The organism is Rouxiella silvae (genome assembly GCF_002093625.1).
Taxonomy (GTDB): domain Bacteria; phylum Pseudomonadota; class Gammaproteobacteria; order Enterobacterales; family Enterobacteriaceae; genus Rouxiella; species Rouxiella silvae.
The window spans coordinates 57,529-105,356 of record NZ_MRWD01000008.1; the positions used below are offsets into that span (position 1 = coordinate 57,529).

Genomic DNA, 47,828 nt, shown 5'->3' on the forward strand with positions numbered 1-47,828 from the left:
ACGCTTAAGGCAGAAGTGAGGGCTGGTCGGCCCCTTCTTTCTCGACTTTTTGCTGAAGCATATGTTCGCGCTTCATGCCCAGCTTCAGAGCCAAGGCAGAAGCAACATAGATAGATGAAACAGTACCGATAGTGACACCAATCAACATCGTCAGTGAGAACCCTGCAAGCAGAGGACCGCCGAAGATGTAGAGCATCAGAACAACCATCAGCGTGGTCGCTGAGGTCATAATGGTGCGGCTTAGCGTTTGGGTCAGGGACACGTTCATGATTTCGTAAGAGTTACCGCGACGAATTTTGCGGAAGTTTTCACGAATACGGTCCGATACCACGATACTGTCATTCAGCGAGTAGCCGATAACCGACATCAGTGACGCGACAATCGTCAGGTCGACCTCTATCTTGAACAGCGATAGAACGCCCATCGTAATGATAACGTCATGCGCCAGTGCAAGAACCGCACCGAGTGCCAAACGCCATTCAAAACGAAAACCAACGTAGATAAGGATACAGATAAGCGCAATCAACAGCGCCATTCCCCCGGCTTGCGCCAAGTCACTGCCCACGCTGGGTCCGACAAACTCGATACGTTTAACGGTCGCGGTCTTGTCGACATCGGCGTTGATCAGGCTGATAACTTTGTTACCCAGTTCCTGACCGGCGCTGTCAGAGGCCGGTGGTAAACGAACGACCACGTCACGGCTGCTGCCAAAGTTCTGTACGATCGGATCTTTAAACCCGGCTTTCTCAAGCGAATCGCGCATATTATCGAGATTTGCAGGCTGAGACAGGGTGATTTCAATTACCGTACCGCCGGTAAAATCCAGACCCCAGTTAAACCCGCGAACACCCATAATCGCGATTGACGCGATTAACAACAGGCCTGAAATCAGGAAGGCCACGTTGTCCCAGCGCATAAAGTCGATGACTTTACGGCCATAGTTGAGTTGTTCAACAGTATAATCTTGCTGTGCCACAACGCACTCCTCAGATAGACAGCTTTTTAACGCGTTTGCCGCCGTAAAGCAGGTTGACGATGGCACGAGTACCGACGATCGACGTAAACATAGAGGTCGCAACACCGATAGCGGTGGTGATTGCGAAGCCTTTAATCGAGCCCGTACCCACTGCGTACAGAATAATTGCCGTGATCAACGTCGTGATGTTTGCATCGACGATACTGGAGAACGCACCGCTGTAGCCCTCATGGATGGCCTGCTGAATGGAACGTCCATTACGCAGCTCTTCCTTGATACGTTCGTTAATCAGTACGTTGGCGTCAACCGCCACCGCCAGCGTCAGTACGATACCCGCAATACCCGGCATGGTCAGCGTGGCACCTGGAAGCAGGGACATAATCCCGACAATCAGTACCAGGTTGACAACCAGAGCCGAGGTCGCAATCACACCAAACTTACGGTAGAACACCACCATAAACAGAATCGAAGCCAGAAGCCCAAACAGACAGGCTTCCAGACCTTGGGTAATGTTTTGCGCACCCATGGTTGGACCGATAGTCCGTTCTTCAACAATCTGAATCGGCGCAATCAGCGCACCGGCGCGCAGCAGCAGCGAGAGCTGGCGAGCCTGATTAGGATCGTTTACACCCGTGATGCGGAAGCTGTTACCCAGACGAGACTGAATGGTCGCGACGTTGATAACTTCTTCCTGCTTCGCCAGAATTGCACGGCCGTTAGCATCTTTTTTACCGCTGTCTTTATACTCCACAAACAAGGTCGCCATCGGTTTGCCGATGTTGTCCTTGGTGAAGTTAGACATGATATTGCCGCCCGCGCTGTCGAGAGAAATATTAACCTGTGGTTGGTTATATTCGTCCTGACTTGAGGTGGAATCGGTAATGTGGTCACCGGTCAAAATAACACGCTTGTACAGCACAACCGGCTGTCCGTCCTGCATGTTTTTAACTTCGCTGTCACCAGGAACACGTCCGCTGGCTGCCGCAGTAGCATCAACGTTGGTATTAACCAGACGGAACTCTAGCGTAGCGGTTGCACCCAAAATTTCTTTGGCGCGCGCAGTATCCTGAATACCCGGCAGTTCAACCACGATGCGGTCAGAACCTTGACGCTGCACCAGCGGCTCGGCTACGCCCAGTTGGTTAACACGATTGCGCAGAATATTAATGTTCTGCTGTACCGCGTACTCTTTGGCTTCGCTCAGACGATCGTCGGTCATCACGATACGAATATCGTTGTCACCGCTATTGGTAAAGACCAAATCACGATGGCGCGGGGCAAGATAGCTTGAGGCTTTATCGCGAGTAGCGGAATCACGGAAGGTCAGCACAACGCCATAGTTGTCAGCCTTGCGAACCGTTGCATAAGGAATGCTCTGGTCACGCAGGTCGCTACGCATGTTGTCCATGGTCTGCTCTTGCAGCTTGCCAAGTGCGGTATCCATGTCGACTTCCATCAGGAAGTGCACACCACCGCGCAGGTCGAGGCCCAGCTTCATCGGCTCGGCGCCCAGCATTGTTAACCAGGTCGGCGTGGCCGGTGCCAGGTTAAGCGCAATAACAAATTTGTCGCCCAGCGCCGCAGTCAGCGCATCTCGCGCGCGCAGCTGTACGTCTGTGTCGTTAAAACGCGCAAGAATTGAGCCGTTTTCCAGCGCAATAGACTTGCTAACGAGTTTGTCTTTGTTCAGTACATCTCTGACTTGGTCCAGCGTTGCAACACTGGCGTCGGAACCCCGAGCACCAGTAATTTGAACAGCCGGATCCTCACCATAAAGGTTGGGAAGCGCGTAAAGCATACCGATGATGATCACGGCGATCAGCATCAGATACTTCCACAAAGGATAACGGTTTAACACGGCAGTTCCCTTCGGGAAAATCAAAAATTAAAGCGCCTTCATCGTACCTTTCGGCAGAACGGCAGCCACGAAGTCACGTTTGATCATCACTTCCGTGGTGTCGTTCAGCGCGATAACAACGTAACCAGTTTCAGCTACTTTGCTTACGCGACCGATCAGACCGCCGGTAGTCATGACTTCATCACCTTTACCGATGGAGTCCATCAGTTTTTTGTGCTCTTTAGAACGTTTTTGCTGCGGGCGCAGGATCATGAAATAGAAAATCAGACCAAATACCACCAGCATGATAACCAGAGAGTAAGGACTTCCCTGTGACGTTGCGCCGGTAGCTGCGACGGCATCAGAAATGAAAAGACTCATTTAAATTCCCTCATTGTTGTTGTTAATAGAACACTAAAAAAAATCTTGGCAATCTAACACTCAAATCGCCTTACTTTAAGGATAAAGGCGATTTAAGTTCGAAATCAGAAGTTTAAAGGCGGAACTTCTTTGCCCTGACGCGCGTAGAAATCTGCCACAAACAGCTCTAATTTACCCTCTTCGATAGCCTGGCGTAAACCGGCCATCAAACGCTGATAATAACGCAGGTTGTGGATGGTATTCAGGCGGGCACCCAGTATTTCGTTGCAACGGTCGAGATGATGCAAGTAGGCGCGGCTATAATTGCGACACGTATAGCAATCACAGTGTTCATCAAGGGTCGAAGTGTCATCTTTATGCTTGGCATTACGGATTTTCACTACGCCGTCGGTCACAAAAAGGTGTCCATTACGGGCATTGCGCGTTGGCATAACGCAGTCAAACATATCAACACCGCGACGCACGCCTTCAACCAGGTCCTGCGGTTTACCTACGCCCATCAGATAACGAGGTTTGTCCTCGGGGATCTGTGGACAGACGTGCTCAAGAATACGATGCATGTCCTCTTTCGGCTCACCAACAGCCAAACCGCCCACAGCGTAACCATCAAAGCCGATATCTACCAGCCCTTTTATCGATACATCTCGTAAATCTTCGTAAACGCTGCCCTGAATAATTCCGAATAAGGCATTGTTATTTTTCAATTCATCGTGACGATCGCGGCTGCGTTTTGCCCAGCGAAGCGACATCTCCATCGAGCGTTTAGCATAGTCCCAATCGGCAGGGTACGGCGTACACTCGTCGAAGATCATGACAATGTCGGAACCGAGGTCGTTCTGGATCTCCATCGACTTTTCAGGGCTGAGGAATACCGGATCGCCGTTGATCGGGTTTCGGAAGTGCACGCCCTCTTCTTTAATTTTGCGCATCGCGCCTAGGCTAAACACCTGGAAGCCGCCTGAGTCGGTGAGGATCGGGCCATGCCAGTTCATGAAATCATGCAGGTCGCCGTGCAGTTTCATGATTTCCTGTCCCGGGCGAAGCCACAGGTGGAAAGTGTTACCAAGCAGGATTTGTGCGCCGGTTTCTTTGACTTCTTCCGGCGTCATGCCTTTTACGGTGCCGTAAGTTCCGACCGGCATAAAGGCTGGCGTTTCAACTACGCCACGCTCAAACACCAGACGTCCGCGGCGTGCGCGACCGTCTGTGGTAGATAATTCGTACTTCATTTTCACATTCTTCTCCGCGCCGGAAAAACAGTCCAACGCCAGGTAATATTTGGGTTACCCCAAATTGACAGCCCAGCATATGGGCCGATAATAATTACTGGCCCACCACTTCCTGCGGTGCCAGCAAGTTACGGTTGATGAACATGGCATCGCCATAACTAAAGAAACGGTACTCTTCTGCCACTGCCTGATGATAGGCATTGAGGGTATTTTTATAACCGGCAAACGCCGAGACCAGCATAATAAGCGTGGACTCCGGCAGGTGGAAATTGGTGATAAGCACGTCAATCACCTGATACTCATAGCCCGGATAAATAAAGATGCTGGTATCACCAAAGAACGGCGCAATGAGCGCGTCTTCGCTAGCCTTGGCCGCACTCTCGAGGGAGCGAACGGAGGTGGTGCCCACGGCTATCACGCGGTTACCCCGTGCTTTACAGGCCAGCACGGCATCAACCACTTCCTGCGGCACTTCGGCGTATTCGGCGTGCATTATGTGTTCTTCAATGGTGTCAACGCGCACCGGCTGGAAAGTCCCGGCACCTACGTGCAGCGTGACAAAGGCAAACTCTATGCCCTTTTCCTTTAATGCGTCCATCAGCGGCTGGTCAAAGTGCAGACCTGCGGTTGGAGCAGCCACTGCTCCCAGGCGCTCGCTGTAGACCGTTTGGTACAGCTCGCGGTCGGCGTCTTCATCAGGGCGGTCAATGTAGGGTGGAAGCGGCATATGGCCGATTTCGTCCAACAGAGTGAAGACATCGCGATCTTCATTAAATTCCAGCTCAAACAAGGTATCGTGACGAGCCACCATGGTGGCTTTGATGTTTTCGGCATCACCGAGCAGCAATTCTGCCCCCGCTTTCGGCGATTTGGAGGCGCGAACGTGGGCCAAAACGCGCGTTGAGTCCAGCACGCGCTCGACCAAAACTTCAATTTTTCCACCGCTGGCCTTGCGGCCAAACACGCGAGCCGGAATAACGCGGGTATTATTGAACACCAGCAGGTCGCCCGGATTAAGTTTATCGAGCACGTCGGTGAAAATACCGTGCGTCAGTTCGCCGGTCGGCCCGTCCAGAGACAACAAACGACATCCGCTGCGCTGGCTTTGCGGATAGCGGGCAATCAGGGACTCAGGAAGTTCGAACGTAAAATCGGCAACGCGCATAGCTTTATTATTCCACTCGGTGACGTAAAAAATTATCCAAAATTTAAGCGGGCCTAGTCTAGAGCTAGCGGGGTACAGCTGCAAGCTTTCACCGGAATAAATCAGGTAACCTACCCGCAATTATCAGGATAAACACGTTATACTGCGCGAATGAATTTTCTCGCACACCTACATCTGGCCAAATTGGCCGACAGTTCGCTGCTGGGTAACCTGATGGCGGATTTCGTTCGCGGCAATCCTGACGGCCTTTATTCCGAGGATGTCACCCACGGCATACGCATGCATCGCCGCGTAGACGTCATGACCGATTCACTGCCCGAGGTTAAAGTCGCACGCGAATTTTTTAGCGCCGATTATCGCCGTGTATCACCTATCACGCTCGACGTGGTGTGGGATCACTTCCTGTCGCTGCACTGGGACAGGCTGTGTCCTGAAACGCCTCTGCCGCTGTTTATTAATCAGTGCCGCCTGGCCATTGAGCCGCATCTGTCCGCGACGCCCGAGCGTTTTCGCAACCTCAATACCTATCTCTGGCCACAACGATGGATGGAACGCTATGCGGAGTTAGCTTTTATTAAGGATGTGTTACAGGGCATGGCCAATCGACGCCCGAAACTGGCCGCGCTCGCCGGCTCATTTTATGACGTTGAACGCAATTATGCCCTTTTAGAGCGACAGTTCTGGCAATTTTATCCGCAAATGATGCAACAAGCGCGCAATAAGCAGATCTAGATCACAGTTGATAGTCGAATGCTATCTGATCGATTGGTCTCATGGGGTTTATTCCCCTACCCGTTGCCCTTATACTGCCCCCTGATTTCTTCACCCTTCATCATTTATTTCTACTAGAAAGGAGTTTTTATGGTTCTGGTAACGCGTCCGGCCCCAGATTTTACCGCAGCAGCTGTACTTGGCAGCGGCGAAGTTGTTGAAAACTTCAACTTTAAAAAACACACAGCAGGCAAAACCACTGTTGTATTCTTCTGGCCAATGGACTTCACCTTTGTGTGCCCATCTGAGCTGATTGCTTTCGACAAGCGTTATGAAGAATTCCAGTCTAAAGGCGTTGAAGTTGTTGGTATTTCTTTTGACTCAGAGTTTGTTCACAACGCATGGCGTAACACGCCAGTTGAGAACGGCGGCATCGGTAAAGTGAAATACGCGATGGTTGCTGACATCAAACGTGAAATCCAGAAAGCCTACGGCATCGAACACCCAGACGCTGGCGTTGCATTGCGTGGTTCTTTCCTGATCGATGATAAAGGTATCGTGCGCCACCAGGTAGTTAACGACCTGCCACTGGGCCGTAACATCGACGAAATGCTGCGTATGGTTGACGCACTGCAATTCCACGAAGAGCACGGTGAAGTTTGTCCGGCTCAGTGGGAAAAAGGTAAAAAAGGGATGGACGCATCACCAACTGGCGTTGCTGCTTACCTGTCTGAAAACGCTATCAACCTGTAATCCTCATCGATTACTGGCATTAGCCTTTACGTTTTACCGAAACGGTCAGCCTGCGCTGGCCGTTTTTATTTGTGTTTTACCCACCTCACTCTTCCGCTGAAACGGCATTTTACGTAAATATCTGACCCACCTCATACTCCTGCTTGCCTTTGTGTCAGAAATGTTAAATAACATCTAAGCTGATGAATGTTATTGCAGCTATTAATTATTTGTATCAATAAGTTGGCCTGCACTTTGCATTCAATCCGGCGGGCCTCACGCTCACAGACACATAAAAAAACACACTGACAGGGTGTAATCAGGAGCAATTATGTTTTTAAACCAATGGACCAAACCGTTAACTGTACCGCTGACGCTCGCGGCACTGCTCGTGAGTGGCTCACTGCAGGCGGCCTCCAACCCCGCAGTAGAAGCTAAAAACGGAATGGTGGTAACGTCACAGTATTTAGCCTCCCAGGTGGGTGTCGACATTCTTAAAAAGGGCGGTAACGCTATCGATGCCGCCGTGGCAGTAGGCTACGCCGAAGCCGTGGTAAACCCATGCTGCGGCAATATCGGCGGTGGCGGCTTTATGACGGTGCATCTGGCCAACGGCAAGGACACCTTCATCAACTTCCGTGAAATGGCTCCAGCGGCAGCCAGCGCCAATATGTATCTTGATGCCGACGGCAACGTGAAGAAAGGCGCTAGCCTCTACGGCTATTTGGCCGTCGGCGTTCCAGGCACGGTGATGGGGCTGGATCACGCCCAGCGCGAATACGGCAAGCTGACCCGCGCACAGGTTATGGCGCCGGCGATCAAATTGGCACGTCAGGGCTTTGTGCTGACCCGCGCCGATACCGACATCCTCGATACCAAAACCTCAAAATTTAAAGACCAGCCTGACGTCGCAAAAATCTTCCTGCGTAAAGACGGTACGCCGTTGCAGCCGGGCGACAAATTGGTGCAAAAAGACCTCGCTAATACACTTGAAGCCATTTCAAAGCACGGTACTGATGCATTCTATAAAGGCAAAATTCCGGCCGCCGTTGAGGCTGCGTCTAAAAAAGGCGGTGGAATTATTACCGCGGCAGATTTTGCCAACTATAAAGTGACTGAAACAGCACCAGTAACCTGTAGCTATCGCGGCTATAAATTTGTTTCTGCCCCGCCGCCAAGCTCGGGTGGGGTCACAATGTGTGAAACCCTGAACATTCTTGAAGGTTACGACCTTAAAAGCATGGGCTTCAACTCGGCGGCTTCTATCCATTACCTGACCGAAGCCATGCGTCATGCCTACATGGACCGCAACACTTTCCTCGGTGATCCGGCGTTTGTGAATAATCCAACCGATCGTCTGCTGAGCAAAAGCTACGCTGCCGACATTCGCAAGAAGATAGAAGCGGATAAAGCCACGCCTTCTTCGCAGGTGCAGCCGGGCATGGAACCGCATGAGAAACCTGAAACCACCCATTACTCAATAGTCGATAAAGACGGTAACGCCGTTTCAACCACTTACACCATTAACGGGCTGTTTGGTTCGATTGAGATAGCCCCGGGTACCGGCTTCTTCCTCAATGATGAGATGGATGATTTCACCAGTAAAGTCGGTGAGAAAAACATGTATGGACTGGTGCAGGGCAGCAGAAATGCTATCGCCCCCGGTAAGCGCCCACTATCATCGATGAGCCCGAGTTTAATCACTAAAGACGGTAAAACCTTTATGGTTCTCGGATCACCTGGCGGATCTCGCATCATTACCATTACGTTGGAAACTGCGCTGAACGTCATTGACTTTGGCATGCCTCCACAGGAAGCCGTTAACGCACCGCGCATTCACCACCAGTGGTTACCGGATGAGGTCTATTACGAGCAGCGCGGCGTTTCCACCGACAGCCTGAATCTGCTGCAGAAGATGGGCTACAAGATGGTTGAACAGACTCCGTGGGGCGCGGCTGAGCTGATTATGGTCGGGTTGCCAGGTGCCGTAGGCGTAACGCCACAAAGCTCCGGTAATGACGCAGCGGTCTCGGGGAAAGTCCGTGAAGGCTATCTGTACGGTGCCAACGACGTGCGTCGTCCGGCAGGTGCGGCAATCGGCTATTAAGCTGCATCACTCTACCTTGAGCATGAAGCTTTAAAAAAGGGGGTAAGCACTTGCTTACCCCTTTCTGTTTTTACTCAGCTTCAGTCGCTGTCAGGTTTTTCCTACGTGTCTTTATCCAATAGCTACCCAGCAGTGCAGTCACCCACACAGCACCGGCATACAGCGACATGCGCGTATCGGGGAAATAGCCAATTAATCCAATGATAAATACCAGGAAGATAATGGCAACAACCGAGGTGAAAATACCGCCACGCAGCGGGAACTCGAGTTCAGAAACTTGCTGGCGGCTCAGTTTTAAGCGAAAGCCAATCTGAGAACAAAGGATCATAATCCACACCCAAACGGTGGCAAAAGTCGCCAGCGAGGCGATCACCAAGAAGACGTTTTCCGGCATGATGTAGTTTAAATAAACCGCCACCAGCAGCGCCGCCATCATCACGATAACGGTCATAAACGGCGTACCGCGTCGTGATACTTTGGCAAACACCTTAGGCGCCTGCCCTTGCTCCGCCATGCCGTGCAGCATACGCCCTACGCCAAAAATATCGGCGTTAATGGCCGACAGCGACGCAGTGATCACCACAAAGTTGAGAATGGTCGCGGCGGCGGCAATGCCCATGTGCTGGAAAGTCAACACGAACGGACTGCCCTGCGTTCCTACCAAATTCCATGGGAAGATAGACATAATCACAAACAGCGTGCCCACGTAGAACACCAAAATACGCCACGGCACCGAGTTAATGGCCTTGGGAATGGTTTTTTTCGGATCTTCGGCTTCACCGGCGGTGATACCAATAATCTCAATACCGCCATAGGCAAACATCACCAACTGTAGCGACAGTACTGTACCCATAATTCCCTGGCTGAAGAATCCACCGTGGCTCCACAGGTTACTGATGCCGGTAGGATGTCCCCCATTGCCGATACCCCAGAAAATAATGCCGAAACCGGCCAAAATCATAATGATAATGGTCAGGACCTTAAAGAACGAGAACCAGAATTCCAGCTCACCAAAGACCCTCACGCTCATCATATTAATACCGCCGATGATAAGCACCACGCTCAGCACCCACATCCAATGCGGCACGTCAGGAAACCAGACGCCCATGTAAATTCCGAACGCGGTCACATCGGCAATGCCGACAATCAGGATTTCAAAGCAGTAGGTCCAGCCCGTGATATAGCCCGCAAGCGGCCCTAAATAGTCCTGCGCATAGCGTGAAAAAGAGCCAGTCTGCGGATTATTAACCGACATCTCACCCAGCGCACGCATAATGATAAAAGCAATAATCCCACCGACCAGATAAGCCAGCAGTACGCTAGGCCCGGCCATTTTAATGGCGTCCGCCGATCCGTAGAACAGACCGGTGCCGATGGCCGAGCCAAGCGCCATGAAGCGGATATGTCGGGTACTCAGTCCGCGCTTAAGCGACGTTGAGGGTTTGTCAGCCGACTCTGTATCGAGAGATTGTTGCATTCAAAAATTCCAAATCATAAAGCACAGTCTAATAACGAGATAATGGAAAAGTTTCCGCTATCCTCTGCCAACGAAAAAGCCACGGAAACTATTCCGTGGCCCATATTGGCGCAAGCTTAGTCAATCAAGGTTCCACCCAAGATTTCATTACTGGTGCGCTGTAACGCTGCGCGCACCACTCACCTTGTCATAAACACCAACCAAAACCAGCATAAGTATCGAAGGGGGTAACCAGGCCAGACCTTGATCGGCAAGCGGCAGATGGGTCGTCCAGACCGGCAGCATAGTGGCAAAATTGGAGGTTTTAATGCCGTCGATAATACCGAAAATAAGGCTAACCAACATGACCGGTGCAATAATGCGCGAGGTACTGTTCCACCAGCGCAGGGTAAAGCTCAGCACAATTAGTGCGATACACGGCGGATAAATCGCGGTCAGCACCGGAATCGAAATCTGAATCAAGTGGCTCAGGCCGAGGTTGGAGACCAGCATGGAGAACAGACCCAGAATAAACACCAGCGTCTTATAAGACAGCGGTAAATACTGTGAGAAGAACTCGGCACAGGCACAGGTCAGGCCAACCGCCGTCACCATACAGGCGATGAAAATCAGCGCTGCGAGGAAGAAGCTGCCCACGCCGCCAAAGGTCTGCTGAACGTAAGTATGCAGAATAACTGCGCCGTTCTTCGCCTCAGGCACCAGCGACGCCGTATTGACGCCCAGTTTGAACAGGCTGAGATACACCAGTAACAGGCCCAGACCGGCAATCAGACCGGCATAAATGGTATAGCGTGTTAACAGTTTGGCATCTTCTACACCACGCGAACGCGCGGCGTTAACGATAACAATACCAAACACCAGCGCGCCCAGCGTGTCCATGGTCAGATAACCATTCACGAAGCCGTTGGAGAAAGGAACGGCCTCATAGGCTGGCGTAGGCGTTAACGGCTGTCCGGCGGGCCACAATACGGCGGCGATCCCCAGAATACCTAGCGCAACAATTTTCAGCGGTGCCAGAATATGGCCCACGGTGTCGAGCAGGCGCCCCGGGTAGAGTGAAACGCCGATCACCAGCACGAAATAAATCAGGCTATACACCAGCAGAGGCAAGGCACCGTCGCCGGTCAGTGGCGCAATACCGACTTCGAAAGAGACGGTTGCGGTGCGAGGCGTTGCAAACAACGGCCCCACAGCCAAATAGCAGACCGTAGCCAACAGCAAACCGGCTTTACGGCCGATTGGCGTACTTAGTGCATCGATTCCCCCCCCCACGCGAGCAAGCGCAATCACGGTTATCACCGGTAGACCTACGGCGGTAATCATAAATCCGGCAGCTGCCCACCAAACGTGGTGACCGGCCTGTAAGCCGACCATCGGCGGGAATATGATATTCCCTGCACCGACGAATAAGGCAAAGGTCATAAAGCCCAGTGCCAGAATATCTTTGGTTGTTAAACGATGACTCATGATGGATGTCGCGATGCCTGTGCAAAATGAATAAAGTGTCCGCTGCTGGCACTCGGCTCGAACGCTGAGGATGACGCCTGACGAGGTATAAAATGACGATATTATGCAGGGGTAGTGCGAGCGACAGCGGCGCTAAGGTACGCCTTTACAGTGCACAAAGGCAAGTCTGAATCAAAAAAGCAGAGCGTTTGACTGGATTTTAAATCCTGAGTAGTAACATTAACTGGATATAGTCAAAATACCGCCACATGATGCGTATGTTTTTTGAACAACAAATGCCTATTTCAAGCTTTAATTAAATTAAAAGTGCGCGAAACAACCATTTTAAGGTCAATTCACGCACAATAACTCGGTGTATTTTTTAGGCCGCTTAACCCGTTTTACGGCCTAAAGCTCGGGATTTACCAAATTTTCGCCGCGAGATCTACCACCAGTTTCAACTTGTCCCACTGCTGTTGCTCGGACAGGCTGTTGCCCTCTTCGGTTGAGGCAAAGCCACACTGCGGACTGAGGCAAATCTGATTGATATCCAGATATTGTGTCGCTTCTTTGACACGCGATTCCACGTCTTTTGCCAATTCGAGACTGCCCGTTTTGGTGGTAATCAGTCCCAGAACAGCCTGCTGCTGCCCCGGCTTGATAAAACGCAGAGGCTCGAAGCCGCCGGAGCGTTCGTTGTCATACTCCAGGAAGAAGCGGTCGATGTTGACGGTACCAAATAGAATTTCCGCTACCGGCTCATAGCCACCTTCAGAAATCCAGGTTGAACGGAAGTTGCCTCGACACACGTGCAGGCCAATGATCAGATCATCTGGCTTGCCTTCAATGGCTTTGTTTAACACGCGAGCATAGGTTTTCGCCAAGTCTTCTGGGTTATCACCGCGTGCCAGAATTTGCTTCTTCTGATCTTCAGAGCACAGGTAGGCCCACACGGTGTCATCAAGTTGCAAATAACGGCAGCCCACGTCATAGAAGGCTTTAATCGCATCGCGATAGACCTGCGCCAAATCATCAAAATAGTCTTCCAGATTTGGATAGACATCTTTTACCGCATCGCGGTTATAGCGAAAATGCATCACACTCGGGCTTGGGATGGTCATTTTCGCGACCGCATCACCGCTGATGCTTTTTAGGAAGCGGAAGTGTTCAATCATCGGGTGGTCGCCGAACGTCAGCTTATTTACCACCTTGATGCTGCGCGCCTTAGTCTGCACACCGTTGAATTGAATACCCTGCTCTGCGTCATAACCTTCAACGCCCTGCAGGCCTTCAAAGAAATCGAAATGCCACCACGCACGGCGGAATTCACCGTCAGTAACCACTTGCAAACCGGCTTCACGTTGCTGTTCAACCACGCGGCGGATCTCGGTGTCTTCTACTGCACGCAGTTGCTGCGCATCAATTTCACCAGACTTAAACTGTTGACGTGCTGTTTTCAGGGCTTCAGGGCGCAGGAAACTCCCGACAACTTCGGCGCGATAAACGGGATTAGACTGAGACATTCTTAACTCCTGGCAAACGCATCGATGAACACGTCATCGCTGCTGTTAATTATCGGGTAGCGCGACCGTGGGAATTAGTTAACATTGTTAATAATACCTTGGGGTTATTTTAGACATCTAGATGTCTAAACGGCTTTGATACTATGCTGCCATGAGAACGCGCTAACACCAAATGACTATTTTTCACCTTACGTGAAAAAAGTTCATGTCTGCACACGGGAATTTGATATTAAGAAGCGGGCCAGAATAGGCCCGCTTAAAGAGGTCTGTCTTGCAAGTTAAAGAAACGGCGTTAATTAAATAACAAAGAGTTATCGCCTTTTTTTAGCATTTTCAGTGGGCGTTGCGTTCACAATCAACCGGTTGGGCAGCGTGAACATAAAACGTGTACCGACGCCAATTTCGCTCATGATATCCAATCGAGAGTGGTGGTGAGTGAGGGCATGCTTGACTATAGCCAGCCCCAAACCACTGCCGCCGGTCTGCCTTGAGCGCGCCTTATCGACCCGATAAAAACGCTCGGTCAGACGAGGAAGGTGCTGAGGCGCAATGCCCGGCCCATTATCACTGACCTGAAACTGTGCGCCCTGCGCCGTATGCTGCCAACTGACCTCAATGCGCGTGCCGGTCGGAGTGTGGTTAACCGAGTTGTACACCAGATTCGATACAGCGCTGCGCAGCTGGTCGTCGTTGCCAAAAACCTTAAGCTGCTCGTTGATCTTGAACACAATCTCATGACGCCCGCCGCTGAGGGTTTGCACCTCGCGCTCCAGCATGCCCAACATCGTCGGAACATCGACCTTTTCCTGCAAATCAATATTGGTCGCGGCTTCGATACGAGAAAGGGTCAGCAGCTGTTTGACCAGCCCGTCCATCCTGCGCGTCTGTTCCTGCATAGTGTCCAGCGCCTTGCTGCGAAAAGGTTCTTCGAGCTTGGCGTCTTCCATCATTTCAAGATAGCCCTGCAAAACGGTGAGCGGCGTGCGCAGCTCGTGACTGACGTTGGCAAAGAAATTTCGCCGCGCGCCCTCAAGCTGGCGCATTTGAGTGACATCGCGCGCCACCATCAGCAGTTGCCCTTCAGAGTACGGCATCACGCGAAACTCAACGAAGTGGGTATTGTTGAGCTGCAACGTCAACGGACGTGAAAATTCTCTCCCCTGGATCCAGCTACGCAGCTCGGGGTAACGCAGCAGGTTAAAAAGATGTTGGCCATTGTCTTCCGGCCAGCGAAAGCCCAGCAGCTCCTGCGCCAGTCCATTACACCAGAAAATATTGCCCTCTTCGGTTGTCAGCACCACAGCGTCGGGGAGAGACTCGGCTCCGCTGCGAAAACGTTTAATCAGCAACGCCAACTCGCGCCTTCTGCGACGGTTACGCATTTGCATCTGATTTAGACCGTAAAACAGCGGCTCCCAGCTCCACAGGCCACTGGGTGGGGTAATGCTGCGGTCAAGCCACAGCCAGTGAGAAAGCTTGAGCTGGTTATAATAGTTCCAGCCTAGCGCTGCCAGCACTGACGCCAGCAATAGCCAAGGAAGATAACCAATGAAAATGGCGAGGATCAGTGCAGGCAGGCAAAACATAAACAGCTCGCCGGCCAGCCGTCCCCAGGATAATCGTTCTAACACACAGTATCTCCGCTGTGAGTGAGTGAACTGCCTTTATCAGAATAATAATCCACTCTATTTCATTATGCAGGACGGCGACAACTAGACAACGCCCCAGACGCTTTAATACGCCAGCCAGTGGGGTGAACGAAGGCCGTCAACGCCTGTGCATTCAAAATATAAAGCTTATTAATAACGGGTTGAGAATCTGTAACCCGTTCCGCGAACCGTTTGAATCATTCTATCGTGTCCGCTAGATTCCAGCGCTTTACGCAAACGGCGGATATGAACGTCTACCGTGCGGTCTTCGACGTATACGTTAGTGCCCCAGACGTTATTGAGCAACTGCTCACGGCTGTAAACGCGCTCGGAGTGGGTCATGAAGAAGTGTAGCAGTTTGAATTCGGTCGGGCCCATGTCGAGAGCCAGCTCGTTGGCCATCACGCGATGTGACGAAGGATCCAGACTTAACCCTTGCATATCAATCACTTCTTCGACAGCCATGGGAGAAATGCGGCGCATCACGGCTTTAATACGCGCGACCAGCTCTTTAGGGGAAAACGGTTTAGTAATATAGTCATCGGCGCCGACTTCAAGCCCGCGCACGCGGTCTTCTTCTTCGCCACGCGCCGTAAGCATCATGACAGGAATATCGCGCGTCAGCGCTTCGCGTTTGAGGTGTTTAATAAACTGAATACCGGAACCGCCCGGCAGCATCCAGTCGAGTAAAATTAATTCGGGGTAAGGCTCAATAAGACGATTAACCGCCGAGTCGAAATCTTCAGCTTCAATGGGCTGGTAACCATTTTGCTCAAGCACAAAACAAACCATTTCACGGATCGGTGCTTCATCTTCCACAACTAATATGCGTCTAGCCATTTGATAGCCTGCCAATAAGTTAGCGAACTTAATTTTGATTTCGGGCGTCATTATGCGTCAGATTTGTGACAGATTTATGAAAAACAGTTTCGCGTGCGACTAAGTGTAGCCAAGCCGTCATATTCGGCTCGCTGATTTGTCATAAACACGATTTTTCAACGACATCGCCCGCCGTGGGCGTTTATACTTGCCGCTTGCAACCGCCACCGCGAGACCCTCATGCGACTGATTCATACCTCCGACTGGCATCTTGGTCAGTACTTTTTTACCAAGAGCCGCGCGCCTGAACATCAGGCATTTCTGACCTGGCTGATAGAACAGGTTGAGCAACATCAGGTAGATGCAGTGATCGTCGCGGGGGATATTTTCGATACCGGTTCACCGCCTAGCTATGCCCGCGAGTTGTATAACCGCTTCGTGGTCAATCTGCAAAAAACCGGCTGTCAGCTGGTGGTGCTGGCCGGTAACCACGACTCGGTCGCAACGCTTAACGAGTCACGAGAGCTGCTTTCATGCCTGAATACTCAGGTGATTGCCACCGTGGGCGAAGACCTTTCACGTCAGGTATTAACGTTGAATGACCGTCAGGGCCAGCCCGGCGCGGTGCTGTGCGCCATCCCTTTCCTGCGCCCGCGTGATCTGTTGGCCAGCCAGTCCGGACAGTCCGGCAGTGAGAAACAGCTGGCGCTGCAGGAAGCCATTGCGGCGCACTATTCTTCACTGTATCGAGCTGCGTGCGCGCGGCGAGACGCACTTGGCCTGCCCTTGCCGATTATCGCCACCGGTCATTTGACCACGGTAGGCGTGACCACGTCCGATTCAGTGCGCGATATTTATATTGGCACACTGGATGCCTTCCCCGCACAGGCGTTTCCGCCGGTGGATTATGTTGCCTTGGGCCACATTCATCGGGCGCAGAAAATCGCCAAAACCGAGCATATTCGCTACAGTGGTTCGCCGATCCCACTGAGCTTTGACGAAGCAAGTAACGATAAAAGCGTCTACCTGCTCGATTTCACCGGCGCTACGTTGAACAGCATTGAAACACTGGCGATCCCGCGCGCTCAGCCGATGGTCATCATCAAAGGCACGCTGGCCGAAATTGAAAAGCAGCTGCTTAGTTTTCAAAATGATGAACCGCAACACCCCGGTGAGTCACAGAAGAATGTCTGGCTGGATATTGAAGTTGCGACACAGGACTACCTGAGTGATATTCAGCGCCGCATCCAGAATTTGACCGATCCGCTGCCGGTTGAGGTGGTGCTGCTCCGACGCAGCAAGGAGCAGCGCCTTCAGGGTCTGTTGCAGCAGGAGAAAGAAACGCTGAAAGAGCTCAGCGTGAGCGAAGTCTTTGAACGCCGTCTGGCACAGGAAAATACGCCCGAAGAGGGACGTCAGCAGCGCATCCGCACCCTTTTCTCGCAGGTGTTAGAGCAGGTTGAAAGCGGGCATTCAGCGGAGGAAGGCGCACAGTGAAAATTCTCTCCCTGCGTTTTAAAAATATCAATTCACTGGAAGGTGAATGGAAAATCGATTTTACCGCCGAGCCCTTCGCCAGCAACGGTTTGTTTGCCATCACCGGCCCGACCGGCGCGGGAAAAACCACCCTGCTCGACGCCATCTGTCTGGCGCTGTATCACCAAACGCCGCGCCTCGACGTGACCCCGAGCCAAAATGAGCTGATGACGCGCCACACTGCCGACTCGCTGGCCGAGGTGGAGTTTGAGGTGAAAGGCATCGGCTATCGCGCTTTCTGGAGCCAGCGGCGCGCGGGTAATTCAGCAACCGGCAATCTACAGGCGCCAAAGGTTGAACTGGCGCTGTTGGCCGACGGCAAAATATTGGCCGACAAAGTGCGCGACAAGCTGCCGGCGATCGCCGAGTTGACCGGCCTCGACTTCGGGCGCTTCACTAAATCAATGATGCTCTCACAGGGGCAGTTTGCTGCCTTTCTTAATGCCAAGGCCAATGAGCGCGCCGAGCTGCTTGAAGAGCTGACCGGCACCGAAATTTATGGGCGGCTGTCTCAACAGGTGTTCGAGCGGCACAAACAGGCAAAAATTGACCTCGACCTGCTGCACCAGCGCGCCGCGGGTATTGAGCTGATGACTGACGAACAGCGCGGGCAACGGGAGCAGGAACGGGTGCTGCTTGCCACACGTGAGAAAGTACTGAGTCAACAAGCAGATCAACAGCAGAAGAGCCTCAACTGGCTACAGCAGTGGCAAAATATTGAGCAAAAAAACCAGCAGTATCGCCAACAACTGCTTGAGGTTGAGCAGCAGACTGCTTTAGCAGCGCCGAAGTTACAGCAGTTATCGCGCAGTGAACCGGCCGAAAAACTGCGTCCTTTATTGGCAGAACGCCAGCGTAATCAGCAACAACTGGCGAGTTTGCAGCAGCAAATAAACCAGCTTGCCGTTCAGCAGCAGCAAAAACAGACGGCGATGACCCCGCTGGCCGAAGGTCTGAAAAACGCTGAAAACGACCTAAAACTGCTGCATCAAGAGAAATTACGCGAAGAGAAGCTGATCGACGAGCAGGTTCAACCCCTAGATAATGCGACGGCCAAGGCTCAGGAAAAACGGAGTGAGCTGCAAAAGGATCGCGCGGATCAACAGAGCAAGCAGCAAAAAATCAGTCAGGATCGACAAAAAATCAATGCCGAACAGGCTCAGCTCGCGCAACAGAGCAGCCAGTTTAGTGCTAAAGAGGCCGAACTCACCGCCGCGGTTAATCTGCACATGCAGCAGCAGACAGCACTGGAGGCCCAGTCGCCGCTGGCCGCGCTGCGCCAACGTCAGATTGAACTAACAGAGTCGCGTCCCGTTCGCCTCACACTTTCCACGCTGAACCCGCTTTATCAGCAGGTAACCCAGCGCATTATTAATCAGCAGCAAGAGTTGAAGACGCAACAGGCAGAGTTAACGGCCTTTGAGCAACGGCTGATCGAAATTCGGGCACAGTTTAAACAGCACAAACAGCATCAGCTTGATGTTGAGAAGATTTTGCAGCAAGAACAGCTGATCGTCCGCCTCGAGGCCGAGCGCGCCAGGCTACAAACCGGTGACCCCTGCCCACTTTGTGGATCAACCTCACACCCGGCGATCGCTGAATATCAGGCGGTGACGCCTTCTGAAACCGCACGGCGAGTTGATGAAATGCGTCAGGAAACGGAGCGTTTGCAAACTGCCGGTACAGATCTGCGCGCCCGTACTGAATCACGTAAAGAACAGCAACTGCGACTGCAAAATGTGCTGGATCAAGACATCAAACAGCAGGCGGACTACTTCACGCAGTGGCAGCAGGCCTGTGCGACGCTCTCTCTGAGCTTCAGCCCTCAGGAAGATGACGCACTGAAAAACTGGCTCCGCGAGTGTGAACAGGAAGAACGCAGCGTCCAGCAAACGCTTCGTCATTATGATGAGACTTCTCAGGCGCTACAGCGTGCCAAAGAGAATCTTTATGCGGCGCAAAACGAGCAGCAAAAGGTGCAGCAGCAGGTGTTATTGCTGGCAGAACGCAGCACCACGCAGCAAAAAATTCTTTCGGAATTAGAACAGCTTGTGAAGCTGCTTGATAAACAGATCGCAGAAAATGAGCAATCATTAGCCCAACTTGGCGCGCAGCGTAAAGAAATCTTCGGTGACAGACAAATTATTCAGGTGCGCGAGCAACTGAGCCAACGGCTTAAAAGCGCGGAACAGGCCCACCTTCTGGCCCAGGAAAGCCTTAAAAACTTACAGCAACAGCTCGACCAGCTCTCGGGGCAGCTCGTGAGCCAACAGCAGCAGTTGCAACAGAGCGAAACAAGTCTGCAATTGGCTGAAATTCAATGGCAGCAGGCGCTAGCGACCAGTGAATTTATTGATGAGCAAGCCGTGCTAAATGCCCTGATTGATGAAACATTGCGCCAGCAGTTACAGCAGCTCAAAGAGGAATTGCAGCAGCAGCAGACGCAGGTCCAAACCTTGCTACGTCAGTCGGTTGAGCAGTCTGAACAGCATTTGCAATCGCGCCCTGACGGAGTGAGCGCTCAGGAAACTGAACCCGAGATCCTCTCCAGGCAACTTGGTGAACTCGTCGAGCAGCTCAGAACGCTGCAGCAGCGCCAGGGAGAAGTAAATAGTCAATTGTTGGATGACAGCCAACGTCAGGCCGGTCAGCAGGCGCTGTTTGCACAAATTACCCAGTCACAGGAGCAGTTTGATGACTGGAGCTATCTCAACCAAATCGTCGGTTCCAGCGACGGGGCTAAATTCCGTCGATTCGCTCAGGGATTAACCCTCGAACATTTAGTTTATTTGGCCAACAAGCAGATGGATAAACTGCACGGGCGCTATTTCTTGCAGCGAAAAACCAGCGATGCGCTGGAGCTGGAAGTGGTAGATACCTGGCAGGCGGACGCGGTACGAGACACGCGTACGTTGTCTGGCGGGGAGAGCTTCCTGGTGAGTCTGGCGCTGGCGCTGGCCCTGTCAGACTTGGTCAGCGATAAAACCCGCATTGACTCACTGTTCCTTGATGAGGGCTTTGGCACGCTGGATGCTGACACCCTCGACACCGCGCTCGACGCGTTGGACAGCTTAAACGCCAGCGGTAAAACGATTGGCGTAATAAGCCATGTGGAAGCGATGAAGGACCGTATTCCGGTGCAGATCAAGGTTAAGAAGGTGAATGGATTGGGCATCAGCCGTCTGGATAATGAGTACAAAGTTAATGCTTAACGGCTGACGGGTTAATATCGGCCAATGCGTGAGAACGGATTGGCCGATATTATTTAATGCTGTTTTTTCTTCATCAGCGGGAATGAAAGCGCAAGTGCAATAATGATAACCAGCACAGTATTGCTCTGAATCAGCACCGTATCCGCTATTCCAAGGATAAAGACCGGCAGCATAATAAATAAGGTGCCGTAATTTTCAAGCGCGCCCTTACGTAAAGAGAAGTAGAAGCCTGAAATAAAGAACATCATCAAAGACACAAAACCGCAGATCCCCTGCAAAGAGAAGGTTTCGAGTAAATCATTGTGCAAGTGATAAACCACATTACGTTTTGCTTCAGGATTACCCCTTTGGTATTGGTCAATGTAGTCGATGGCTTTCTTATAACGCTGGTCGACAGACTGGCCTAAAAGACTCGGTTCAATACTGTGGACTCCCGCGCTCCACATAGAGAATCTGGCTCCGATCGAGGTGTCGTTATTGGTGCTGTACTCGGTAATCTCAGTACTAATTTGTGAAATACGGTCCCAAGCGAGATACACGACCGAGGAGGCCGAAAGTACGATCACCAACACCAGTGAAATCTTTATTTTCAGACTGACACAGCGGTAATAATAGGCAAAGAACACGGCATACAGTAGGGGTGCCAATATTATTGCGGAGCGGGTTTGCGTCATGACAATCATGCCCATCGCCGTCAGAAAAGCGGCGACTAATAACAATACCGAGATGAGTCCGTCTTTGAAACAGGCCCGGATAGCAATGATCAGCACCATAGAATAAATAACCGCAAGATAAGCACCGGTTGTGGCTGCATCCGAGGTCCACTTATCCCTCATCCCTTCCTTACTGAGTGTTAAATCTCCGTGCCAAAGCGACATAAAGAAGCCTAGGAACATAATGATCAAGCTTAGCTTAAGAATATTTTGCTTAAGTAAAGTGCGATACTGATAAAAATAAAACAGTAAAAAAGCAGCAATCATAAACCGTTTACCGCCGGTAAAGTAATTGCTTCGAATATCACCAAACTCGGTATGCTTAAAAATCAGGCTCCAGGATAAACGGCTGGCTCCGACCAAAAACAGCGTGACAAAGAAAAAGAGTGCAGGTTTATCCAACGACTGTATAGAACGATGTTTGTAAAAGTAAATTGCCGTGTAGATAAACGAAACATAGCTAACCAGGTAGAAAATCTTTTCGGGATAGCCACGAACGAAGAGATCCATCGAGATGGCACAAACCAGCGCCAAAAAACTCAAATTATAGATAAAAACGGACTTTTTTGATTCAAGTATCAATTTCAAGATCCTTACTTGTAATAGCGCAGCAGGTAATAGCTGAGGTACCATTTAATGCCGCTAAAAAAAGCTCGCTCTTTAAAACATAGCTTATACATTTTTTTAGCCTGTTGGTCCGTTCTAGGTTTATCAAACGGCAGCGCTGACCAAGCTGACTGCTCATGCAGCCGACGGTAATACTGGGTAGCGGCCTGCTTGTTCCACTGCTGCCACGGCTTATCAATACCAGCATAGTGTAAAAAAACCGTATCTTTATCCGGCATATGTGCATAATCGGCAGATTGGTGACCCAGCTTAAAAATTTGGTTGTATTTCTGCTCTGCAAAGGCGACCTGTCCTTCCAAAACAATGTTAAGCGCGTCTTGGTCCATATAGGTAAACTGCTTTCCTCGAGATTCAAGCAGCGAAATAACGCGTTCAGTGATATGACTTTCTCGCCACTGGTGCGTATTGATCAATAAAACGCCAGAATTAAAATAATGGTTATATTTCATAGCAAGACTGGCCGCTAGTTGTGACGCAGCATGAGGTTCCTCATTCACGACGACGGCTATTTTATTTTCGCATTCAGCATGGTCAAAGAGTGCGGTAAAAGAATTAAGACAGACTATATCGGCATCCAGATACAGCACATGACGCTCTTCGGCCAAAATGTAAGGTGCGAGGAGTCGATAATATATCGCGTGGGGAAATACGTCTGTGGCGTGTAATTCACTAAAGGCTGTTTCAGGAAGTGTATGAGTATGAATAACGTGAGAGGAACCTGCCAAAATGTTATTAAATAAGTCGGCGTATTCGTTTCCATTTTCGCGGGTAATGATATGAAAATGAAGACAAATATTTTCACTGTTATTAATAATTGATTGAATTGCTAACAAAGCATGCCGAGTGAAACTGCCGTCGACGCCAAAAGCAATGTGGTAATTCGATAACGCATTGTTATTTAACTCACCAAAATAAACACATTCACTAATATAATCTTTATTGCCTGAAGGATTTTTTAGGAATCGGTCTATTGTTATATTTTTCATCGCTAATCTTCAGGGCACTTAACTTGGCTGTATTTTATGAATAATAACATGGCTCTGGAGGCAATACGAGTCAGGAAATGTAGCTGTTTAAATTTTGTATAATTTCAATGCATCTGAGATGGCCAGGCCGTAGACATTGAAAGCAGCGTTTAATGCTGCCTTTCTTGACGCCATTGACGCGGGCTCACGGCAAACCAGCGGCGAAATGCGCGTGAAAATGCGCTAACTTCAGAATACCCCAGCAGCAGTGCCATCTCGGAGATAGGTAACTGTTGCTGCTGTAAATAATGTGTCGCCAACTCGCAGCGCACTTTGTCCACCAGCACGGTAAAAGTCAGGTTTTGCTCGCGCAGCCTGCGCTGTAAAGAACTTGGTGACATCCCCATTTTGTCGGCGACGTCGTCAAGAACAGGTTCACCCAGCGTAAGCGTCTGCCTGACCTGCGAGCGTGCACGATCCACGACCGACTGCTGCGAAATATTATCAACGTTTAAACGACGGATAGCGTCCTGCATCACCAGCAGCAGCGTTTGATCCTGCTCAGGCATCGACCGCTGAAGACTGCTTTTGCCAATCAGCAGCGAGTTGTAAGGTTGATCAAAGTAGACCGGTGCGTCAAACACCTTACAGTGCTCGTGCCAATGCTCCGGACGCGGATGCTCAAAATGCACCTCTCGCGGCGCCCAATTTTTACCTAAACCATGACGCAGCAGGTTTAGGATCATCCCCAGTGTCAGCTCGGCATCCTGACGCTTACTTAGAATGCCACCGTGGCGAACCTGATAGTCAAAGCGGTAATATTCACCTTTGTCCACCAAACGGGTCAGAGTGTTATGCTGATGAAAAGGAAAGGCATTAACGACATTTTGCAACGCAGCCTCTGCCGAAGATGAACAGAGACCGATGTAGCCTATTAGGCCTAATGACTGTGGTTTGAACTGCTTGCCGTAATGCAAACCGAAGTTATCACAACCCGACTGTCTCGCCGCTTCTTCAAGTACCTGACAGTAGTTGGTCAGGCCCAGACTTAACGTAGGCCGTTGTAAAAGCTCGGGATCGATATGGCAGATCCCCAACACACGATCGACATCAGCGCCTTTGCTGATAATGAAATCACTCAGCCCGCTGGCCGCAGCGGCCAGTACTCCCCGATTGCTATTCCTATCAGCATCAGTCTGGCCAAACATCATCGATTGCCGTAATACGTCTGTCTGCATTGAGGCTTCCATTTTCATTTGATAAGTCTGCTTAATCGCAGCAGGTGATCTTTCATCTATCCTGCAATTTCCATACCAGTATCTATACAGTTAAGGAAAAAAGAGAAGACTATCAATCGATTGGCTTAAAGGAAGTCAGATAAGACAGCAGAAATGGGCTTACACACGCATCAAGTTAAAGAAACACTGCACGTAAACCGTGCAGTGTGGTCGGAATCGCTAGCTTACTGACAGTGAACACTCTTGGGTTTCGAGATAGGTCTGACACAGTTTCACACTGTCGGTGACCCATTCTCCCCCAAGGCTGACAGCCATTTCAGTGGTCGCGTGCGATCCCACCCAGGCCAGCAGTTGAATACGACGTTGGATAATCATCGTTGGGATCACCGCTAAATCCTCTTCACTTAGCGGACAAACGCGTTGATAACCTGCCAGCCAGTGCTCGACCCACTCCTGCGCCCGCGGATGATGTTCTACGAAACTTATCGCTGCGGCCGCATCATGCATGTACCAGCCCATCCCACAGTCGTCAAAGTCGATCACCCGTGTTTCACCTTTGTGCAATAGCAGATTAGTCAGGCGAAGATCCGCATGGATCAGCCCATAGCGCCGGGTGCTTTTGCCGTAGCGCTCTAAAATACGGCTGACTCGACTCAGCGTTTGTTCGACAATCGATCTGTCTTGCGGCTGCAAACCCGGTGCATCCTGCCATCTTCCCCAATGCCCCTGCGCGCCAATCATCGTTTGGTGGTCCCAGACTATGCGCGCAAAACCGGCGGGTTTTTGCCAGCGCCGACTGTGTTGATGCAGATGGGCCGTTACTTCACCCAACTGTGCAAACGCGCGTGGGTCCACCTCGGTGGTCGGCATTTCTCCCTCAATCCATTTAAAAAGCACTACGTGGCGGCTTTCATGAGCATTCAACGCTAGCGTTTGCACTCGCTCTCCGTTTAGCGTAACCAGCGCTTCCGGCACCTGAATACCGGTTTCTCTTAAGCTGTCGAGCCAGGTCAGTTCGCTCTCAATTTCATGGTGTTGATGATAATCGTCGCGATGTACGCGCAGCGCTAGGCGATTTCCATCGGCCTGACGCACTAGGAAAGTGGCATTTTCGGAACGGCAGATGAGGGACAGTTCTCCCTGCAACCTGTCGGAATAGTTTTTCAGCGCCAGTTCAGCGAGCTGGTGCAGGCTAGCGTTGTCCAGGGTATCAGACTGTTTGGCATTCATCAGGGTCACTCCAGGCAAGGGGATAAGGGCTTGTGCTATCAGAATGAAAGCACCGACTTTTCTGTGCTTGACTGAGGAGGACCCATTGTTGACTTCAGACAGTGAAAACGTCGCTAAGCAGGTCAACTTGACTTCGGCGTGCAGGGTTGAGCGCTCTAGGGTCAAGTTTTGTGGCGTTGTGGGGTGCATTATCGAGACAACTTCACTTGCCGGATGGCGTGAGTCAACCGGAAAAAAATCGGGATCTACCCGTCAGGAGATAATCTATAATGTTGAAAACCAATGCTTTTGATGCCGCCGCTAGCGAGAATGTATCCCAGTCAGCACGTGAGATGATTGAACGCCGTCGTCGCCTACTCGGTCCTGCTTATCAGCTGTTTTACAAGAATCCAGTGCATCTGGTGCGGGGAGAAGGCGTATGGGTTTTTGACGCCGCAGGCAAAAAGTATCTTGACGTCTACAACAACGTGCCTTCAGTGGGCCACTGCCATCCCTACGTGCTGGAAGCGCTTATCCGCCAAGCTTCAACGCTGAACACCCATACGCGTTATCTTCACGACAATGTACTGAATTTCGCCGAAAAACTGGTATCAACCATGCCACCGGAGTTGAGTCAGGTGATGTTCACCTGTACTGGCAGCGAGGCAAACGATCTGGCGCTGCGCATTGCAGAAGATTTCACCGGCGGAACTGGCGTTATCATCACTGAATTCAGCTACCACGGCATGACCAAAGCGATTGCTGGGCTTTCGGCTTCAATGGGGCCTTACGTCAAAGTCAACGGCGATGCTCGCGTTATTCCGGCTCCTGTACATAACCCTGCTAATCCTGCGGCAGTAGGCAAAAAATTTGCCGCTGACGTACGCGCAGCACTGGCCGACATGCGCCGCCACGGCATTAAGCCTGCCGCACTGATGATTGACACTTTCTTTACCAGCGATGGCGGATTCTTTGACCCCGCCGGTTTCCTAAAAGAAGCGATCGATGAAATTCACAAGGCCGGGGCGCTGTATATCGCCGACGAAGTTCAGCCGGGATATGGCCGCTCGGGTGAGCACATGTGGGGCTTCCAGCGTCATGGCGTACTGCCGGACATCGTCAGTCTTGGCAAGCCCATGGGCAACGGTCACCCGATGGCCGGTATCACCATTAAGCCGCATATTCTCGAACGTTTCGGCAATGAATCGAGCTATTTCAATACTTTTGGCGGTAATACTGTGTCTTCGGCGGTCGGTTTGGCGGTGCTGGAAGTTATTGAACAGGAAGCGCTTATTCCAAGTGTGGGCCGTGCAGGTAAAGCAATTCTTGACGGTATCAGTGAGTTGTCGACCCGTTTCCCGGCTATCGGTAGCGTGCGTGGTGCAGGTTTGTTTGTTAGCGTAGATTTCACCACTGCCGAGGGTGAACCGGACTCGGCAACGGCATTGGCCGTCGTTAACGCCCTGCGCGACGAGGGGGTGCTGATTGGCGCATCCGGCCCGCACGCCAACATCCTAAAAATCCGCCCTCCGTTGGTATTTACCGCCGAGCACAGCCAAATTCTGGTCGAAAGTTTGGAAAAAGTGCTCAGTAAGATGTTCTAAAAAAATCACAAAGCAGTAATAAGTGAATTTCACGGCACCGCGTTGATAGTGATGCGGGCCGTTTTCACCGCCAGATCTGGCGGGGGTGCTGTTCATTAATCCTCAGGAGTACAACATGACAACACAGCTTAAACCGACGCTGGGCACTCTGCACCTTTGGGCCATTGCCGTGGGACTGGTTATTTCTGGTGAATATTTTGGCTGGAGCTACGGTTGGGGGGTCGCCGGAACGCTAGGCTTTTTGGTGACTACGCTGATGGTTGCCACCATGTACACTTGTTTTATCTTTAGTTTTACAGAGTTAACCACCGCAATTCCACACGCCGGTGGCCCATTCGCCTATAGCCGTCGCGCTTTTGGTGAAACCGGCGGATTGATAGCCGGCATGGCAACACTGATTGAATTTGTGTTTGCCCCACCGGCAATTGCCTTGGCAATTGGTGCCTACCTCAACGTACAGTTTCCAGACCTGAATCCCAAGGTGGCCGCGCTTGGTGCTTATATCATCTTTATGGCGATGAATATTTTAGGGGTTAAGCTCGCCGCAATGTTTGAACTGGTGGTGACCGTGTTGGCAGTGCTTGAACTGTTAGTTTTTATGGGCGTAGTCGCGCCGGGCTTCAGCTTTAGCAACTTCGTACTCAACGGTTGGTCCGGCGGCGAACATTTCGGCCTGCCGGCTGTATCCGGTATTTTTGCTGCTATCCCCTTTGCTATCTGGTTTTTCCTGGCGATTGAAGGCGCTGCCATGGCCGCGGAAGAAGCCAAAGACCCAAAGCGTACTATTCCTAAAGCCTATGTCAGCGGTATTTTGACACTGGTCGTACTGGCCATTGGCGTGATGATTATGGCTGGGGGCGCTGGGGACTGGAGCAAGCTTGCCAACATCAACGATCCCCTGCCACAGGCGATGAAAATGGTGGTAGGTGAACACTCTAACTGGATGCACATGCTGGTCTGGATTGGGCTGTTTGGCCTGGTTGCCAGCTTCCACGGCATTATTTTAGGCTATTCACGCCAGTTTTTTGCCCTTGCCCGCGCGGGGTATCTGCCTGAAGGACTGGCGAAACTTTCCCGTTTCCAAACGCCGCACCGTGCGATTATTCTTGGCGGTGTGATTGGTATCGCCGCTATATTCAGCGACGGCGTGGTCAATCTGCAGGGCATGTCACTGACGGCGGCAATGATAACGATGGCGGTATTCGGTGCTATCGTGATGTACATCATGAGCATGCTTAGCCTGTTCAGACTGCGCAAAACTGCGCCGGAGATGGCACGCAGTTTCCGGGCACCGGGTTATCCCGTCGTACCCGCTATCGCTCTGATTCTGGCGGTCGTCTGCCTGGTTGCCATGGTGTGGTTCAATTTAGAAATTGCCGGTATTTTTGTGGCGTTTATGCTGGTCGCCTATCTCTACTTTGCAGCAACCAAAGCACAGCGCGATGCCGCCGCACCGGACGCCATGCTTTCGGGAGAGTAAGGAGGATGGCCTTGTATAGTCGTTAATCTTTTGAAGATGGCCTGCAAACTATGCAGGCCATCTTTTTCATTCTTTCAGACATTTACAATGAAAAGCGGTCCTGCGGCCACAGCCACGCAGCGCCGCGTACGCCGCTAGAGTCACCGTGAACGGCCTTGAGAACCGGTGTTTCGCACTCGCCGCCAAACACCCATTGCCGGATGAGCAGAGGCAAGGTGCTATAGAGCCTGTCGACATTGCTCATTCCACCGCCGAGCACGACGACGTCGGGATCAAGAATGTTAATAATGTTGGCCAACGCCTTCGCCAGTCGACGCTCATAGCGGCCAAGGGCGAGCTCCGCAACGGGGTCTTCTTGTGCGACCAGCTTGATAATTTCGGCTCCCGTCAGGCGCTGCCCGGACAGGCGGAAGTAATCTTCGGCGAAACCAGTGCCCGATACAAAAGTCTCGATGCATCCCGATTTACCGCAGTAGCACGGCACTTCCTGCTGGAAGCGGAACTCGTCTTCGTCCAGCCAAGGTAGCGGATTGTGTCCCCATTCACCGGCAATACCGTTGCCACCCGCATGCGCCGCGCCGTCAAGCGCAACGCCGGAGCCACAGCCGGTGCCGATAATCACCGCAAAGACCGTTTTTTTGCCCGCACCTGCGCCGTCGGTGGCCTCAGAAACAGCCAGGCAGTTAGCGTCATTGGCGATGCGCACCTCACGTCCTAGCAACAGTGAGAGGTCCTCGTCCAGCGATTGTCCGTTTAACCATACTGAATTGGCATTTTTGACTTTTCCCGTGAAGGGCGAAAGCGTACCGGGAATGCCCAGCCCAACGCTGCCGTGATGCCCAGTGGCCTGCTCGGCGTCGTCAACGAGTCCTTTAATCGCTTTCAGCGTGCGCTCATAGTCATTGCGTGGCGTGTCCACGCGCTTGCGAAACAGCTCATGACCTTCATCAGACAGCGCGATCACTTCAATTTTAGTGCCACCGAGATCGATACCAATACGCACAAGATTTCTCCATTGCCGGTTATTTTTATTCCTTAAGTCTATAACAATATTGACTGAATGAAGGGTTAAGCGCTCCTAAAAGGCTTCCTGCATACAAGCTCATTTTTCTTAAGGACTGATGACGCTCAATTGGTTATCATGCCGCCCTGCTTACCATTTATTTGCACGCTACGAGCGTGACGAGACAGGGATAACATCATGTTATGGTTTAAAAATTTATTGGTCTACCGCTTAAGCCGTGAAATCTCACTGTCTGCTGACGAGATGGAAAAACAGCTGAGCGCCTTCACTTTTACACCCTGCGGCAGCCAAGATATGGCGAAAACAGGCTGGGTATCCCCGTTGGGCTCACAGGGAGGCGATGCCTTAACCCACGCCAGCGGCGGTCAAATTCTTATTTGTGCGCGTACTGAAGCTAAAATCCTGCCCTCTTCGGTGGTCAAGCAAGAGCTGAATACCAAGATCGACCAAATTGAAGGCGAACAACACCGTAAGCTTAAAAAGACTGAAAAAGACTCGCTGAAAGACGAAGTGCTGCACACGCTGATGCCGCGCGCCTTTAGCCGTTTTAGCCAAACCTTAATGTGGATTGACACCGTCAACGGCCTGATTATGGTTGACGCCGGCAGTGCCAAAAAAGCCGAAGACATGCTGGCGCTGCTGCGTAAAAGCCTGGGTTCGCTGCCGGTCGTGCCGTTAACCATGGAAAGCCCTATCGAACTGACGCTGACCGAGTGGGTTCGCTCCGGTGAGACGCCTGCCGGTTTTGCGTTGCAGGACGAGGCCGAGCTGAAAGCAATTCTGGAAGAAGGCGGCGTGATCCGCTGCAAGAAGCAGGCGCTGGTCAGTGACGAAATTGCTAATCATATTGAAAACGGCAAGCTGGTCACCAAGCTGGCGGTTGACTGGCAAGAGCGAGTTCAAGTGGTATTGGCTGACGACGCCAGCATCAAGCGTCTAAAATTTGCCGATATTATTCGCGAACAGAACGACGATATCGACAGAGATGATTTCGCAGCACGTTTCGATGCCGACTTTATCTTGATGACCGGCGAACTGGCAGCCTTAATCAAGAACCTGATTGAAGCTCTGGGCGGCGAAGCACAGCGTTAGTCGTAGATTTAAGCGTCTAACGAGATGAGTTGCGCGGGTAACGTAGCGCGCAACTCATTTAAAACCAGGCAAACTTCGCCCAGAGGGAAAACCTATTACTTGGACAAGTACTTACAGAGATAAGAGCTGGTCTCAGGAACTTGCAGGTTAAACTCGCTGTTACCCGGCACGTAGAAGGTCTCACCCACCGTAAAGGTCTGCCAGCCTTCAGAACCTGGCAGCAGAACAATCAAGGTGCCGCTAACAACGGTCATTTCTTCTGGTTTAGCGGTGCCGAAGGTGTACTCGCCTTTTACCATTACGCCAACGCTAAGTGCGCCGAGGCTGTCGCTGTCGAAACCAATCGACTTCACTTTCCCTTCGAAATACTCATTATTTTTCAACATATAGATTGGCCCTTAGCGATAAATATTCACATTTCAAGAATCATCATAGTAGGGTCAGAAGCTGGCATCTGTCACTGATTTTTATTGTCGAGTTAGCGTCTGTCGAGGTATCCCGCAAAGCCGTTATCCGTTGATTGATTTTAAGGTCATCAGATGCGATCCTGAAAAATTCCACTATGCAGGTTTGCTCATGCCGTTACCGCCGGATATTCACCGCCTACTGCCTGCTTTTCTGAGTGCGGCGCAAAATGATAATTTTTCAGCGGCCGCTCGCAAACTCGGCGTAACCCCTGCCGCCATCAGTAAGAATATTCGTGTACTCGAAGAGAAACTGTCGCTGCGGCTGTTTGCCCGCAACACCCATAGCGTGGTGCTGACCGATGAGGGAAAAGCCCTGCTTCAGGAGGTTGAGCCACTGTGGCGTGCGCTCTCATCAACGCTTGAAAATGCTGCCTCCTCAAATCGCCAGCCCTCGGGCAGTGTCAGAGTCAGCGCTATTCCCGGTTTTGCGCAGCAGCAGCTAATACCCCTCCTGCCGAACTTTTTGGCGCAGTATCCTGAACTAAATCTCGACTTGGCGCTTGATGCCCGAGTGGTCAATCTGGTCGCTGAAGGTTTTGACGTCGGCATTGGCAATCGCGTTGACCCCGACAGCCGTCTGATTGCCCGTCAACTGAGGCCCATGCGCACGATGTATGCCGCCTCCGCCGACTATTTGTCCCAACATCCGCCGCTTAACACGCCGCAGGATTTAGTGCACCACTCCTGTCTTTTACACCGTAATGCTTCGACTAATCAGATAATTAAGTGGGATTTAGCAGATAGTGTTCCACAGGGTGAACTCAGCGGGCGCGTGGTTTCTACGCGGCCAGAATCATTGATAAGCTCGGCGATAAACGGCTTGGGCGTGGTGGGGGTTGCTGGTTGGTATATTGAGCCACATTTAAAAAGCGGGGCGCTGGTGCCGGTTCTAGAGGACTTTTGGACGGCGGGCGTACCACTCTGGCTGTATTACAGCAGCGCGGATTTACCCCCCAGAGTCAGAGTCTGGGTGGATTTCATTCTTGAGCACTTTCAACCGTAATTAGAGCAGCAGTTCGGCGGCCAGTTTAACGACCAGCGAATTCGATAGCATCACCGGTACATCGAGGTGTTTCTGGATGATGTCGCAGTGGCTGCGCTGATAACCGATGCAATCGAGCAATACCACCTGAGCGCCCTGATCCTTAAGAGAAAGCGCTGCCTTGATGAGCGTTTGTTCATCGGCAAGATACGGACTGGCGGTGGCGTAACACGGTTTTTTAGCCAGCTTGCTCCACTTACCCGCCTGATGCTCTATTTGCTCAACAACCGGCACTAAAATACCAACCTGATGCTGACCGACAATCCCGTTAATCAGCGGCGGAATGATCCTGTCAGGCTCTAGCAGCATCGCCTGCTGTGCGCGCAGGTTATGGAAAACACCGGTACACAACAGCAGGATCGTGTCGCATCCCTGACTTTCAAGCCAGTCGATTTTTTCCTGCAATGCCACCTCAACGCGCGGCGACGCCAAACGCACCTGAGTGCCGTCCAACAGGCGTGATACCAGCACGTCTTCTCCCGGTTCGGGTGCAAAACGCTGTTCGATTTGCGCCAGAGTCAGGCCGTCTAGCAGACCGGTGTGGGTCACCAGCTCGGGAGGAAGATACTCGTCAAGCAGCGGCATAATGTCGCTACGTGGCGCCTGCCCGATGGTCAGGGTAGCAAAAGAGGTCATCATCTTTTTAGTCTCTGCTTTGCAGGTGACGCAAGCTTCCGTACAGCGACAACAACAGTTGATATTCATCGGCATCATAGAAATGACAGGTGCCGCGGCCGAACTCTTTTGCGACTTCAACAGCAAATTTTACTGCCAGCGCAATGTCAGTTTCATGGCTGGCACCGGTGCCGCAGCCTGGTACGACCGATTCAGCGGTGATGGCTACGCCAACCACCGGGACCGTCGTGGCAGTAGATGGTTGTAGAATGCTGTTGAGGTGATGAACACCGTTGCCGTAAGGCGTGATGTCCTGAGTGGTTATCGGGAAGGTGACTGCTGGACGACCGCTGGTCATCTCCATAATGCGCAGCAAATCTTCTGAAACACGCAGAATGTACCCCTCTTTCACCGTGGGCGACAACGCATAACCTTTATGGTTGATGATGCGGTTGCCCTTGGTGGTGTCGATGGAGAGAATCGCGTCAACGCCGTCCACCACTTCATTGTCGTTCATGGTTACGTCATCGATAGGCGAGTCCATGAAATCAACGGGGTCATGAGGACGCGTCGGGGCATTCGGGCAAATGTGGGTGGTGATAATCACATCGCCCACCAGCACGTCGCCTTTACGCTGCATCTCGGCAAGTTTCAGCGCGCTGCTAATCGCGGCAATCGCGCCGTCGGCATCAGAAACGACGCCAATGCGCGTAGGTCGCGCGCCGATCCCGCCCAAGCGGCCGATAATCCCCAGCGTTGGTGCAGCACCGCCCTGAATTTTACCCGCACTGCCCGGAAGGGTGATGCGCACAAAATCGGTCGCGCCTTTTGTACCGGTGACGCGATGCGTGCTGGCAGTAACAGCAGGATAATCGGCAAACAGATTGACGACGTCCTGACCGCTGACGTGGGCATTGTCGATCAGTTCAAATACGGTAAGGGTTTGCAGTAAACTCATGGCATATTCCTCTAAACCACGCGGCTGACGCACAGGGCGCAACGGCTAAAACAACCGCGTTTATCGACTTTCTTTGAAAGCCGTTTTATTTATTAATATGGCTCGTGGGAGCCCTGGTGTTGACGCATTTTTCGTTGATACAGATTGTCGAGATTCGATTACTTACTTTTGGCACTAAAAATGGAGTTAAAGAAGCTGTACAGCGCATCTCCGGCGATAAAACCGGCGGCGAGGATTTCCATTGGTGTACGGCCTTTTTCACCCCAGATACGAATAATGATGATACGCAGCACGATGCCCAGTACCACGGCGTAACCGGCCATCACGCTGTTAATCAGCAAACCGGTCGCAAGCAGTACGCCCAACTGGCGCTTAGGTCCACCAATAAGCTGGATCAGTGCGCCCGGAATAGCCCATATCAACAGGCTGTGAGCGATGCCAGGCTGTGCACCGGCTTGAATCGTTTTGGCGTAGACTCGGGCCACAGGGGGGACCAAATCTTGAGCGAAATAGCCGATGTGGGCAAACCACACCACCGGAATGGCAATGAGAAACGCAATCAGTGCGGCAAACAGCTGAATGCGACGTCCGGCCAACTCGGCATGCAAGTCTTTTCCATAACCGCGCAGAATAAAGCCCGCTTTCAGGTCAAAGCCCATGTCGGCAAATGCCGGGCCGGTTGCTGCCGTAAAACCAGTAAGAATACACAGTGCGACAGGCGGAAAGCCCAATAGAATCCCGACGATCAGGGTAATCAGCGCCACGGCAAAGGCCGGGAACCAGCCCGAGTGCATAGCGGCAATGCCGACGATCAACTCGTGGAAGAAGGCGGCAAAAGCGGCATAAATAATGAAGCACACCAGCATAGTCACCGACATTTCAGTGTATATACCGCCGGCCAGTGCTAATGCTGCGGCAATAGCAACATAGCCGAAAGCACCCAGTCCCAGCGCTTTGCGAACTTCGTTTCCTGACTGGGTAAACGTCGCCTTGGCGTCGGCATGTTTGCTGCGAATGACCTGGATCACCTGGAACAGTGAAACCAGACCGGCCCCCACCATCATGCCGTGCGGAATGTATAAGGCATTAATATCAATCCCGCCAATCGGTTGCGCATAAGCACGGATCAGCAGGCCAATGCCAAACATGCTCAGCGCCCAAATATTGCCGATAAACGCCGTGCCGAACGCGGCCATCGGTATTTTAAGCATCGCGCCGCCCAGCCCGATAACCACGCCCACCAGCAGCAGCCAGGCCTGACGTCCGCCTTTATCACCGGCTTTAATTGCCTCGGCAGCGGCGACGCCCGGAGGCCACGCGTTGCTAGCAGGGAAGACTTTGGTATCGAACATGCGGTAGAGCAAATACGCATCAAGCAGCATCGCGGCCGATACGCCGAAGAACATGGGTAAAATCAGCTGCGGCTGCCCCATCACGTAAGGAATAGCGATGGGCATCAGCAAACTGTTTGCCGCACCGAAGGTCGCGGATGAGATAACGGTTTGTGCCAGGTTCTGGGTATGAATAGAACGATAGCGCTGGAACGCCTTCAGCGGAATGCGCGCCAACAGCATGGCAAACAAGGCGCCGATAATTGAGGTATTAGGCGTCACCCCGAGAGTGGTAATCAATTGAACGCCAATAATCGCGCCCAATATTGAAAGCAGAATCATTACAGCCAGCGTGCCGACTTCTTTTAACGGATTATAGCTTCCGTCGGTCACCTTGCTCTCACTCCCGGTATTGCCTGTCATATAGTCCCCTGGTGTTGGCGAAAAAAATCAAGAAATTCCTGGTGTTGGCGCGATATTATTGACTCGTATCCGCGCTTTTTATTGCGTAATTAATCAAAAATACTACCGGTCCGTTATTGGTCTATTGCCAATACTCATCACCTAACTTTTCGGCAAGTTGCCGAGTTACCGCTAAAATACCTTCGCGAATTCCGGCGGGTAATTCATGGCCATCGTGCGGAGAAGGGAAAGATAAACACATTCCCACCGTTTCATCACGATGCTTGTTCTGAAGACTGGTCGCCATCGTACTGATCCCCAATAGAGTCTCATTATTGGCATAAGACCAGCCTGACTCGCGAATTGCTGCCAAACACTTCAGCAGTTCATCCAGCGTCTGTGGCGAATTCGGCGAATTAACCCGATAACCTTCGCGATAACGCTCAACCACTTCACTGTCGGTATATCTGGCTAAAATGGCTCGGCCAATTGCCGACTCTGCCGCCGGTAATAGGCTGCCCGCTGGCGTAACTACCTGCAAATATGTCCGTCCCGGAAACATTCGCATCACCATGATATCTCGACCTTCGAGCATCGAAATGTAACCGGTGCACTGCGTTTGCTTGCTCAACAGCGCCATATACGGCGATGCGGCATCGACTAACGGCGTAGACAAATAATGGCTAGATACTGCCAGCAGCAAGTGGCCAATCTTATAAAGCCGCGTTTCTGGATCCCGCTCGAGCAAACCCTGCGTCTCCATCGTCATCAGCAGCCGAGAAACCGTACTTTTCGGCAAACCCAGCTGTTCAACAACATCGCTGAAAGAGAGACCGGGATGCCCCTGTCTGATCCCTTTCTGTGCAAAAAGCTTTAGCACTGCGGAAGCATTTTCTAATGTTGTCACGGCACCAGTTCCACTATTAGGAACTCAGTTCCTGATTAAGATGACTAAAAACTAAAGCTGATGCGTATCAGCGTCAAGTTGTTTATTTTTTATGAGGGTATAAAAAGCAGTGAATGATAATTTTCATAACGGAAATGCAGGAAATTTAACTTAAGTAACCTGTAATTTTTAGTGAAAAATATTATCAATTCCCGCACAACCAGCCTGTTACTCTGTTTTTAAGAGAAACGTTTCGATGGTTAAATAAAGAGATTTAGGAGGGATTTTAATCGACATTAACGCGTTCTCATATGAACAAGCACCGCCGTCATGCCGGTTAACAGCCAGCGTAAAAGCAGTGCTCATTTGAGTAATCGACTAATCGCCGTTTTCATCTTCGTAGCGTCGTTTAGAGTCTTTCGCTTCTTGTTGAGTTTTATGTTCGCTAATCAGCGTATCGGGCTTCGGGTGGTCAGCGCGCAGCTGGTACCAAGTTTCAGTTTGGCCAGGCAGCCCTTTTTCAACGGTGATAATTTCGGCTTTGCGGGGATACGGTGGTTTAGATGGCATGGGAACTCCTGTAAGTAATCACGTGTACATTGAGTATAGACAATGGGTGATTATTACCGGGAGTGGGAGGCTAAGAAGCCTCCTAAAAGATCTGGGGTGTAAATTTAGCGCGCGATTTGCAGAGCGAGGGCGTCGAGGATGTCTTCGACGATAGCGGAAGGCTGATGAGTGCCGTCCACCACGAAATGCGCCGCCTCTTGATATAAGGCCTCGCGTTGGTTTAATACCTCAGAGATCTCTTCGTTGATAGGTTTACCCGTTAACGTGGGGCGTTGATCTTCCTGTGGGGCATCTTCGAGGCGGTGCGCCAGCGTGCTGGCGGGAGAACGAAGATAGATAACCTGTCCTTTCTCGCGCATAAACTGACGGTTTTCTTCGGCCAAAATTACGCCACCGCCGGTGGCAACCACCGTGTTGGGTGCGCTGATATTTTGCAGAGCCTGAGTTTCACGACGGCGGAAACCTGACCAACCTTCACGCGCGACAATTTCAGCAACGCTAAGTTGAGAGGTTTGAAGCAGGTAGATATCAGTATCGACGAAGTCGTAGCCCAATGTCTGTGCGAGGGCTCTGCCGACCGTTGTTTTACCTGCGCCACGAGCGCCTATCATGAAAATGGGTTGCGTCATTACCACTATCCTTAATGTGCCTGGAACATCTTTTAACCTGCATGGCATCATACCGATAAAAATCGAATAGGCAATCCCTGTAAACGCAGTGTAATAAATTATTTACACCCATATCCCTTTATTTATAGTGGCTTACATACATACACCAAAGCCGGTGGAAAGTTTTTCACTACACGTATTTTTTTCCAACTAAAATAACGCGACAGCATCTTCTCGGAAAGATGGCTGTACTGGAACAAAATAAGCTCACCGTTGTTCTGCTTCAGGCGCTGCTGGGCGCGTTGCAGAATCCGCATGCTGATGCGCGTAGGAATAGAGAGCAACGGCAAACAGCAAAAAATGGCGTCAAAGTCACCTTCGAGATGCTCGGCTGAATGGCCCATCACCTGCAGTCGGCGGTCATCCAGTAAATTAAGCTTATGGATAAAGTTAGGTTGTATTTCAAATGCCTGCAGCTGCGCATCGGCACGCATTTTACCCAGTATCCGTTTGGTGAGCACGCCGTCAGCGGCACCAAACTCGGCAATTTTTAGCGTCTTCGTCCAATCCACCTGGTTGACCATCGCTTGGCATAGCCAAGGTGATGAAGGCGCCAGCGTACCGAAAGTGCGTGGTGAAGAGATAAAATTCTGCAAATAGGAGAACTGGTTTTTAATCGTCAATCTGGTCGCATTGATAGTAAGTCTTGTCGCATTCAGCATATTTGTAACCCCCTGGGGAAGTAGACCACTATCACACAGAAAAATTCTTAAGGAATAATTAATTGCGCTAATTATTTTTGACTAACCACGTAAACGCCACTTCTATATAAGAAAGGTCTTAATTAACGTTGTTTTAAGATGCTTTCGGAATATTGATAGGGAATTAAAATACCTTACCTTGCAGATTTTTACATAAGCCTAAAATAGCGGCATAGCATAAGAGGGGAATAATAGCAGAAACAGCGAACCTGAGGGGGAATAAAAAAGAGTAAAAACGAATGTGTAATAGCGTGAAATTGAAAAACATGTCGGGATAGACAGGATATTTTTAGGCCGTTGCAGGGAGACTAAACAGGTAACCGTCGGATGAGACACAGGAGACAGAGGCCGCTGGCGCAACCTCTATTAGAGGGTAATCTCCACACCCGACGGTGTATTCTTCTTAACGATAAAGCTCAACGCTGGCGCGGGACAGACTTGAGTCGCCTGGAGTGCTCACGCCGATAATACGGTAGTGAGTTGCGCCCTCTTGGCTGGCTTTTTCATTCACTGCAGCTTTCAGGCTCATATCTGCGGTGTTGTCCTGACGAACATCAACGACGCCGAGTGATTGATAATTATTGGTTTGTACCTGAGCTGCACTGATTTCGCTCGCGGCCAAGGCTGAGAATGATGCGGTAGTAATTAACGCTGCTGCAAAAATAGGTAAAATTTTCATGATTTTTCGCCTTAAAGTTTTTATTGAGTTTCGGATAACTCGTCGATGTTTAATTAGCAGGATGTTGTCCTTGGAATTAATTATCGTTCATTAAACGAAAGGCGGCGTAATCAGATGTAAAGAAATTTAAGATTTATGACGAAAATAAGGAGGGAATAATATAAAACATTACCAGCCTTCGATAATGTAATAAAAAAGCACGTTTATGGTGCAGAAAATCATAATGAAGGGTTAAGAAGTGGGTCAACGCGAGACAGATTCGCACAAATCGACGCCCCATAGCAATCGCTGTTATTATTCTTTTAAACGAACAAAACCTATAACCAGAAAATTCAGACCAAAGGGAACTTTATGGCCGGAACCAGTCTTTTAGCGTTAATCGATGATATCGCATCAATTCTTGATGATGTCGCGGCAATGAGCAAAGTTGCCGCAAAAAAAACCGCCAGCGTACTGGGAGACGATCTGGCGCTGAATGCGCAGCAGGTCTCTGGCGTTAAGGCTGACCGCGAGCTGCCCATTGTGTGGTCCGTCGCCAAAGGGTCACTGCTCAATAAAGCTATCCTCGTTCCTCTCGCCCTGCTCATCAGCGCCTTTGCCCCTTGGGCTATCACGCCTTTGTTGATGGTGGGCGGCGCTTACCTCTGCTATGAAGGCTTTGAAAAGGTTGCGCATAAATTTATGCCGCATGACAACGCGGACGAGGCAGAGAAGAAAAATCAGCAAAAAACCGCACCAAAATCGGATGCCGAATTGGCCAAAATGGAAAAAGAGAAAGTTAAGGGTGCTGTGCGCACCGACTTTATTCTGTCTGCGGAGATCATTGTTATTTCACTGGGCACCGTCTCCTCTGCGCCTTTTGTCGATCAAGTTATGGTCATGGTCGCTATTGCGGTCGTGATGACCCTAGGCGTTTACGGCTTGGTGGCGGGAATTGTAAAAATTGACGACGCGGGCCTTTACCTGAGCAAACTGGGCGGTGAAAGTGCCTTTATGCGCGCCGTGCGAGGTTTCGGTGGCGGCATTGTCAATGCCGCACCGTGGTTGATGAAAACCCTGTCGGTAGTCGGTACCTTCGCCATGTTTCTGGTCGGCGGGAGTATTATCAGCCACGGTCTGCCGTTTATGCACAGCCTGCTCGAATCGTTGACCGAAGGCCATCAGGGCTGGGTAAATAGCCTGATAACCGGCGCAACGGATCTGGCGGTGGGCATTGTGGTCGGTGCCGCGGTGCTGGCAGTGGTCTCTCTTGGCAGCAAGCTATTTAAAAAATAACCTCCGCCTACGCCAATCGTTTACTCGTCATCCATCAAAGAAAAACGGGCCAGTCTGTGGCCCGTTTTTTTCGCTAACGCGATTTACCTGCTTCAATAAATACCGTATCCGTTTCAAAGGTGCCTTCGGCCTGAATGGCGAAATAATGAGTCACCTCATCTGACATCACCTTTTGCAACTCTCGGATCGCTACCACGAAATGCTGCGGCGTTTTCAATCTTGCCACCCAACTGCTGAACTCCAGAGTTAATCTATCCGTGCCCAACTGACCAATACTCAATCCGGCATCATTGAACATTTGCAACCATTCACCGGTGGAATAACTTCTCACGTGTGAGGTATCACGCAGTTTCTCGACGGTTTGCAGGTAAATATCCAATACAGGATGCCCCGGCGAACAGGTATCCATCATCACCACTTTGCCACCCGGTTTCAGAATGCGGCGCACTTCCCGCAGCGCCCGACCCACGTCGTGCCAGTGATGGGCTGAATAACGGCTGATAACAATATCCACGCTGGCATCCGCAAAAGGCAAGACTTCGGCATATCCCTGCTGTACCTCTATATTGGTAAGTCCTTTATCCGCCGCAGCGTGCTCGACCACTTTCAGCATCTCTGCGGACAAATCATAGGCAATAACCTTCTTGGCAAATCGGGCGGCTGTGAAGCTGGCGTGCCCTGCCCCACAGCCTAAATCTACCACCACGGCATCAGAGAATGGCCCAAGCAGAGTCGCCAGTTTTTCCAAATCGGCCCCCTGCGCGTGAACCTTGCTGGTTAAATAATTATGAGCGTTTGGGCTGAACTGCTGACTAACACTCTGCGTATGGCTATTTTTGTTATCCATGGGCTTCTCTTCTTTCGATAGATGATGAACTCAAAAACACTCTATACTGCGTTTTATACGGGTACAATATGACCATTTATACTGGTATGAGTCACTTCCTGCTTACCGGCAATGAACGAGTAAATCATGACTTCTCTAGACCTTTTAAGCGGACCGAAAGCACTGGGCGCATTTTTACGTGCTCACCGAGAAAGGACTTCTCCAGAAATGGTGGGACTGCCGCACTCAACGAGGCGTCGCACCAGTGGCCTGCGCCGCGAAGAGCTGGCGCAAATCAGCGGGATCAGCACCACTTGGTACACTTGGATTGAACAAGGCAGAGACGTTTCTATTTCAGCCGGCACCTTGAGCAGGCTAGCGCAGGCGCTGCGTTTGCAGCCGGCCGAAGAGGACTATTTGTTTACTCTGGCGGGGGTTAAAAACCCGCAGGAGCATGTTCAAGCACCGACCGTTTCTGAGCATCTGGCACAGTGTATTGATCAGCTAAACTGCCCCGGCTACCTGATTGACAGTTGTTGGAACATGCTGGCTTGGAATACCCAAGCCGAGCAGCTGTTTCAAGGCTGGTTAGACAACGACGAACAGCCCAACTTACTGCGTTTTGTGTTTCTTCATCCGCTGGCACGCACCTTGCTGGTTAACTGGGAAGCGCGCGCAAAGCGGATTGTGGCCGAGTTTAGGGCTGAAACCAGCCACTACGCACATTCTGAGGCAGTCCGCCAATGGGTACTCAATTTACGTCAGGAGAGCAGCGAGTTCGACAAAGGGTGGGCGCAGCAGGAAGTGCTCGCGCGCGAAGGCGGAGAAAGGCGCTTTGAACATCCCCAACGCGGGCCGGTACGCTATCTTCAACAAACATTTTTACCTTCAGGAAACAGTGAGTTAAGAATGGTGATGTTGATAGAACAAGCGCTGACTGCACAAGCCAGCTAGCGGTTTCACCTCGATTCATTGACATTCGTTTAGCGAATATGTGAGTGTGAGTCTTAGGCTGCGGGACGAAGAATGGAGAAAGGTAGTATGACGAGCCGTCTAATTTTTCAGAATGAAAGTTTGGAAATACGTTTGCCGACTGAGCTGGAAGCGCCGCTGCATTTTGAGGCTATTCAAGCATCTATTGATGATATCTCTGCCTGGGAGAGTTGGTGTACCGCAGACTACAGTCTTGAAGACAGCCGTACTTACCTTCTCGACTCCTACGTCAAACGCCAGCGCGGGATAGAGTACCGCTTTTGCCTATTTGATAGAGCCAGCGGGAAAATTGTCGGCTCAATTGCGCTAAATCGTATTGTTCATGAATATAAAACTGCCAATATAGGATACTGGATACGCAGCGATTTCACTGGCCGCTCGTTGGCGGTTACCGCTGTTAAGGCGCTGGCCCGCTTCGCATTTGATGAGTTAGCCATGACCCGTTTGGAAATTGTGGCGATGGAAAAAAACCACCGCAGCCGTCGGGTTGCAGAAAAGGTGGGGGCAATTGACGAAGGTCTGCACCGCAATCGCCTTTATTATCAGGGAACCCCCGTAAACGCCTGGTTATACTCGCTGATCCCCGGCGATTTGGCATAAATTCGGCACTTAAATATTGACACAGGATCAGGACATAATGCGTTCATCTATCGTATCAACCGACTGGCTGGCTTCACACCTCAACGAACCTGGCCTGGTTATTATTGATTGCCGTAAATCTAAACCTGGCATCACCCCACCAATTGATTTTTATGGAAAATATCTCGCCGAGCACATTCCCGGAGCCCTTTATGTTGAGGTCGATGATATTTCTGATTGCAGCACCGGCCTGCCCCACATGCTGCCAACCGCCGAGGCCTTCAGTCAATCAATGAGCGAACGCGGCATCCGCAACGACAGTTCGATTATTCTCTACGATGAAGGCGACTTGTTTAGCGCGCCGCGCGTGTGGTGGATGCTGAAAAGCTTTGGTGCGGCCAGCGTACGCATTCTCGACGGCGGGCTGAACGCCTGGGTCAAGGAAGGAAAAACCGTCGAAGCCGGTGAGAATGTTCTGCCTACAGCGACCTTCACCGCCACACTGCCGGGTGAAGTGGTGGTCAGCGCCGACCAGGTGAAACAGGCTATTGGTAAGGTGCAAATCATTGATGCGCGTTCGCTTGGGCGTTTCAAGGGCGAATTGCCAGAACCCCGTCCGGGTCTGCACGGCGGTCATATTCCCGGTAGCCTCAGCGTGCCCTTTACTGAACTCACCCAAGACGGGCAAATAAAATCACCGCAGGCGCTGGAAGAGACCTTTATTCGTCTTGGCGTGGCGCTAAATCAGCCGACTATTGCCAGCTGCGGTTCGGGTGTAACGGCGGCGGCGCTCCTGTTTGGGCTGCATTTGCTGGGTTCAGAAGAGGTGAAGATTTATGACGGCTCGTGGGCCCAATGGGGTGATATTAACGAAGATTACCCCATTGAAACGCACTAACGACCTTTGAGACCGACCGTTTGTGCAGGCCAGCGCCTGCGCAAACGTCAAAAACGGCTTAGAGCACCATACCGCCAGAAACTTCAATGCGTTGCCCGTTGACCCAGCGATTATCCTCAGAAAGCAGTGAGGCGATCATGGGGCCAATATCATCAGGCAACCCCGGCCGCCCCAGAGCCGTCATGTTCGACACCATTTTATTGACCTCTGGATTATCACGCACGATACCGCCGCTAAAATCAGTTTGCACGGCTCCAGGCGCGACACTATTGGCGGTAATTCCCCGCTCGCCCAACTCCTTGGCAAGATAACGCGTCAATACTTCGAGTGCGCCTTTCATGGCGGCATAAGGCCCACTATCAGGCACGCTGACGCGCGTGAGACCGCTGGAGATATTCACGATGCGCCCGCCGTTATTGATAATCGGCAGCAGTTGTTGAGTGAGAAAGAACACCCCTTTAAAATTGACCTGATAAATCAGATCAAGCTCGGCCTCGCTGGTTTTAGCAATGGAATTGTGGTGAGAAATGCCGGCGTTATTGACTAAATAGTCGAGTCGGTCGCCGCCCAACTCAGCCAATGCTGTTTGCACCTGACCTGTAAAAGCGGCAAAGGTGGCGCTGTTGCCGGTATCAAGCTGCAAAGCAATAGCCTGAGAACCCGCCGCACTCACGGCTTCAACGACTTTTTCGGCTTCGTTCAAGTTTGTGTTATAGGTGAAAATACTGCGTACCCCGCGCGCAGCGAGAGCCAGTACAGTGCTTCGTCCAAGTCCTCTGCTGCCGCCGGTTACCAGCGCAATCGGTTGTGAAAAAGTGTCAGTCATGGCGTTATCCTCATTACGGTGAGTCCCCTCACCCGGTTGGAGCATAAATCATAGAGCGCGGCGTGGCGTTCGCCCATGCCGAAAGCCAGCCTATTCTTGCCTAATCCCACCTCCAGCGGTAAGTTAAAAATCATATTTTCACGGAGGCACGTGATGACTGACATTAAACAATTGTGCGAAGCTGTCGAGCAGGCAATAACGCAGAGAGGAAATATCAGCCCCTGTTATACCGAGGCTGAAGGGATGATCCTGCTGAGGTCGCAAACGCATCGCCATCCTATGCACTTAATTCACAAGCCAGCGCTATGCATTGTAGCGCAGGGTGAGAAATGGACCCGCTTTGGTGATGAGCGTCTTTGCTACCGGGCAGGAGAGGCCATGCTGGTGAGCGTGGAGATGCCGGGCGCCAGTCAGGTTGTTGAAGCCAGCGCCGAAGCGCCCTACCTTAGCGTAGTGGTCGAACTGGACTTGGCCATCATGAACGACGTTTATCAGCAAATGGCTTCTCCCCCCAAACCAGACTCTGCTTCAAAAAATGCGGCTCAGGTTATTCAACTTACCCCGCGCCTCAATGAGTGTGTATTGCGTGCCTTACAGCTCCTTAATTCTCCGCAAGCGATTCCACTTCTCTATCCGGGTCTGATGAAGGAATTATGCTATTGGTTACTCACCGGACCGCATGGCGCATTGCTGGCAACCACCGTGCTGGGACGAGAGCGCCATCATCGACTGATCGAAGCCGTGCACGTGCTGAGAAAAAACTTTGATAAAACGCTGCGTATTGACACGCTTGCCGGGGTGGCCGGACTCAGCCCCACGGCTTTTCATCGGCACTTCAGGGCGATGACGTCAATGACGCCGGGTCAATTTCAGAAAAAAATCAGATTACTGGAGGCGCGCCGACTGTTGCTTTCAGGCGCTACGTCGGCAGAGAGCGTGGCTTTTCAGGTAGGTTATGCCAGCCCTTCACAGTTTAGCCGCGAATATGCTCGCCTATTTGGTGCGCCGCCCCGTCGCGACATCGTCAATTTGCAAGCCCAGCTCAGGGAGTCGTTGGACTAGACTTTGGGTATTACGGGCAAAAAAAAGCCCGCACGAGGTACGGGCAGAACAAACTGGTCTATCAGAGAGTGTCTTCTTTCTTCTGGGTACTTCTACACCCCACTTTATAACAAATTAATCACAAGTTAGTTACTTAAATGTAATTAAATAAGAGCCAGACTGTTTTATCAGAAAAAAATCAGCTTTTTAAGCCTTCCTGTACCACCTTGTTAAAGGTTTCAGCGGAGCAAAATCCTTTACTATCAACAGGACAGCCTTCAGCTTGTAAAACCACTTTGTGCATCGGGCTTTTTAAGCTATATGTGCTGCCGTTGCGGATTTGCTGGGCCGTTGGGTAAACGTACTCGATTTTCATCAGATCTTTATTGGTTTTCTTGTCATGCCAGCGTTGGAATACCACGGCTCCGGCAATCGGCGTACGCTCGTATTGGCCCGGCAGAGTGAAGTTTTTGATTTTCAGCGCCGACAAGAACGCAGCGATATTGGAATCGTGGCCTACGAGCAGGGTAACGCGAGCTTGTTGAGCTGCGCGCTGATCGTCAGTTTTAGCCAGTGATTTATCGAGCACCCCAGACATAAAGGTCAGCGTAGTGGCCGCGGCGTTCTTACCAATCTGCGGTGAGCTAAAGATCGCCTGTTGATCGGCATTTTTAAACTCTTCTACCTGACGCCACTGTTCAGGCGTGGTGATTTTACCCCACGCCACGTCTTTAGCCGGCAGGCCTTCATAATATTGCAGCATAAAGGCATCGCTAATGCCGGTTCCCAGCGACAACGGGCCGGATATGCCTGGTTCTTTGCCCTGATTCACCACCAGCTTCGAAGGCTGCGTGCTCAAATCGCACACTTTATCTTCTTTACAGGTTTTGGAGTTTTGGAAATCCATGACCTTGGCAACCAGCGCATAATTAGGTTTCAAACGTTTATTCAAGCCATCAAGGCCGCCCTCACCGGCAAATTTATCGGTAGCGTTTATTGCATCCGATCTGAACTGATCGGTCACGTCAGCGGTAATGATCGGATTAAACACCGGATCCATTTTGCCCACTTCAACGCGATTCACCACCGGAAGTTCGCAGCCTGGGAAGGCCCCGATAAGGAAATGCTTGGCAGTATCAATGGTGCGCGGCAGGCTGTTGGCATAAGTGAAAACGTCACCAGCCTGCGGACAACCTTTCGCTGGCAGCAGTTTATTTTGCGCTAACCACAGGCGGTAGTACCCACCAACGTGCTCTTCAACTTTCCCGCCCTTCGGCGTTAATAATCCCCCTTCAGTACTCCATACCGGCCAAGTGCGGGTAGTGGCGTTGCCCAGTGCGTTGTTGTAGTTGGCTAAAGGGGCACGAATACTGTGGCGGCTAAAAATAAGCACCTGCTGTAGCTCAAGATTATTGTCTGCGGCAACGGCCGCAGCAGGCAGCGATGCCGATACCAGGCAAGCCAAGGTGCTCAATAGCGCATAGCGGGAAAATCTTTTCACGTGTAACTCTCCTGTTGTTATAAATAATTACCCATAACCGAATAGTCATAGGTAATTTGCTATCAAATTATTGTTTGAGTGTTGCCATAAAGTTTATAGCGGGTATTACATGACAAAAACAAGGAAAATCAAGCATAAAGGATCAGGCTGCGGCAGAGGGAGATCTGGCTCACAGCACTGATTTAACAGGAGATATGACTTAAAATTGAAATCTTAACCAGGCAAAGAAAACGTTGCCGTTGTTATGCGTGCCTGGGATATAGGTCGCCTGGAAAGTGAGTCGCTCGTAGCCAACTGATGCCAAAGGCAATATCAAAGGTAAAGGCACATAGTCGTAGTTATTACGCGCCGTCACCGCCGCCGTATAACCTAAACCAAGTTTGAAGTCTTGACCTTCAATCGGACGCCAAATTTTTTCGTAGCCATAGCCCCCAATAGGCTCCCATTTGTTAAACGAATCTTTGAAGGCCATAAAATAGAGGCCGTGCCAGTCGCCATTTTCATCATAGCGCGAAATACCGTAACCCCCACCCCAAGGACGTTCATTATACTTGTCGATTTTCTCGCGGTCATACGTTGCGCGGTTGTGCCAAGTAATCACCGGCAAATAGAGGTCATGATTAGGTGACGCATTCCAGGTGGTTGAAACATCATTTTTCCACGATGCCCACCAGCCATTAAAGCCAGGCTGTTCTGTTGCACTAGATGTTGCAGCGGAAGGTGTTGAATTATTAGCCATCACTGATGATGTAAACAGAGATAGTCCTATAAGTAATACACTGCTTATTTTTTTAAAAATACACATTCAAATATTCTTC

42 protein-coding genes are annotated in these 47,828 nt (G+C 51.1%); 14 read left to right on the top strand and 28 right to left on the bottom strand.

What is annotated here, in order from left to right:
• Positions 1-4: 4 nt before the first annotated feature.
• The 5 genes from secF to queA all read right to left on the bottom strand — a co-directional run bounded on the left by secF (position 5) and on the right by queA (position 5,588).
• Positions 5-916 (bottom strand): protein translocase subunit SecF, encoded by a 912-nt coding sequence (gene secF, locus BS639_RS04950; protein ID WP_055778166.1) that lies wholly within the window; start codon positions 914-916, stop codon positions 5-7.
• Between the two features lie 70 nt (positions 917-986).
• A complete protein-coding gene (gene secD, locus BS639_RS04955; protein WP_072156445.1) occupies positions 987-2,834 on the bottom strand; it encodes a protein translocase subunit SecD in 1,848 nt (615 codons plus the stop codon).
• A 27-nt stretch (positions 2,835-2,861) separates the two neighbouring features.
• Complete coding sequence (yajC, locus tag BS639_RS04960; RefSeq protein WP_055776706.1) at positions 2,862-3,194, bottom strand: preprotein translocase subunit YajC; 333 nt, start codon at positions 3,192-3,194, stop codon at positions 2,862-2,864.
• A gap of 104 nt (positions 3,195-3,298) precedes the next feature.
• Positions 3,299-4,423 (bottom strand): tRNA guanosine(34) transglycosylase Tgt, encoded by a 1,125-nt coding sequence (gene tgt / locus BS639_RS04965; RefSeq protein WP_055776703.1) that lies wholly within the window; start codon positions 4,421-4,423, stop codon positions 3,299-3,301.
• A gap of 94 nt (positions 4,424-4,517) precedes the next feature.
• Complete coding sequence (queA, locus tag BS639_RS04970) at positions 4,518-5,588, bottom strand: tRNA preQ1(34) S-adenosylmethionine ribosyltransferase-isomerase QueA (protein WP_084982391.1); 1,071 nt, start codon at positions 5,586-5,588, stop codon at positions 4,518-4,520.
• 150 nt (positions 5,589-5,738) lie between these two features.
• On the opposite strand from queA, the gene BS639_RS04975 reads away from it, so the two are divergent.
• The 3 genes from BS639_RS04975 (at position 5,739) to ggt (ending at position 9,138) form a co-directional block, all read left to right on the top strand.
• Positions 5,739-6,320, top strand: coding sequence for an ACP phosphodiesterase (locus BS639_RS04975; protein ID WP_055776697.1), 582 nt, complete (start codon positions 5,739-5,741; stop codon positions 6,318-6,320).
• 129 nt (positions 6,321-6,449) lie between these two features.
• Positions 6,450-7,052 carry a peroxiredoxin C gene (locus BS639_RS04980; protein ID WP_055776693.1) on the top strand — a complete coding sequence of 201 codons (603 nt, stop codon included), beginning with the start codon at positions 6,450-6,452 and terminating at the stop codon, positions 7,050-7,052.
• Between the two features lie 310 nt (positions 7,053-7,362).
• Positions 7,363-9,138 (top strand): gamma-glutamyltransferase, encoded by a 1,776-nt coding sequence (ggt, locus tag BS639_RS04985; RefSeq protein WP_084982392.1) that lies wholly within the window; start codon positions 7,363-7,365, stop codon positions 9,136-9,138.
• A gap of 70 nt (positions 9,139-9,208) precedes the next feature.
• Here the strand turns inward: ggt and proY are convergent, their stop codons facing one another.
• The 5 genes from proY to phoB all read right to left on the bottom strand — a co-directional run bounded on the left by proY (position 9,209) and on the right by phoB (position 16,073).
• The gene (gene proY, locus BS639_RS04990) at positions 9,209-10,615 is read right to left on the bottom strand and encodes a proline-specific permease ProY (RefSeq protein ID WP_084982393.1); all 1,407 of its coding nucleotides are present in this window, start codon (positions 10,613-10,615) and stop codon (positions 9,209-9,211) included.
• Positions 10,616-10,762: 147 nt separating this feature from the next.
• The gene (gene brnQ / locus BS639_RS04995) at positions 10,763-12,082 is read right to left on the bottom strand and encodes a branched-chain amino acid transport system II carrier protein (RefSeq protein ID WP_055776684.1); all 1,320 of its coding nucleotides are present in this window, start codon (positions 12,080-12,082) and stop codon (positions 10,763-10,765) included.
• Positions 12,083-12,483: 401 nt separating this feature from the next.
• On the bottom strand, positions 12,484-13,584 hold the full coding sequence (locus BS639_RS05000; RefSeq protein WP_084982394.1) for a cobalamin-independent methionine synthase II family protein: 1,101 nt from the start codon (positions 13,582-13,584) through the stop codon (positions 12,484-12,486).
• 311 nt (positions 13,585-13,895) lie between these two features.
• Positions 13,896-15,215, bottom strand: coding sequence for a phosphate regulon sensor histidine kinase PhoR (phoR, locus tag BS639_RS05005; RefSeq protein WP_084982395.1), 1,320 nt, complete (start codon positions 15,213-15,215; stop codon positions 13,896-13,898).
• A 168-nt stretch (positions 15,216-15,383) separates the two neighbouring features.
• Positions 15,384-16,073 (bottom strand): phosphate response regulator transcription factor PhoB, encoded by a 690-nt coding sequence (gene phoB / locus BS639_RS05010; RefSeq protein WP_055778162.1) that lies wholly within the window; start codon positions 16,071-16,073, stop codon positions 15,384-15,386.
• 219 nt (positions 16,074-16,292) lie between these two features.
• On the opposite strand from phoB, the gene sbcD reads away from it, so the two are divergent.
• Both sbcD and sbcC read left to right on the top strand, forming a co-directional pair.
• Positions 16,293-17,549 (top strand): exonuclease subunit SbcD, encoded by a 1,257-nt coding sequence (sbcD, locus tag BS639_RS05015; RefSeq protein ID WP_055776674.1) that lies wholly within the window; start codon positions 16,293-16,295, stop codon positions 17,547-17,549.
• On the top strand, positions 17,546-20,800 hold the full coding sequence (sbcC, locus tag BS639_RS05020; RefSeq protein ID WP_084982396.1) for an exonuclease subunit SbcC: 3,255 nt from the start codon (positions 17,546-17,548) through the stop codon (positions 20,798-20,800). Before sbcD ends, sbcC begins: the two co-directional genes overlap by 4 nt.
• Before the next feature lie 53 nt (positions 20,801-20,853).
• Here sbcC and BS639_RS05025 read toward each other — a convergent pair whose 3' ends face one another.
• The 4 genes from BS639_RS05025 to BS639_RS05040 all read right to left on the bottom strand — a co-directional run bounded on the left by BS639_RS05025 (position 20,854) and on the right by BS639_RS05040 (position 25,573).
• Positions 20,854-22,095: an O-antigen ligase family protein gene (locus tag BS639_RS05025; RefSeq protein WP_158086918.1), complete on the bottom strand. Its 1,242-nt coding sequence runs from the start codon at positions 22,093-22,095 to the stop codon at positions 20,854-20,856.
• A gap of 11 nt (positions 22,096-22,106) precedes the next feature.
• Positions 22,107-23,126 carry a glycosyltransferase family 8 protein gene (locus tag BS639_RS05030; RefSeq protein WP_084982398.1) on the bottom strand — a complete coding sequence of 340 codons (1,020 nt, stop codon included), beginning with the start codon at positions 23,124-23,126 and terminating at the stop codon, positions 22,107-22,109.
• A 149-nt stretch (positions 23,127-23,275) separates the two neighbouring features.
• Positions 23,276-24,316, bottom strand: coding sequence for an AraC-like transcriptional regulator QhpR (qhpR, locus tag BS639_RS05035; protein ID WP_228779452.1), 1,041 nt, complete (start codon positions 24,314-24,316; stop codon positions 23,276-23,278).
• Positions 24,317-24,562: 246 nt separating this feature from the next.
• Entirely contained in the window at positions 24,563-25,573 is a 1,011-nt protein-coding gene (locus BS639_RS05040; RefSeq protein ID WP_084982399.1) for a phosphotransferase enzyme family protein, read from the bottom strand.
• A gap of 269 nt (positions 25,574-25,842) precedes the next feature.
• Between BS639_RS05040 and BS639_RS05045 the strand changes: the two genes are divergently transcribed.
• Complete coding sequence (locus tag BS639_RS05045) at positions 25,843-27,156, top strand: aspartate aminotransferase family protein (protein ID WP_084982400.1); 1,314 nt, start codon at positions 25,843-25,845, stop codon at positions 27,154-27,156.
• Between the two features lie 115 nt (positions 27,157-27,271).
• The gene (gene eat, locus BS639_RS05050; protein WP_055776655.1) at positions 27,272-28,636 is read left to right on the top strand and encodes an ethanolamine permease; all 1,365 of its coding nucleotides are present in this window, start codon (positions 27,272-27,274) and stop codon (positions 28,634-28,636) included.
• A gap of 82 nt (positions 28,637-28,718) precedes the next feature.
• Here the strand turns inward: eat and mak are convergent, their stop codons facing one another.
• Positions 28,719-29,639 carry a fructokinase gene (gene mak, locus BS639_RS05055; protein WP_084982401.1) on the bottom strand — a complete coding sequence of 307 codons (921 nt, stop codon included), beginning with the start codon at positions 29,637-29,639 and terminating at the stop codon, positions 28,719-28,721.
• Between the two features lie 198 nt (positions 29,640-29,837).
• Here mak and rdgC point away from each other — a divergent pair, with 198 nt between their 5' ends.
• Entirely contained in the window at positions 29,838-30,752 is a 915-nt protein-coding gene (rdgC, locus tag BS639_RS05060) for a recombination-associated protein RdgC (protein WP_055776649.1), read from the top strand.
• A 95-nt stretch (positions 30,753-30,847) separates the two neighbouring features.
• Here rdgC and ppnP read toward each other — a convergent pair whose 3' ends face one another.
• Positions 30,848-31,138 carry a pyrimidine/purine nucleoside phosphorylase gene (gene ppnP, locus BS639_RS05065; protein WP_055776646.1) on the bottom strand — a complete coding sequence of 97 codons (291 nt, stop codon included), beginning with the start codon at positions 31,136-31,138 and terminating at the stop codon, positions 30,848-30,850.
• Positions 31,139-31,328: 190 nt separating this feature from the next.
• Between ppnP and BS639_RS05070 the strand changes: the two genes are divergently transcribed.
• Entirely contained in the window at positions 31,329-32,222 is an 894-nt protein-coding gene (locus BS639_RS05070) for a LysR family transcriptional regulator (RefSeq protein WP_084982402.1), read from the top strand.
• On the opposite strand, the gene BS639_RS05075 is transcribed toward BS639_RS05070, so the two are convergent.
• From BS639_RS05075 to BS639_RS05110, 8 genes are all read right to left on the bottom strand, one after another.
• A complete protein-coding gene (locus BS639_RS05075; RefSeq protein WP_055776643.1) occupies positions 32,223-32,900 on the bottom strand; it encodes an AroM family protein in 678 nt (225 codons plus the stop codon).
• A gap of 4 nt (positions 32,901-32,904) precedes the next feature.
• The gene (locus BS639_RS05080; protein ID WP_055776639.1) at positions 32,905-33,834 is read right to left on the bottom strand and encodes a DUF1177 domain-containing protein; all 930 of its coding nucleotides are present in this window, start codon (positions 33,832-33,834) and stop codon (positions 32,905-32,907) included.
• A 158-nt stretch (positions 33,835-33,992) separates the two neighbouring features.
• Positions 33,993-35,588 (bottom strand): OPT/YSL family transporter, encoded by a 1,596-nt coding sequence (locus BS639_RS05085; protein WP_055776636.1) that lies wholly within the window; start codon positions 35,586-35,588, stop codon positions 33,993-33,995.
• Positions 35,589-35,709: 121 nt separating this feature from the next.
• Positions 35,710-36,474 (bottom strand): IclR family transcriptional regulator, encoded by a 765-nt coding sequence (locus BS639_RS05090; protein ID WP_055776633.1) that lies wholly within the window; start codon positions 36,472-36,474, stop codon positions 35,710-35,712.
• A 357-nt stretch (positions 36,475-36,831) separates the two neighbouring features.
• Positions 36,832-37,023 carry a YaiA family protein gene (locus BS639_RS05095; protein WP_055776632.1) on the bottom strand — a complete coding sequence of 64 codons (192 nt, stop codon included), beginning with the start codon at positions 37,021-37,023 and terminating at the stop codon, positions 36,832-36,834.
• Positions 37,024-37,127: 104 nt separating this feature from the next.
• A complete protein-coding gene (gene aroL / locus BS639_RS05100; RefSeq protein ID WP_055776630.1) occupies positions 37,128-37,652 on the bottom strand; it encodes a shikimate kinase AroL in 525 nt (174 codons plus the stop codon).
• A gap of 122 nt (positions 37,653-37,774) precedes the next feature.
• The gene (locus tag BS639_RS05105) at positions 37,775-38,353 is read right to left on the bottom strand and encodes a class I SAM-dependent methyltransferase (RefSeq protein ID WP_055776628.1); all 579 of its coding nucleotides are present in this window, start codon (positions 38,351-38,353) and stop codon (positions 37,775-37,777) included.
• Positions 38,354-38,795: 442 nt separating this feature from the next.
• Positions 38,796-39,071, bottom strand: coding sequence for a YdgH/BhsA/McbA family protein (locus tag BS639_RS05110; protein ID WP_055776627.1), 276 nt, complete (start codon positions 39,069-39,071; stop codon positions 38,796-38,798).
• Positions 39,072-39,422: 351 nt separating this feature from the next.
• Here BS639_RS05110 and BS639_RS05115 point away from each other — a divergent pair, with 351 nt between their 5' ends.
• Entirely contained in the window at positions 39,423-40,346 is a 924-nt protein-coding gene (locus tag BS639_RS05115; RefSeq protein ID WP_055776626.1) for a DUF808 domain-containing protein, read from the top strand.
• Positions 40,347-40,419: 73 nt separating this feature from the next.
• Here BS639_RS05115 and BS639_RS05120 read toward each other — a convergent pair whose 3' ends face one another.
• Entirely contained in the window at positions 40,420-41,193 is a 774-nt protein-coding gene (locus BS639_RS05120; RefSeq protein WP_055776619.1) for a class I SAM-dependent methyltransferase, read from the bottom strand.
• Between the two features lie 126 nt (positions 41,194-41,319).
• Here BS639_RS05120 and BS639_RS05125 point away from each other — a divergent pair, with 126 nt between their 5' ends.
• The 3 genes from BS639_RS05125 (at position 41,320) to sseA (ending at position 43,642) form a co-directional block, all read left to right on the top strand.
• Positions 41,320-42,126, top strand: a complete 807-nt coding sequence (locus tag BS639_RS05125) for a helix-turn-helix transcriptional regulator (RefSeq protein WP_055776615.1) — start codon at positions 41,320-41,322, stop codon at positions 42,124-42,126.
• Positions 42,127-42,213: 87 nt separating this feature from the next.
• Positions 42,214-42,765, top strand: a complete 552-nt coding sequence (locus tag BS639_RS05130; RefSeq protein ID WP_055776612.1) for a GNAT family N-acetyltransferase — start codon at positions 42,214-42,216, stop codon at positions 42,763-42,765.
• A 37-nt stretch (positions 42,766-42,802) separates the two neighbouring features.
• A complete protein-coding gene (gene sseA, locus BS639_RS05135) occupies positions 42,803-43,642 on the top strand; it encodes a 3-mercaptopyruvate sulfurtransferase (protein ID WP_055776611.1) in 840 nt (279 codons plus the stop codon).
• 58 nt (positions 43,643-43,700) lie between these two features.
• Here the strand turns inward: sseA and BS639_RS05140 are convergent, their stop codons facing one another.
• On the bottom strand, positions 43,701-44,468 hold the full coding sequence (locus BS639_RS05140; protein WP_084982403.1) for an SDR family NAD(P)-dependent oxidoreductase: 768 nt from the start codon (positions 44,466-44,468) through the stop codon (positions 43,701-43,703).
• 153 nt (positions 44,469-44,621) lie between these two features.
• Here BS639_RS05140 and BS639_RS05145 point away from each other — a divergent pair, with 153 nt between their 5' ends.
• A complete protein-coding gene (locus BS639_RS05145) occupies positions 44,622-45,530 on the top strand; it encodes an AraC family transcriptional regulator (RefSeq protein ID WP_055776607.1) in 909 nt (302 codons plus the stop codon).
• 178 nt (positions 45,531-45,708) lie between these two features.
• Here BS639_RS05145 and agp read toward each other — a convergent pair whose 3' ends face one another.
• Complete coding sequence (gene agp, locus BS639_RS05150) at positions 45,709-47,010, bottom strand: bifunctional glucose-1-phosphatase/inositol phosphatase (protein WP_084982404.1); 1,302 nt, start codon at positions 47,008-47,010, stop codon at positions 45,709-45,711.
• Between the two features lie 199 nt (positions 47,011-47,209).
• A complete protein-coding gene (pagP, locus tag BS639_RS05155) occupies positions 47,210-47,749 on the bottom strand; it encodes a lipid IV(A) palmitoyltransferase PagP (protein ID WP_055778156.1) in 540 nt (179 codons plus the stop codon).
• Positions 47,750-47,828: the final 79 nt, after the last annotated feature.

Excerpts from the sequence above, each read along its gene's own strand:
- secF (WP_055778166.1), bottom strand. The coding sequence starts at position 916 with ATGCGCTGGGACAACGTGGCCTTCCTGATTTCAGGCCTGTTGTTAATC.
- yajC (WP_055776706.1), bottom strand. The coding sequence starts at position 3,194 with ATGAGTCTTTTCATTTCTGATGCCGTCGCAGCTACCGGCGCAACGTCA.
- tgt (WP_055776703.1), bottom strand. The coding sequence starts at position 4,423 with ATGAAGTACGAATTATCTACCACAGACGGTCGCGCACGCCGCGGACGT.
- queA (WP_084982391.1), bottom strand. The coding sequence starts at position 5,588 with ATGCGCGTTGCCGATTTTACGTTCGAACTTCCTGAGTCCCTGATTGCC.
- BS639_RS04975 (WP_055776697.1), top strand. The coding sequence starts at position 5,739 with ATGAATTTTCTCGCACACCTACATCTGGCCAAATTGGCCGACAGTTCG.
- BS639_RS04980 (WP_055776693.1), top strand. The coding sequence starts at position 6,450 with ATGGTTCTGGTAACGCGTCCGGCCCCAGATTTTACCGCAGCAGCTGTA.
- ggt (WP_084982392.1), top strand. The coding sequence starts at position 7,363 with ATGTTTTTAAACCAATGGACCAAACCGTTAACTGTACCGCTGACGCTC.
- proY (WP_084982393.1), bottom strand. The coding sequence starts at position 10,615 with ATGCAACAATCTCTCGATACAGAGTCGGCTGACAAACCCTCAACGTCG.
- brnQ (WP_055776684.1), bottom strand. The coding sequence starts at position 12,082 with ATGAGTCATCGTTTAACAACCAAAGATATTCTGGCACTGGGCTTTATG.
- BS639_RS05000 (WP_084982394.1), bottom strand. The coding sequence starts at position 13,584 with ATGTCTCAGTCTAATCCCGTTTATCGCGCCGAAGTTGTCGGGAGTTTC.
- phoB (WP_055778162.1), bottom strand. The coding sequence starts at position 16,073 with ATGGCTAGACGCATATTAGTTGTGGAAGATGAAGCACCGATCCGTGAA.
- sbcD (WP_055776674.1), top strand. The coding sequence starts at position 16,293 with ATGCGACTGATTCATACCTCCGACTGGCATCTTGGTCAGTACTTTTTT.
- BS639_RS05030 (WP_084982398.1), bottom strand. The coding sequence starts at position 23,126 with ATGAAAAATATAACAATAGACCGATTCCTAAAAAATCCTTCAGGCAAT.
- qhpR (WP_228779452.1), bottom strand. The coding sequence starts at position 24,316 with ATGATGTTTGGCCAGACTGATGCTGATAGGAATAGCAATCGGGGAGTA.
- BS639_RS05040 (WP_084982399.1), bottom strand. The coding sequence starts at position 25,573 with ATGAATGCCAAACAGTCTGATACCCTGGACAACGCTAGCCTGCACCAG.
- BS639_RS05045 (WP_084982400.1), top strand. The coding sequence starts at position 25,843 with ATGTTGAAAACCAATGCTTTTGATGCCGCCGCTAGCGAGAATGTATCC.
- eat (WP_055776655.1), top strand. The coding sequence starts at position 27,272 with ATGACAACACAGCTTAAACCGACGCTGGGCACTCTGCACCTTTGGGCC.
- rdgC (WP_055776649.1), top strand. The coding sequence starts at position 29,838 with ATGTTATGGTTTAAAAATTTATTGGTCTACCGCTTAAGCCGTGAAATC.
- ppnP (WP_055776646.1), bottom strand. The coding sequence starts at position 31,138 with ATGTTGAAAAATAATGAGTATTTCGAAGGGAAAGTGAAGTCGATTGGT.
- BS639_RS05070 (WP_084982402.1), top strand. The coding sequence starts at position 31,329 with ATGCCGTTACCGCCGGATATTCACCGCCTACTGCCTGCTTTTCTGAGT.
- BS639_RS05075 (WP_055776643.1), bottom strand. The coding sequence starts at position 32,900 with ATGATGACCTCTTTTGCTACCCTGACCATCGGGCAGGCGCCACGTAGC.
- BS639_RS05080 (WP_055776639.1), bottom strand. The coding sequence starts at position 33,834 with ATGAGTTTACTGCAAACCCTTACCGTATTTGAACTGATCGACAATGCC.
- BS639_RS05085 (WP_055776636.1), bottom strand. The coding sequence starts at position 35,588 with ATGACAGGCAATACCGGGAGTGAGAGCAAGGTGACCGACGGAAGCTAT.
- BS639_RS05095 (WP_055776632.1), bottom strand. The coding sequence starts at position 37,023 with ATGCCATCTAAACCACCGTATCCCCGCAAAGCCGAAATTATCACCGTT.
- aroL (WP_055776630.1), bottom strand. The coding sequence starts at position 37,652 with ATGACGCAACCCATTTTCATGATAGGCGCTCGTGGCGCAGGTAAAACA.
- BS639_RS05105 (WP_055776628.1), bottom strand. The coding sequence starts at position 38,353 with ATGCTGAATGCGACAAGACTTACTATCAATGCGACCAGATTGACGATT.
- BS639_RS05110 (WP_055776627.1), bottom strand. The coding sequence starts at position 39,071 with ATGAAAATTTTACCTATTTTTGCAGCAGCGTTAATTACTACCGCATCA.
- BS639_RS05115 (WP_055776626.1), top strand. The coding sequence starts at position 39,423 with ATGGCCGGAACCAGTCTTTTAGCGTTAATCGATGATATCGCATCAATT.
- BS639_RS05120 (WP_055776619.1), bottom strand. The coding sequence starts at position 41,193 with ATGGATAACAAAAATAGCCATACGCAGAGTGTTAGTCAGCAGTTCAGC.
- BS639_RS05125 (WP_055776615.1), top strand. The coding sequence starts at position 41,320 with ATGACTTCTCTAGACCTTTTAAGCGGACCGAAAGCACTGGGCGCATTT.
- BS639_RS05130 (WP_055776612.1), top strand. The coding sequence starts at position 42,214 with ATGACGAGCCGTCTAATTTTTCAGAATGAAAGTTTGGAAATACGTTTG.
- sseA (WP_055776611.1), top strand. The coding sequence starts at position 42,803 with ATGCGTTCATCTATCGTATCAACCGACTGGCTGGCTTCACACCTCAAC.
- BS639_RS05140 (WP_084982403.1), bottom strand. The coding sequence starts at position 44,468 with ATGACTGACACTTTTTCACAACCGATTGCGCTGGTAACCGGCGGCAGC.
- BS639_RS05145 (WP_055776607.1), top strand. The coding sequence starts at position 44,622 with ATGACTGACATTAAACAATTGTGCGAAGCTGTCGAGCAGGCAATAACG.
- pagP (WP_055778156.1), bottom strand. The coding sequence starts at position 47,749 with ATGGCTAATAATTCAACACCTTCCGCTGCAACATCTAGTGCAACAGAA.